This window comes from Waterburya agarophytonicola KI4, assembly GCF_020640915.1.
Taxonomy (GTDB): domain Bacteria; phylum Cyanobacteriota; class Cyanobacteriia; order Cyanobacteriales; family Xenococcaceae; genus Waterburya; species Waterburya agarophytonicola.
On sequence record NZ_JADWDC010000031.1, the window covers coordinates 1 to 52,043 of the forward strand.

At 38.9% G+C, this 52,043-nt stretch carries 43 protein-coding genes; 21 read left to right on the forward strand and 22 right to left on the reverse strand.

Going from position 1 to position 52,043, the window contains the following annotated elements:
- The first annotated feature begins 33 nt into the window (after positions 1–33).
- The 4 genes from I4641_RS13000 (at position 34) to larB (ending at position 3,147) form a co-directional block, all read left to right on the forward strand.
- A complete protein-coding gene (locus I4641_RS13000) occupies positions 34–651 on the forward strand; it encodes a hypothetical protein (RefSeq protein ID WP_229640962.1) in 618 nt (205 codons plus the stop codon).
- A 112-nt stretch (positions 652–763) separates the two neighbouring features.
- The gene (locus I4641_RS13005) at positions 764–1,327 is read left to right on the forward strand and encodes a hypothetical protein (protein ID WP_229640963.1); all 564 of its coding nucleotides are present in this window, start codon (positions 764–766) and stop codon (positions 1,325–1,327) included.
- 78 nt (positions 1,328–1,405) lie between these two features.
- Entirely contained in the window at positions 1,406–2,356 is a 951-nt protein-coding gene (gene ispE, locus I4641_RS13010) for a 4-(cytidine 5'-diphospho)-2-C-methyl-D-erythritol kinase (RefSeq protein WP_229640964.1), read from the forward strand.
- Positions 2,357–2,382: 26 nt separating this feature from the next.
- On the forward strand, positions 2,383–3,147 hold the full coding sequence (gene larB, locus I4641_RS13015; protein ID WP_229640965.1) for a nickel pincer cofactor biosynthesis protein LarB: 765 nt from the start codon (positions 2,383–2,385) through the stop codon (positions 3,145–3,147).
- A 64-nt stretch (positions 3,148–3,211) separates the two neighbouring features.
- Here the strand turns inward: larB and I4641_RS13020 are convergent, their stop codons facing one another.
- From I4641_RS13020 to I4641_RS13035, 4 genes are all read right to left on the reverse strand, one after another.
- Complete coding sequence (locus I4641_RS13020) at positions 3,212–4,486, reverse strand: glycosyltransferase family 4 protein (protein ID WP_229640966.1); 1,275 nt, start codon at positions 4,484–4,486, stop codon at positions 3,212–3,214.
- 325 nt (positions 4,487–4,811) lie between these two features.
- A complete protein-coding gene (gene dut, locus I4641_RS13025) occupies positions 4,812–5,246 on the reverse strand; it encodes a dUTP diphosphatase (RefSeq protein ID WP_229640967.1) in 435 nt (144 codons plus the stop codon).
- A gap of 43 nt (positions 5,247–5,289) precedes the next feature.
- Entirely contained in the window at positions 5,290–5,700 is a 411-nt protein-coding gene (locus tag I4641_RS13030) for a hypothetical protein (protein WP_229640968.1), read from the reverse strand.
- Between the two features lie 47 nt (positions 5,701–5,747).
- Positions 5,748–6,143, reverse strand: a complete 396-nt coding sequence (locus I4641_RS13035; RefSeq protein WP_229640969.1) for a hypothetical protein — start codon at positions 6,141–6,143, stop codon at positions 5,748–5,750.
- 156 nt (positions 6,144–6,299) lie between these two features.
- Between I4641_RS13035 and I4641_RS13040 the strand changes: the two genes are divergently transcribed.
- Positions 6,300–7,292: an aspartate carbamoyltransferase catalytic subunit gene (locus I4641_RS13040; protein ID WP_229640970.1), complete on the forward strand. Its 993-nt coding sequence runs from the start codon at positions 6,300–6,302 to the stop codon at positions 7,290–7,292.
- A gap of 154 nt (positions 7,293–7,446) precedes the next feature.
- On the opposite strand, the gene I4641_RS13045 is transcribed toward I4641_RS13040, so the two are convergent.
- Positions 7,447–10,032, reverse strand: a complete 2,586-nt coding sequence (locus I4641_RS13045; protein ID WP_229640971.1) for a DUF3536 domain-containing protein — start codon at positions 10,030–10,032, stop codon at positions 7,447–7,449.
- Positions 10,033–10,354: 322 nt separating this feature from the next.
- Here I4641_RS13045 and I4641_RS13050 point away from each other — a divergent pair, with 322 nt between their 5' ends.
- The 5 genes from I4641_RS13050 (at position 10,355) to I4641_RS13070 (ending at position 17,423) form a co-directional block, all read left to right on the forward strand.
- The gene (locus I4641_RS13050; RefSeq protein ID WP_229640972.1) at positions 10,355–11,854 is read left to right on the forward strand and encodes a hypothetical protein; all 1,500 of its coding nucleotides are present in this window, start codon (positions 10,355–10,357) and stop codon (positions 11,852–11,854) included.
- Between the two features lie 509 nt (positions 11,855–12,363).
- Positions 12,364–14,571, forward strand: a complete 2,208-nt coding sequence (locus tag I4641_RS13055) for a Tex family protein (protein ID WP_229640973.1) — start codon at positions 12,364–12,366, stop codon at positions 14,569–14,571.
- 308 nt (positions 14,572–14,879) lie between these two features.
- Positions 14,880–15,587, forward strand: a complete 708-nt coding sequence (locus I4641_RS13060) for a TVP38/TMEM64 family protein (protein WP_229640974.1) — start codon at positions 14,880–14,882, stop codon at positions 15,585–15,587.
- 160 nt (positions 15,588–15,747) lie between these two features.
- Positions 15,748–16,473 (forward strand): triose-phosphate isomerase, encoded by a 726-nt coding sequence (tpiA, locus tag I4641_RS13065; protein ID WP_229640975.1) that lies wholly within the window; start codon positions 15,748–15,750, stop codon positions 16,471–16,473.
- A 677-nt stretch (positions 16,474–17,150) separates the two neighbouring features.
- Positions 17,151–17,423 carry a helix-turn-helix transcriptional regulator gene (locus I4641_RS13070; protein ID WP_229640976.1) on the forward strand — a complete coding sequence of 91 codons (273 nt, stop codon included), beginning with the start codon at positions 17,151–17,153 and terminating at the stop codon, positions 17,421–17,423.
- A 20-nt stretch (positions 17,424–17,443) separates the two neighbouring features.
- Here the strand turns inward: I4641_RS13070 and trpA are convergent, their stop codons facing one another.
- From trpA to I4641_RS13095, 5 genes are all read right to left on the reverse strand, one after another.
- Positions 17,444–18,238, reverse strand: coding sequence for a tryptophan synthase subunit alpha (gene trpA / locus I4641_RS13075; RefSeq protein WP_229640977.1), 795 nt, complete (start codon positions 18,236–18,238; stop codon positions 17,444–17,446).
- A gap of 36 nt (positions 18,239–18,274) precedes the next feature.
- Positions 18,275–18,580 (reverse strand): DUF3007 family protein, encoded by a 306-nt coding sequence (locus tag I4641_RS13080; RefSeq protein WP_229640978.1) that lies wholly within the window; start codon positions 18,578–18,580, stop codon positions 18,275–18,277.
- 9 nt (positions 18,581–18,589) lie between these two features.
- Positions 18,590–18,820, reverse strand: coding sequence for an NAD(P)H-quinone oxidoreductase subunit L (gene ndhL, locus I4641_RS13085; RefSeq protein WP_229640979.1), 231 nt, complete (start codon positions 18,818–18,820; stop codon positions 18,590–18,592).
- 173 nt (positions 18,821–18,993) lie between these two features.
- Positions 18,994–21,465 (reverse strand): ATP-dependent Clp protease ATP-binding subunit, encoded by a 2,472-nt coding sequence (locus I4641_RS13090; protein WP_229640980.1) that lies wholly within the window; start codon positions 21,463–21,465, stop codon positions 18,994–18,996.
- A gap of 111 nt (positions 21,466–21,576) precedes the next feature.
- Positions 21,577–22,137: a GNAT family N-acetyltransferase gene (locus I4641_RS13095; RefSeq protein ID WP_229640981.1), complete on the reverse strand. Its 561-nt coding sequence runs from the start codon at positions 22,135–22,137 to the stop codon at positions 21,577–21,579.
- 153 nt (positions 22,138–22,290) lie between these two features.
- On the opposite strand from I4641_RS13095, the gene lysA reads away from it, so the two are divergent.
- From lysA to uppS, 3 genes are all read left to right on the forward strand, one after another.
- Positions 22,291–23,700, forward strand: coding sequence for a diaminopimelate decarboxylase (lysA, locus tag I4641_RS13100; RefSeq protein WP_229640982.1), 1,410 nt, complete (start codon positions 22,291–22,293; stop codon positions 23,698–23,700).
- A gap of 116 nt (positions 23,701–23,816) precedes the next feature.
- The gene (gene cdaA / locus I4641_RS13105) at positions 23,817–24,737 is read left to right on the forward strand and encodes a diadenylate cyclase CdaA (protein WP_229640983.1); all 921 of its coding nucleotides are present in this window, start codon (positions 23,817–23,819) and stop codon (positions 24,735–24,737) included.
- Positions 24,738–24,783: 46 nt separating this feature from the next.
- Entirely contained in the window at positions 24,784–25,536 is a 753-nt protein-coding gene (gene uppS, locus I4641_RS13110; RefSeq protein WP_229640984.1) for a polyprenyl diphosphate synthase, read from the forward strand.
- Between the two features lie 49 nt (positions 25,537–25,585).
- Here the strand turns inward: uppS and recN are convergent, their stop codons facing one another.
- Entirely contained in the window at positions 25,586–27,340 is a 1,755-nt protein-coding gene (recN, locus tag I4641_RS13115) for a DNA repair protein RecN (RefSeq protein ID WP_229640985.1), read from the reverse strand.
- A gap of 147 nt (positions 27,341–27,487) precedes the next feature.
- Positions 27,488–28,825: a TMEM143 family protein gene (locus I4641_RS13120; protein WP_229640986.1), complete on the reverse strand. Its 1,338-nt coding sequence runs from the start codon at positions 28,823–28,825 to the stop codon at positions 27,488–27,490.
- 139 nt (positions 28,826–28,964) lie between these two features.
- On the opposite strand from I4641_RS13120, the gene ribD reads away from it, so the two are divergent.
- On the forward strand, positions 28,965–30,074 hold the full coding sequence (gene ribD, locus I4641_RS13125; protein ID WP_229640987.1) for a bifunctional diaminohydroxyphosphoribosylaminopyrimidine deaminase/5-amino-6-(5-phosphoribosylamino)uracil reductase RibD: 1,110 nt from the start codon (positions 28,965–28,967) through the stop codon (positions 30,072–30,074).
- Between the two features lie 337 nt (positions 30,075–30,411).
- Positions 30,412–31,911: a PilW family protein gene (locus I4641_RS13130; protein ID WP_229640988.1), complete on the forward strand. Its 1,500-nt coding sequence runs from the start codon at positions 30,412–30,414 to the stop codon at positions 31,909–31,911.
- Between the two features lies 1 nt (position 31,912).
- Here the strand turns inward: I4641_RS13130 and I4641_RS13135 are convergent, their stop codons facing one another.
- The 6 genes from I4641_RS13135 to I4641_RS13160 all read right to left on the reverse strand — a co-directional run bounded on the left by I4641_RS13135 (position 31,913) and on the right by I4641_RS13160 (position 37,124).
- Complete coding sequence (locus I4641_RS13135) at positions 31,913–32,425, reverse strand: pilus assembly FimT family protein (RefSeq protein WP_229640989.1); 513 nt, start codon at positions 32,423–32,425, stop codon at positions 31,913–31,915.
- Between the two features lie 52 nt (positions 32,426–32,477).
- Positions 32,478–32,948, reverse strand: a complete 471-nt coding sequence (locus I4641_RS13140; protein WP_229640990.1) for a pilus assembly FimT family protein — start codon at positions 32,946–32,948, stop codon at positions 32,478–32,480.
- On the reverse strand, positions 32,926–33,513 hold the full coding sequence (locus I4641_RS13145; protein ID WP_229640991.1) for a type IV pilus modification PilV family protein: 588 nt from the start codon (positions 33,511–33,513) through the stop codon (positions 32,926–32,928). Before I4641_RS13145 ends, I4641_RS13140 begins: the two co-directional genes overlap by 23 nt.
- A 6-nt stretch (positions 33,514–33,519) precedes the next feature.
- Entirely contained in the window at positions 33,520–34,941 is a 1,422-nt protein-coding gene (locus I4641_RS13150; RefSeq protein ID WP_229640992.1) for a DUF7305 domain-containing protein, read from the reverse strand.
- Positions 34,942–35,135: 194 nt separating this feature from the next.
- Positions 35,136–36,173 carry an expansin EXLX1 family cellulose-binding protein gene (locus tag I4641_RS13155; protein ID WP_229640993.1) on the reverse strand — a complete coding sequence of 346 codons (1,038 nt, stop codon included), beginning with the start codon at positions 36,171–36,173 and terminating at the stop codon, positions 35,136–35,138.
- A 261-nt stretch (positions 36,174–36,434) separates the two neighbouring features.
- Positions 36,435–37,124, reverse strand: coding sequence for a hypothetical protein (locus tag I4641_RS13160; protein ID WP_229640994.1), 690 nt, complete (start codon positions 37,122–37,124; stop codon positions 36,435–36,437).
- 332 nt (positions 37,125–37,456) lie between these two features.
- Here I4641_RS13160 and purL point away from each other — a divergent pair, with 332 nt between their 5' ends.
- From purL to I4641_RS13175, 3 genes are all read left to right on the forward strand, one after another.
- Positions 37,457–39,778, forward strand: coding sequence for a phosphoribosylformylglycinamidine synthase subunit PurL (gene purL, locus I4641_RS13165; protein WP_229640995.1), 2,322 nt, complete (start codon positions 37,457–37,459; stop codon positions 39,776–39,778).
- Positions 39,779–39,986: 208 nt separating this feature from the next.
- On the forward strand, positions 39,987–41,480 hold the full coding sequence (gene purF, locus I4641_RS13170) for an amidophosphoribosyltransferase (RefSeq protein WP_369426785.1): 1,494 nt from the start codon (positions 39,987–39,989) through the stop codon (positions 41,478–41,480).
- A 60-nt stretch (positions 41,481–41,540) separates the two neighbouring features.
- A complete protein-coding gene (locus I4641_RS13175) occupies positions 41,541–42,101 on the forward strand; it encodes an HD domain-containing protein (protein ID WP_229640997.1) in 561 nt (186 codons plus the stop codon).
- Positions 42,102–42,123: 22 nt separating this feature from the next.
- On the opposite strand, the gene I4641_RS13180 is transcribed toward I4641_RS13175, so the two are convergent.
- Complete coding sequence (locus I4641_RS13180; RefSeq protein ID WP_229640998.1) at positions 42,124–43,350, reverse strand: DUF790 family protein; 1,227 nt, start codon at positions 43,348–43,350, stop codon at positions 42,124–42,126.
- Positions 43,351–43,377: 27 nt separating this feature from the next.
- On the opposite strand from I4641_RS13180, the gene I4641_RS13185 reads away from it, so the two are divergent.
- Positions 43,378–44,229, forward strand: coding sequence for a tetratricopeptide repeat protein (locus tag I4641_RS13185; RefSeq protein WP_229640999.1), 852 nt, complete (start codon positions 43,378–43,380; stop codon positions 44,227–44,229).
- A gap of 10 nt (positions 44,230–44,239) precedes the next feature.
- Here the strand turns inward: I4641_RS13185 and I4641_RS13190 are convergent, their stop codons facing one another.
- Positions 44,240–46,783 carry an EAL domain-containing protein gene (locus I4641_RS13190; RefSeq protein WP_229641000.1) on the reverse strand — a complete coding sequence of 848 codons (2,544 nt, stop codon included), beginning with the start codon at positions 46,781–46,783 and terminating at the stop codon, positions 44,240–44,242.
- 375 nt (positions 46,784–47,158) lie between these two features.
- Between I4641_RS13190 and I4641_RS13195 the strand changes: the two genes are divergently transcribed.
- Positions 47,159–48,688, forward strand: a complete 1,530-nt coding sequence (locus tag I4641_RS13195) for a YifB family Mg chelatase-like AAA ATPase (RefSeq protein WP_229641001.1) — start codon at positions 47,159–47,161, stop codon at positions 48,686–48,688.
- A 16-nt stretch (positions 48,689–48,704) separates the two neighbouring features.
- On the opposite strand, the gene I4641_RS13200 is transcribed toward I4641_RS13195, so the two are convergent.
- Both I4641_RS13200 and I4641_RS13205 read right to left on the reverse strand, forming a co-directional pair.
- A complete protein-coding gene (locus tag I4641_RS13200) occupies positions 48,705–49,154 on the reverse strand; it encodes a hypothetical protein (protein WP_229641002.1) in 450 nt (149 codons plus the stop codon).
- 33 nt (positions 49,155–49,187) lie between these two features.
- Entirely contained in the window at positions 49,188–49,751 is a 564-nt protein-coding gene (locus I4641_RS13205; protein ID WP_229641003.1) for a thioredoxin family protein, read from the reverse strand.
- A gap of 135 nt (positions 49,752–49,886) precedes the next feature.
- Here I4641_RS13205 and I4641_RS13210 point away from each other — a divergent pair, with 135 nt between their 5' ends.
- A complete protein-coding gene (locus I4641_RS13210) occupies positions 49,887–51,905 on the forward strand; it encodes an NAD(P)H-quinone oxidoreductase subunit 5 (RefSeq protein ID WP_229641004.1) in 2,019 nt (672 codons plus the stop codon).
- The last annotated feature ends 138 nt before the right edge of the window (positions 51,906–52,043 follow it).

Below are 52,043 nucleotides of genomic sequence, written 5' to 3' on the forward strand. Positions count from 1 at the left end.
ATGACTGTTCTACAATCCTTTTGTCAATAGGGTTTGAGATGCTCTTACCCTGGTATAGACACCCCCAGAACTCGTGATGATATACGTTTACCCGATTATTTCAATCCGCCACCTGATACATCCATAAGACCGATTGATGAAGTGCGAGTAGAAGTAGAGCCAGTTTATCGTCTGTTAAATACCGATCTCAATCTTCAGTTTTATACCACTTCAGAATTGGAGAAAGACACAGTTCGAGATTTGCCTCAATACGAACTAGAAGGAGTCTCATTTATCGCTCCCGCCGAACCTCCAGATAATACTGTGGAAGACGAATTAACGGGCATCACCGCAGCTAGCAATATTGACCCAGTTTATCGTTTATACAACTCGAATACAGGAGTTCATCTTTACACAATTTCTGAAGTTGAAAAAGATTCGGTTGTGGAAAATTTGCCTAATTACACTCTTGAAGGTATCGAATACTATGGCTATACAACTCAAATAGAGGGAACAGTACCTTTATATCGTTTTTATAATCAAAGTCTTGACGCTCATTTTTATACTCCTTCGGTTGCGGAGAGAGATGAATATATCGATTCTCCTGATTTTAGATTAGAAGGAAATGATGGAGGCATTGCTTTTTATGTTCTACCCGCATCTGAAATTTAAAAAATGTCTTGGAGTAATTCGCCTTTCATGAGTATTGTTTTAGCAAATTTTTGCTAAAATTTGCTGCCAAGTTATGTTGAGATAGACAGTATGATAATTGCTACTCAATATAATGAATACTCCCGGTCATTACATTCTCAATCTAGCTCTATTAGGAAAGACGATCGCGCCAAAAAATAATATTGCGATCGCTTTGGGTGCGATTTTACCCGACATCCCTATATTTATTTTTTATTTTGTAGCCAAGTTTATTTATAAAATGCCCGAAGGTAAAATATGGTCGGAAGGTTATTACGAACCTTTTTGGCAAAATACGATCGCTTTATTTCACTCTATTCCCTTGGCGATAATTGGCGCAATAATTTTTTACTATCTAGATTGGAAACCCGCGATGTTTTTGTGTATCAGCATGGTGTGTCATTCTTTATTAGACTTACCCGTACATAATGATGACGCCCATCGCCACTTCTATCCCTTTAGCAACTATCGTTTTATTAGCCCTTTTTCCTATTGGGATACTAGGCACTATGGTAAATATGTCGCATTTGTTGAAATGGCTTTAGTATTAGGAGTCAACCCAATTGCGATTGGTTTGCTCAATTCACCTTGGACAAAAGGAATTGTCATCGCGATCGATTTATTTTATATTCTCGGTTACTCTCGTTTCTATCTCTAAAAAGAGGGGATAAATGTTAAATGTTTAATGTTCAATGAAGGGTATAGTAATTCAGGTGGCTAAATTCTCAAATGTAATATGCAGTCTTATTCCCTACTCGCACCAGCAAAAATAAATCTTCTCTTAGAAATAATTGGCGATCGCCCTGATGGATTTCATGAGCTAGTAATGGTTCTTCAAAGTGTGGAATTAGCGGATAGAATTGATATTCAAGCTAGCGATACTCAAGAGATTTATCTGAAGTGCGATCATCCTGAAGTACCAGAAGATGAAACTAATTTAGCCTATCGCGCTGCTAAATTAATGTTCGATACTTTTCCCGAAGTCCACGCCAATTATGGCGGGGTTACGATTAAAATTAAGAAAAATATTCCTGTAGCTGCAGGTTTGGCTGGGGGATCGGGCAATGCTGCTGCGGTATTAGTGGGAATCAATTTGATCTGGAAATTGGGTTTAACTCAACCAGAATTACAAGACTTGGCAGCAAAACTGGGTTCGGATATTCCTTTCTGTGTTTCTGGAGGAACGGCGATCGCGACAGGAAGGGGTGAAAAACTAGCCAGTCTGAAAAATTTAACTGATATGTGGGTGGTTTTGGCGAAATACGACAATATTAGCGTCTCTACTCCTTGGGCATATCAAACTTATCGCCAGGAATATAACGATTCTTATATTTCCGATGCGGAAGGAGTCAAATCTCGCACTGCTAAAGTACATTCTAGCCCTTTATTAAAAGCGATCGCCCATAAAGATAGTGCAGAAATTGGTAAACAAATCTATAACGATTTAGAAAAAGTCGTTTTACCTCAATATCCTCAGGTAGCAGCATTAAAAGCAGCTTTCGCAGCCCAAGACATATTAGGTACAATGATGTCAGGCTCGGGACCAACAGTATTTGCTCTGTGCGAATCAGAGTCAAAAGCGATCGCCTCAGAGCAACAAGTTAGAAGTCAGATTAGGGATCCTCACCTCAAGTTCTGGATAACCAAGTTAAGCAGCAAAGGCATTCAAGTATTATCTTCCAACTAATATTAATGACCAACGTTCCATAGCTCATGACAGATTCATTAAAAAAACTTCTCCAGGCGATCGCTGATGGCGAAATAAGCCCCGAAATAGCCTTAGACAAACTAAAAGATCTACCCTTTGAAACCCTGGAAGAATTCGCCAAAATAGACCGTCATCGGCAGTTGAGAACGGGCTTTCCCGAAGTGATTTGGGGTGCGGATAAAACCCCCGAACAAATTACTAAGATTATCAATCTGATGAGACAGGACGATGGAGTAGTCATGGCTACTCGTATTGAAGCTGAGGTATATCAGCAACTAAAGCAAACAATTCCCGATCTGATGTATTATCCTACTGCTCGTATCTGCGCCTTGTCTGCCCCCAAAACCCCTAGTCAAATAGGGAAAATTTCTATTCTGACTGCTGGCACTGCCGATATTCCCGTGGCAGAGGAAGCAGCTGTCACGGGGGAACTTTGTGGTTTTGCCGTAACTCGTCTCTGGGATGTGGGGGTAGCAGGAATTCATCGTCTATTGAGCAATCGCGATGTTGTTTACAATGCAGATGTCTTGATTGTTGTTGCAGGAATGGAAGGAGCATTACCCAGCGTCGTTGCAGGGATGGCAGACTGTCCCGTTATTGCTGTACCTACCAGTGTGGGATACGGTGCAAGCTTTAGCGGTGTCGCACCACTTTTGACTATGCTCAACTCCTGTGCTGCTGGTATTGGCGTAGTAAATATAGATAATGGCTTTGGTGCAGCTATCCTTGCAGGACAAATTTTACGTACTGCAAAAAAGATTTCCAGATAAAAATAGAGAGAGGACGTACATATAGATGTAGGTCCTCTCTCTGTTAGTCGTCCTAAAGTTGAAATTATACTGCGGGTACGAGTAATCCCAATTCTTGGTATAAATTGCTTAATTCAGACAGATATTCTCCATCTAATTGACTAGCAACACCATCCCAACTAAATTTATTTTCTACTCTTGTTCTGGCATTATCACCCAACTCTTCGCGCCATTGGGAATCAGATAAAATCGAATCAATTGCTAAAGCAAAATCTGTTTCTGATTGAGGAGCTACCAACAATCCAGTTTCTCCATCTGCTACAGAGAATTTTAACCCCCCTACTTTGGAGGCTACTACAGGAGTTCGAGAAGCCATAGCTTCAATAGCTACCAAACCGAAGGGTTCATAGTAACTGGGAACGACGCATACATCAGCAGCAGCGTAATAGTATGCCAAATCTTCATGACGAACTTTGCCCGCAAATACAGTAATATCTTCAATGCCTAATTCTTTGACAATACTAGTAATACGTTCTTTTTCTAGACCATCTTTCTCACCAGGGGTATAACCCCCGATAATCATCAACTTGAGCTTTTCGTGGCGTTTTACCTCTTTTTGAGCGACTGCTCTGACTAAAGTTTCGATTCCTTTACGTTTGTCAAAACGTCCTGCATACATCACCAGTTTCTCTTCTGGTTTGATGCCTATTTTGGCTCTACCTGCTATACGGTCAACACTACCGAAACAATCAATGTTTGTACCGCAAGGAATAACTATAATATTTCCTTTTTTTGATACCAGCGATCGCATATGCTCTTTTTCTTGAGGAGATGTAGCAATAATAGTATCTGCCGTTTCTAAACATTGTCGTTCGATCCGCAAACGAGTCCTCGCAATTAAAGGAATTGCGTCTATGGAACTATATTTGACTGCCCCTAAGGAGTGATATGTATGCAAATGTCTGATAGCTTGACGTTTTTTCAATTCCATGCCCACCCAGGCTGAAAGCCAGTAATTTGTATGGATTAGGGGGTAAATGGTTTTTTGCTCGTGCTGAAAATCTAAAAATGCTTGAAGGAATTCTGGTAAGTAATGAAATATTTTCTGTCTGGGAACAAATTTTTGAGGACCGGCTGTCAAACGAATTGTTCTACAGTTTTGACCGTGCTGAACGATTTCCGCTTGCTCACCACTGCTGCGACGAGTAAACATATCTACCTGCCAACCTTGGCGAGCTAAGGCTTCTCCTACCTCTTTAACGTAGACATTCTGACCGCCCGCTTCTTCTTGTCCAATGTCTATCGCAGGATCTCCATGAACGGAGATGAGAGCTACTTTTCCTCTACTTTTGAATAACATGACTGGTGCAGTAATTCTTATTAATTAATCTATATGGTTTACCGAGATAAAGCCATTATATAAACGCACCTTTTAAAGTGCATCTTACCTCCGTTATAAGTCTAAGGTCAGAGTTTATTTGAGTAACTTAAGATTTGCTTAATGTTTATGAAATAATTATAAATATAATGCAGTTCCTATTTTTTGGTTTTCAATAAATATTTTATAACTATTGATTCAATAGTAAAAAAAATTGTCATCAATTCTTTTTTAGTGCATAAGAGACTATTTTCAGTCGTATATAAATATAAAAAATATTTTTTTGTATGCTATATTGTCGTAATTACTATTGTGTTTTTCCTGTAGATCCGAAGCCATTAGAGCCTCTGGAAGTATCATTTAATTGCTCTACTACTGTTATATTGGCTTTAAAAATTGGAGCGACAACCATTTGAGCAACTTTCATTCCTGAAAACACTTTGAAAGCTTTTTTTCCATGATTGATCAAAAGAACCCCAAGTTCTCCTCGGTATCCAGCGTCAATTGTTCCAGGAGAATTTAATACCGTAATTGAATGTTTTAATGCCAAACCACTACGAGGGCGTATTTGTGCTTCTGTATGGGGAGGTAGAGCGATCGCAATTCCTGTTTTAATCAATTTTGTTTCTCCTGGGAGAATTTCTGTTTCGTCAATAGAAAAAAGATCTAGCCCCGCATCTCCTGGATGAGCATAGTAGGGAACAATTGCAGCTTGGTTGAGTTTGATAATTTCAATATTCATAGTAATAAATGGGATGGGATCGATAAAATATTGGGAATAGCGATTAATTTCGCGAGTCCAAATTATCAAAAGGCTTGGGATATAATTCCGCTTCAGAAATCACCCCAGACTCAGAATATATAGTCAAAGTAGTGGGGGTTTCAGGGTAAGTGCGGGGGTTGGTAATGGGAGAAGACAAAACGTAGGAATAATCTTTATTTTGCCAAACAGTCTGACAAACTCCGTTGCGACAGGTAATTTTTCCTCCAGTGAGATAGATGCACTGGCACTGTCGATCGCATCCATAATAACTCAGGTTGCCCGTACCATTTCTACCAGTCCAAGATTGTTGATTACCTACGGACACAGTCAAGTCTTTGTTACTCAAAACTCCTGCATTGACGGGAGATATCCCCCATAGACAGAAAAATGCCAGACAAAGGCAGTATATCCAGTTTTTTTTAATTAGGTTCATCTAAAAATTTTGCTCTAAATTTCTACTATTGCGCGATCGATAATTTGTTATTCTGGCAAATTGCTAAAAGCTTTTCTCACAAACTGCTGGGCTTTTGATTCCAGTAGTTGCCAATCTATTTCGCCGAAATCGTCTATCAACCGAGTATCTATCTCCACGGGATATGCCGTCTCGTCTTCGTAGCTAAAGATATGTTGAATTGGCTCGTATTGTTGGAAACAAACTTTATAACACAATTCCCAAATATCAATTTCCACCTGGTAATTGGGACGACTCAAACAAAGATGATAGCCAGGAATGGGTGTAGTAACTTCCTTGTATGTTCCTTTCCAATTCGATGATTCTAATTCTTTGCGAATATTATCTACTACTCGTAGTAATGCGGGCTGCATTAATGCTTGGGCTTGTTCCCAAGCTAAAGGAGTTTTAAAAGTTGGTTTCATGATAATCCTCTACGCTAGATTTTATCAAAATACCACTCCCTGGCTCGATCGCTGGAACAACCAAGGATCTATCTTGTTCCTTTTGACTTTAACTGGTACTCTGATGAGTGCTTTCGCAATTTAATTACTGCTGTTAACTAATTAATGTTAACTAATATGTCAACGAATACCTGGACGAGACGACACATTCTGTCGCTGATGGACTTTTCAGCGACAGAATATAATACGGTTTTGCAGACTGCTGCGGGATTTCAAAAAGTACTTTCAGGAAGAACTAAGAAAGTCCCTGCACTCCAGGGGAGGGTTGTGGCAAATATGTTTTTTGAACCTTCTACACGGACTCGTAGTAGCTTTGAACTAGCAGCAAAACGACTTTCCGCAGATATTTTGAATTTTTCTCCTGGGAATTCATCCTTAACCAAAGGAGAAACTATTTTAGATACGGCAAAGACTTATTTGGCAATGGGTGCAGACATTATGGTGATTCGCCATAAGGAAGCAGGAGTCCCCCAGGCGATCGCAAATGAAATGGATCGTTTGAACTCTGGAGTCAGAATTCTCAATGCAGGAGACGGTTTGCACCAACATCCCTCCCAAGCTTTATTGGATTTATTTACTCTGACTTCTTTACTAGATCGAGATAATCCTCGAATGGAATTACTCCAGGGAAAGAAAATCGCGATCGTGGGGGATATTCTTCATTCTAGGGTAGCTCGTTCTAATATCTATAGTTTAACTACCGCAGGGGCAGAAGTTCATTTAGCAGCACCACCAACTTTGCTACCTAAAGAATTTTTAAAACTGATAGATAAAGAAAATCAAGATAAATTGTTTGTTCATTGGGAATTAGATCCTGCTTTAGAAGGTGCAGATTTTGTGATGGCGTTGCGTTTGCAAAAAGAACGCATGACGGCTAATTTTATTCCTAGTTTGCGGGAATATCATAACCTATTTGGCATTACTCGCGATCGCCTTAAAATTTGTCAATCTGATGTCAAGATAATGCACCCAGGACCTACAAATAGAGGGGTAGAGATTACTTCTGATTTAATGGACGATCCAGATTTAAGTTTAATTTCTCAGCAGGTTACTAGCGGAGTCTCAACCCGCATGGCTTTGTTGTATTTAATTGGAATTAGCGATAGTTAATTGTTGATTGCCCAAATTAAACCTTCGGTATTACCAAGATGATATTTAGGCTACATGATTTTTAATAAATAGTTATTATAATCGCTAAAAAAGCGATCGCCTTTTCAATTATCTTCAATCAAAAAAGCGATCGCACTTTACTAAGATTTAGTTATTAATCCAACCAACTACTAACGTCGATCGCTAGAGTTTGACCTAGTTTTAGTAAGGGTTTAATTTGTCTAATATTCCAAGGACAACTATTACGTTCTGAACTGTTATGGGAAATAATACAGTCGGGTACAATACGCTGATGGAGACAGTTGAAATATATTTCCTGGGGGCGATCTAAAGCCAAACCAAGATTTAGTTTTTCTCCCAAAGCGATCGCGGTTTCTAAAGTCGCCACATCTTCTTCTAAGGTACTGGGATCGCCATCATAAAGCAGTTGCCATAACAAACGGACAATTGTCTGTTCTAAAATTGCTTTTGCTTCGGGTATATTTAACCGAGAGTGGAGGTGTTGCGCTTCGGTGGCTACTGCGTTTAATTCTGCCAAACAACTATCTATTTCCAGAGGTTCTTCGATCGCCTTGGCTAAATTTTTGACCGTATCCGAACAACGATAAGACAGGGCTATTTCCGCAGCTACTTTTAATTCTTGAGGGACTGGTAATTCTTCTCGTTGAAAAGCTGCTAACATACTATAGTTTTCGCGGTATACCTGAGTATAAAGCTGGTCGAGATGTTTTTTGGTTTTAGCAGCGAGCAATCGAATAATACGGTGTCTTTCTTCGGCAAACAGATCTTGTAGATTAAAAGATTGACTGCCTACCATTCGACTGTTCATCGTTAAAATTACCCCAGCAATACTAGCCTGTTTGATATTGCCAAATAACTGCTGTTTTAATTCAGCATAAGCCAAACGACCAGAAAAATTATCGATACAGCAGTGGAAATCCCAACCGCCTAAATGCAATACAGCAAAGACAATATGCTGACTTTCCCAGGTAATCTCAGAGGTTAATTTTATCTGTCCCACAGCCAGAGTCAGCGTACCCATCTGCTGTTTTTGATAATCTAACTGTTCGACTTGATAACAATAGACTTGCTCTTCGGGGAGATAGTTGGTGAATAAAGAACTTATGGCATAATGAGCCGCTACTTGCTGAAAACCGATTTGAGAAGGGGCGACTAACTGCTGATATACTTCCTTACCATCCCCAAAAACTGCCACATTACTGGGAGCTTGGGCTAAACGGTCGATAAATTCTTGTTTGAGATGGATTCCTGCTATTTCTCCCGCCAATTCTAAGGCACGGGTAGCATAGCGCAAAATTTGCACCCCTTCAGGACGGGATATTTCTTCAAAAAACCAGCCACAACTGGTATACATCAACAAAGTGTGACGCTGCATTTCCAACAGACGCAGGGCATCAATTTTTTCTTCTGAGGATAGCTCTTGCAGTTGATGGCGTTGTAGAAATTTCGTTATATTTTTAGTAGAGCGATCGCGCAATACTTGAATGTATTCGTTTCTTGCCAACCAGGGATCGCGGAAAAACTTGCTTCCTGTCTCTTGATAGACATCGATTAATTTATCTCGCAGCCAGTCTAAAGAATCTCGCAAAGGTCTGCGCCATTTCTGGTGCCAACCGCCACCACTGGCGCAACCACAATCATCCTGCCAGCGATCGACGCCGTGGGCGCAACTCCATGCGGTTACGGGCTTTAGCACAACTTCCCAAGTAGGAGGACAGATACTCAAGTAGTGAGCGTAGTTGGTAACTGTCCAGCCATTATCGGCAAATTGCTGGCTCAAAGCATAGGCAATACATTTTTCTGTCCCACCTTTATGATGTCCGAAAGTTTCGCCATCGGTAGCCACGTGGATTAACTGAGATTGGCGATTGTCCCCTCTAACGGCTTGTCCCAATCTAGCAGAGAAATTGTCCACTGATTCTAAGACATCATTAAATCCTAGATCCCGAGAAATGGGACCATCATAAAAGAAGATATCGATATAGCGATCTTCCTCTATAAAACAGCGATAGGGACGGGTGGGATCGATCTGCGATCCGCCTACTCGATCCCATTTTCCTGCTTCTTTTTCTGCCGTAGCCATCTGACGACATTTTTCTGCTTGGGAAGGGGCGAGAATGATAAATTTAATTTCTTCATCGATCAAGGCTTCTAGGGTAGAATAGTCAACTGCGGTTTCTGCCAACCACATCCCTTCGGGATCTCGTCCAAAACGGTTGCGAAAATCTGCTTTTCCCCAACGGATTTGGGTGATTTTATCCCGTTGATTGGCTAGGGGCAGAATAATATGATTGTATACTTGGGCGATCGCATTGCCGTGTCCGTTTAATCTCGCGCTACTTTTGCGATCGGCTTCTAAGATACGCTGATACACTTCGGGATCGTGCTTTTCCAGCCATGACATTAAAGTCGCACCGATATTAAAACTTAAATATTCAAAGTTATTAACGATCCCGATTAATTCTTGGTTGTGATTGAGAATCCGAGCAAAGGCATTGGGACGATAACATTCATAATGAATGCGTTCATTCCAATCATGATATGGTTGCGCGCTGGGTTGCCTTTCAATCGTGTCTAAGTAGGGATTTTCTCTAGGGGGTTGATAAAAATGACCGTGGACTGTAATGTAAACTCCTTGGGCAGTTTTGAGGGGATCGCTGTGGGTTTGCGTCGTACTTTGGACTGCTTGATTAGCAACTTGCGGTGCAGTAGATACCATAGAAGAATATGCTTTAAAGATTTAGTTTGGTTTAATAATTGAAAATCAAATAAATATAGGTGAGATTCCTGAAAAGTAAAAAGGAAAGCCAGGATATTACTTGAGTGCGGTTCAACTCGATCTGCGGAGTAGTTTGTGTCTTTTATTTAAACTTAGTTTGTTTCAAAATTGTTGCTTTGTAAGATAAGTCAACAAACTTTTAGAAAAATTAAATATTAGCTATTTACGATCTTTGGGCGATCGCAGGGTAATAATTAGTATTTAGTACTGGTATTTTTTTGATAGCTAAAAATTAACTAATAAATTGTAATCTTTAGCCATTATGGAAACTACCGATAAAAAAAATATTCAGCTTAAAAAAACTAGATGGGGATTGGAATCTATCCTCAAAGCGATCGCTTTTTTGGTTACTCTGGGGATCTTGCTCAAAGGTTGGATCGATGTTGATGAGACTTATGATACTTGGGGCTATCACCTGCCCTTTGCAGCCAGAATTTGGGGGATTGTGCCAGGAGAGCAATTTATCCATATGGAGGAAAGATTTGACGGTTTTCCTCTCTTGGGCGAGTTTTTTCAGGGTTTTCTTTGGTTGATTACTCAAAGAGTCCAGAGTGCTAATCTGGTTGGATTTTTTAGCCTAGTATTGTATGGCTATTTTCTCAAAGCTTATTTTAAAGTACCTTATTATCTTACGGCGATCGCGCTGCTAGGCGTCCCTTTAATTCAAGCCCACGCGGTTAACTGTTATGTGGACTTGTTGGGTAATATTTTTCTTGCCATGTCAATTATGATGGCTTACGTTCTATTTAAAGAGCAAAAGTTACCAACGACAACAGATTTATTAGTAATATTCTTTTCTAGTTTTGGTGCATCTAATAGCAAGCCCCAATTAGAGCCTTTAGTATTTTTGGTATTGGGTTTTATTGTCTTGAGAATTGTTTGGTTGCACTGGCATTTTAAACAATCAAAAATATCTACCTGGTTATTAAAAGCTATACCGATTGGGATGCTTGCTTCTCTATTAATCTTTGCTACGCCAATTAAAAATATTGTTACTCACGGCAATCCTTTTTATCCTGTCAGAATCGAAATTGCAGGAAAAGTTCTCAACCACGCCTTGCCTCTGTACAGCGAAGCCCCTGGTTATTTAGCTAATGCACCGAAAGCTCAAAGGTGGCTTTATTCTATACTTGATGTTAATTCCGCCTATTGGAATCATGACTTATATAGTGCTGATATTGATCGCAACCGTATGGGGGGCTTTTTTGGTGCTTATGTAATATTTCAGGTTGTCTTATTAATTTATGCTATCGTTACTAACTCTAACCGCGATACCTATCGGGCAGGAATATTAGTTTTAATTATGTCCTTGTTTGCAGCCAACTTTCCCCAGTCTCATGAATTGCGCTATTTTATGTACTGGATGATTGTTTTAATTTCTCTGAATTTATATCTGGTCGCAAATTATCAAAGCAGATTAATAAATCCCCGTTACTTAGGATTAATATCTTTAATTGCCCTAATTATTGTTGGGATCAAAACTGATTATATTTATCTTCAGCCCAGCTTTAACACTCTAGATAAATTTAAAGACAAAAAAATAGATCGCCTTGCCATGGCACAAATAAAACCATTAGAAAATATCTGTTTGCCCAATCGATATCCTTATACTTTTGGTTACACCGCATGGTTTCATCCAGAGCAAGACTATACTTATCGCATTCGTTCGGCTTTTCGAGGAGTTTGTGCTAAGTCTGACAAAGTAATCGGTATCGTACCCTATGTGGAAAAAGAAGATAATCGATCGTCCAATAACAAGTAATTGCTCCAGGTTGAAGCAATTAAACCCTCTTGTAAATAGATCGAATTTATCTATACTACATTACCTATATTGCATTACTAGCGATCGCCATCAAAACGATTACACTAATACTAGTAAGAGCGAGAAGTATAGCTAATGGAATTGATTGTCCTAAATTAGAAGAAACTTTCATGACTTTTCATTTCCTAAATTAATTGATAACTTACAGTTAAAACCAAAAAATTTACTAGCTAATTTATAAGAAGTAATTGGGGATCGATTAATTAGATACCAAAAACAGCTTCCAATTGGTTTTGCCCTGTACAACAATACTATCTAAATAGTTGAAAAATAATTAAAAAAAGAAACTTTAGTTTACATAGCTTTATGTGACTTAATATATCTTTGGTGTATTCTACTGGTTTTAATCAGTAAAAATTAAGAGCGAACGATGTTTTATCTTAAAGTTATTTCGAGATAATGAAAATATATAATTGAAATTGTTTCTTTTGGCTCAATCCTGATTTTCTATGACTGACATTCCTAAGCTTATAGCTCAAGAATTCTCTTTGTCCCTGCATAATGTAAGTAATGCCTTGGATCTTTGGTTAGAGGGGGCGACAGTACCTTTTCTGGCTCGATATAGAAAAGAGCAAACAGGCTCTCTAGATGAAGTGCAGTTACGGGATATATTTGAACGATATACCTATCTAGATGAACTAGGAAAGCGTAAGGAGAAGATATTAAGTGAAATTGAGGCACAGGGTAAGTTAACTGACGAACTAAAGCAGAAGATAGTCAATTGTTTTAATAAAACAGAATTAGAAGACTTATATCTACCCTATAAACCCAAACGACGCACGAGAGCAATGATTGCCAAGGAAAAGGGATTAGAGTCTTTAGCTGTCTGGATCGAGGTTCATAATAAACCCCAGGTAGGAAATGTTGATTTGATTGCAGAAGCAAAGCGATATATTGATGGAGAAAAAGGAGCAGAGACAGCAGAACAGGCTTTAGCAGGAGCAGCAGACATTCTAGCAGAGCAGATAGCCGATGATGCTGAAATTAGAGCTTATTTACGGAAATATCTCTTCAAAAAAGGTTTCTTCGTCTCTAAAGTTAAGCAAGAGCATCCAGAAGGGAGTACCAAGTATGAAATGTATCGCGATTATAGTTATGGGGTGAGTAAAATTCCTCCTCATAATGTATTGGCTTTGTATCGGGGGGAAAGCGAAGGTATTTTAACTGTCGATATTGCTTTTGAAGAGTCGGAAGTGATGACTTACCTGGAGCAAAAGGTTATTAATACCAAAGCGAGGGAATTAAAAGAATTTTATCAGGGAATGCTCAAAGATGCTTTCAATCGTTTGCTCAAGCCTTCTCTAATCAGGGATATTAGAAGCGATCGCAAAGACTATGCCGATCTTGAATCTATTCAAACCTTTGAAGCCAATTTACGCAACCTTTTATTAGCTTCTCCTGCGGGAATGAAACCCACTCTGGCGATCGATCCTGGCTTTCGTACTGGGTGCAAAGTAGCAGTACTATCGGATACGGGAAAATATCTCAAATATCAGGCGATCTTTCCTCATACGGGGGAAAGTAAAAGAAAGCAAGCAGAACAAATAGTCAAAGATTTTATTAGTCAATATAATATCCAATTAATTGCGATCGGTAACGGTACTGCTTCTAGGGAAACAGATCTATTTATCGGAGAAGTTTTAAAACAAATTGAGCCCACCCTCGACAGTCGCTACAACGGAGGGAACCTCCGCAACGCGCTGTCTCCCAAACCAATTAAGGTAATTGTCAATGAATCTGGCGCATCTATTTATTCTGCAAGTAATGTTGCTCGTGAAGAATTTCCCGATCTCGACATTACACTGCGGGGAGCAATTAGTATTGGCAGAAGATTACAAGATCCTTTGGCTGAGTTAGTCAAAATAGATCCCAAATCTATTGGTGTAGGACAATATCAACACGACGTTAATCAAAAATTACTCAAACAAAAGCTAGAAGAAAGTGTCGAAAGTTGCGTCAATTATGTAGGTGTCGATCTTAATATGGCTTCCAAAGAATTGTTGACTTTTGTGTCGGGAATATCTGCAACAATTGCTAATAATATCGTGGCTTATCGCAACGAACAAGGAGCATTTAAAAATAGAAAAGAATTACTTAAGGTAGCAAAATTAGGTAAAAAAACTTACGAACAAGCAGCAGGATTTTTGCGGATTCGTAACGGTGAAAATCCTCTGGATAATACCGCAGTACATCCCGAAAGCTATCCAGTAATCAAACAAATAGCGAAAAGCCTTCAAGTATCCTTAGATAAAATTACCACTGTAGGAAACGAACTGAAAAACCTAGATTTAAAACAATTTGTGACGGAGGATATAGGTTTACCTACCTTACAGGATGCGATCGCAGAATTAGAAAAACCAGGAAGAGATCCAAGAGAACAATTTCAATATGCCACCTTCAAAGAGGGTGTTGCTGAAATCAGCGATTTAACCGAGGGAATGATTTTAGAGGGAGTCGTAACTAATGTAGTTAACTTTGGTGCTTTTGTCGATGTCGGAGTACATCAAGATGGTTTGGTTCATATATCTCAATTATGCGATCGCTTTGTATCCGATCCCAATAAAGTCGTCAAGGTGGGAGAAGTCGTCAAAGTTAGAGTTTTAGAAGTCAATCAGAAACTCAAACGCATCGGTTTGTCTATTAAACAAGCAGGTTAATTGTTGTAGAATATCGATCTGCTGACATTAGACGTCTGACTTAGATCTTGCGCCTAGTCTGTAATTGATATCAATTTAGCTGATATCAAATTCTGGCGGTTAGAGCTGTTATTCAAGTAAAACCATTACTCTATCAGGATTTTGCCTCATTATTTTTACTTTTTTCCTAAAGTTCAGAGATCTGATCATAAAAAACTTTTGCAAAAGTTCTAATATGCAATCGAACCGCATAAGACACTCAAAGCAGATGCTTTGGGGTGTTTTGTCCCATTATATAATTGTTTACTATCAATACATCCAGTAACTAGGTGTCTTTACCAAAAAAATTTAAGAATAGTTTTCTGCTTCTAACAATTATCTGCATTCTGGCTACAATTGGAGGTACTGTATTTGTTGTTGGTATCGATCGCCAGTATCTACAAAGCTGCCTGGAACCAATGGGTCTACTTGCCCCAATCATATATATTGCTCTTTATACTGTTTGCACTCTACTTATATTGCCTTCTACCCCACTAAATTTAACTGGAGGGGCGATATTCGGCGTTTGGAGGGGAACATTATGGACTACTATAGCAGCATTAACTGCGGCGATCGCTGCTTTTGGTTTTACTCGCACTATTGGTCGAGAATTTATTACTCGAAAGCTCACAGGACAATGGGAAAACGTGGATGCAGAAATACGTCAGGGTGGCGTATTCTATGTGTTTGCTATTCGTTTACTGCCCATTATTCCCTATGGTTTGGTTAATTTCACTGCTGGTTTGACTGCTATTAGATTTCAAGACTATTTTCTCGGCACTTTGTTGGGTACTTTACCAGGAGTATTACCCTTTGTGATGATGGGTGCTGGCATCAGTCAACTTTCTCAAGGTAATATTGTTCCGTTAATGTGCGCTTTTGCCCTCACGGGAATGGTTGTAGGTGGTGCAACTTGGTATCGCCAAAGAAAAGCGAAAGGTAGTCATCGTCGAAACTCTCAACGGATCGTAAAACGCAAAAGCGATCGCTCCAAATAAAGCGATCGCTTTTATTTATTTTTAAAGTTTTTAGTTGTTAGTAACTTTCTCTGCTTCTGTAGAAATGAAACCATTGTGAATCATTTTTCATAATCTAGCCTTAATCCCCCACAAAGCCTTAAACTGAGGTTTGCAGATAATTTAAGATGTTGTTTAGATTGTGCGAAAAATAGTTATTGCTGGAAACTGGAAAATGCACAAAAACCAGGCTGAGTCCTTGGCTTTTGTGGAACAATTCAAATCAAAAATCGAAAATACCACCGAAGGTAGAGAAATTGTGTTGTGCGCGCCTTTTACTTCTTTAACCGTCATGTCGAAGAATCTACATGGGGGGAGAATAATGTTGGGAGCGCAAAATATTCATTGGGAGATAGAAGGAGCTTATACTGGCGAAATTTCTGGGGATATGCTCCAAGAAATTGGAGTGACTTACATAATTGTAGGTCACAGCGAACGTAGACAATACTTTGGAGAAACAAACGAAACAGTAAACTTGCGATTAAAAGCCGCCCAAAAATGTGGCTTCAAACCTATTCTTTGTGTTGGTGAAACCAAGCAACAAAGAGACGCAGGTGAGACAGAAAATATTATTATTGACCAATTAAAACAAGGTTTAATTGGGGTCGATCAAAATAATTTGATCGTTGCCTACGAGCCTATTTGGGCAATTGGTACGGGAGATACTTGCCAATCAACCGAAGCTAATCGAGTTATTGGTGTTATCCGACAACAATTAGATAATAAAAATGTCTCAATTCAATATGGTGGCTCTGTTAAGCCTAGTAATGTTGATGAGATTATGAGTCAACCAGAAATTGATGGGGCTTTAGTTGGTGGAGCAAGTCTAGAGGCGACAAGCTTCGCACGAATTGTTAATTATCAATAATTAATGACTTTGAGGCAATTAAGTAGTTCCACGCTCTTTTGCAATAAATTAAAATTAGAGTAATAAATATTAGAAAACTCTTTTGTTTCGAGTGGAGCTATTTATATTAACTGCCTCAGACTATTAATTATCAATTTTTTGAGTGATAAATAACTTATTTAGTATCAAGTATATTTTGGTTTCGCTTCAGAATAAATACTTATTTATTAACTTGATATTTTATTGCTAACTATTTAATTAAATAGTTATTACTTAAGTAGTAAATCTCTTGATATTACTTAGAGATAGGATTTTTTACTATTATTAAATTTCGGTATTTTTGCTAATAGTGTTATTTATTTTTTTTGTTAGTATAGGACAAAATTGAGCGTATAAATCGAGCGCACAAATGTCTCTAGAGACTTTCTTTTACTTTTTCAAGTACTGCTATCTCTTTCAAGAAGTCTTTTGAATGCTATGTTTTTAAGCTCAATTACCTACTTATATTTTATTCAAATAGCAATGCAGGATTAGATAAATTGTCAATAGCTTTCTATTTGATGGGAGTCAGAAAAATATGACCTGACAATCAGAAAAAGTTTATTACTTATATTGATTGAATTTCAGTATATGTGATTTTTATTGACAAAAATCAAGATCGATCTCGCTTTATTCTAATTAACCAATTTCGTATTACTATGACCAGACCTAAAAAAGCTGAACATCAAAAAACCAATTCTCCTTTTAAAAGGTTGAGATTGAACGTTAAACTATCTCAAGAACAATTAGCTAGAGAAATTGGAGTAGCAGTATCCACCATTCGTAGATGGGAAAAAGGACAAGCAGAACCCACCATGACGGTAGCGCAAATGAAAGAATTTTGCCGAGCAGTTAAGAAAAATTTTGAAGAGTTACCAAACTCTCTGCTACCACCTAATGGTTCTAACAGCGTTAGCAACGGTACATCATAGTTATAGTTATATGTAGTCAATTATGATATTGCTTGTTTGAGAGAGGAACAAAATTCAGCGATCGCTTTCAATCCAGATTCGGTCGTTCCATTTGCCAATCTTTCGACGATCGCACTACCGACGATCGCAGCATCAGCTCCCCAATCTTTCACTTGTTTTGCTTGTTCGGGACTAGAAATACCAAAACCCACTCCAATGGGTTTATCGGTTGTGTTATGTAGATCTGCTAGCAGATCTTTTACATTTGCTGCCATCTGAGAGCGAACTCCCGTTACGCCAGTTACAGAAACCAAATAAATAAAGCCTTGAGATTGAGTTGCGATCGCCTTTATTCTCTCTGGAGAACTAGTGGGAGCAACTAGTAATGTTACCTCAATACCCATTTTTTGGGCGGGTTCTAGCAATATCTCAGCCTCTTCTAAAGGCAAATCTGGAACTACCAAACCACTTACTCCCGCATCTTTTACCTGTTGTAAAAAAGATTCGATTCCACGATAATAAATAGGATTGTAATAGGTAAATAATATAATCGGAACTTCTATTTTAGGAGCTACTTGCTTAACCACTGCCAACACATCATCTAACTGAACGTTCTTAGCTAAAGCTCTAGTAGCTGCTGCTTGTATAGTTGGGCCATCAGCTAGAGGATCTGAATAAGGGACGCCTAGCTCGATCATATCCGCACCGTTTTGAGCCAAAACTTCCAAAGCTTTGGCGGTAGTCTCCAAATCTGGGTCGCCAGCAGTGATAAAAGGAATTAAAGCACATTGAGAATTTTCTTTTAATTGTTGAAAACGACGAGCAACAGATTTCATGAGGCGGAATTAACTTAAATGTTATGGTCTTAATTTCTACGATTCTTTTTCTTGCTCAATTTCTTGTTGTAATTGAGCTAACTCTTCAGGAGACATTTCTTCCAGACGTTTTTGCATGACAGCCTCTTCATAGTCTTTGAGTTGCTGATTATAGGTCATGTTTTTAGTACCTACTCGAAATAGATAAGTTAAAGACCAACCCACTAAACCAACAACTAAAAGAGCCTGAGTCCAAATTCCTGCTTTGATACCATCTAGTCCAAAAATCTGTAGTCCTAGATAAACTAATCCTGCTGCGATAAACACCCCAAGACCAATACCAAGTGCATCAATTCTGCGCATATTGTTATTTCAAGCTTGTAAGTCACGACGTTTGGGACGGAAATTTAGGAAAGGACTAAGCAAAAGCATTCCAGGGAAGCTTAAGAAAACAAATAAATACATAATCAACCGTTCGATTGAACTTGCAGAATACCAACGGTTTTTAAGATACAAATAGACTAAGGCTGGTAGCACCAAAAGATACGTGCCACTCAAAACCAGATATAACAAAGCAACTAAATTAGTTTCTGTAAGTAGCATAATTGTTTTTAGCTGTAAAAACATTTCCGATATAGATATTTTAGCAGGGCAACTGTCAATACTTTCTCGTTTGGCATTTTAGTTTGAGTTCTTACCTAATTCAAAAAAAAGGATAGAGATTGTTGAGTCTCTATCCAATATTTCATTTGAGTCATTCAATTGTTCCTCGTCAATTAAGAAGAAGGCAGAAGTTCTACCTTATCTTTTTGAGGAATAATCTTGACTTTTTTATCTTCGTCAATATCCACTGTGGCAGTATCTCCTTCCTGCAAACGCCCAGAAAGGATTTCTTCAGCTAGAACATCTTCCAAAAGACGCATAATGGCTCGACGTAGAGGACGCGCACCGTATGCGGGATTGAATCCTTCGTCTACCAATCGCTCTTTGAACTTTTCTGTTACTTCTAAAGTAATTTCTTTCTCAGTTAAGCGTTGGAATACTTCCTTGAGTAATAGTTCGCTGATTTCTTTCACTTCGTCTTTGTTTAGCTGACGGAAGACGATAATTTCATCGAGACGGTTGAGAAACTCTGGACGGAAGTAGCTTTTTAGTTCTTCGTTGACCAAAGAACGAATACGATTGTATTTAGCTTCTGCCTGATCGTCGGCAAACTCAAAACCAAGTCCACCACCACCTTTTTCGATTACTTTTGAACCAATGTTAGAAGTCAAAATCAATAGGGTATTTTTAAAATCTACTGTTCTGCCTTTAGCATCGGTTAAGCGACCATCTTCAAGAATTTGCAATAGCATATTGAAGATATCGGGGTGTGCCTTTTCAATCTCATCAAATAAGACGACTGTATAAGGACGACGGCGTACGGCTTCGGTTAGTTGACCGCCTTCGTTATAGCCAACATAGCCTGGAGGAGAACCAATCAGTTTAGAAACTGTATGGCGTTCCATATATTCAGACATATCGAGGCGAATCATCGCGTCTTCAGAACCAAAGAAGTAGGTTGCCAGAGCTTTAGTTAACTCAGTTTTACCCACACCTGTAGGACCAGAGAAAATAAAACTTGCTATCGGACGGTTCGGATTTTTCAAGCCGACTCTAGCCCGTCTAATGGCACGAGATGTAGCTTTAACCGCATCTTCTTGCCCAATAATGCGTTGATGAAGGGTATCCTCCATGTGCATTAATTTCTCAGATTCAGATTCGGTAATTTTGTTAACTGGTACTCCAGTCCAAGATGCCACGATGTGAGCGATTTCTTCGGCATCAACAAAGGGAGACTCTTCGCCACCATCATCTTCATTCTTCTTGGTGGAAGCAATGTTGCGAATTTCTTCTTTGATTTCCATTTCACGATCGCGCAGTTCTCCTGCTTTGTCAAAGTCTTGCGACCTAACCGCATCGTCTTTTTGTTTCAATATTTCTCTTAACTCCTTATCCAACTCTTTAGCTGCTGGAGGAAGTTGAGAATTGATCAAACGAACGCGAGAACCAGCCTCATCGATAAGATCGATCGCCTTATCTGGTAAAAAGCGATCGCTAATATAGCGATCTGACAGCTTGGCTGCTGCTTCTAATGCTTCGTCTAATATTTTTAATTTATGGTGCTGTTCGTAACGTTCGCGCAAACCAAAGAGAATCTCAATAGTCTCATCTACAGATGGTTCGCCAACCTGTACGGGTTGGAAGCGACGTTCTAGGGCTGCATCTCGCTCGATATGTTTGCGATATTCATCCAGGGTAGTTGCACCAATACACTGCAATTCTCCCCTCGCCAAAGCTGGCTTAAGAATATTGGCTGCATCAATTGCTCCTTCTGCTGCACCCGCACCGATTAGAGTATGTACTTCGTCAATTACTAGAATTACATTTCCAGCCTGACGAATTTCGTCCATAATCTTTTTGAGACGTTCTTCAAATTCCCCTCGATACTTAGTACCAGCTACTAATAAACCGATATCAAGAGTAACAACTCTTTTTTCTTCGAGAATGTCGGGAATATCCTTGTTTGCAATGCGTTGGGCCAAGCCTTCGGCGATCGCAGTTTTACCAACCCCAGGTTCGCCGATCAAGACGGGATTATTTTTAGTACGTCTACCAAGAATCTGAATTACACGCTCAATTTCTTTTTGTCTGCCTACAACAGGATCTAGTTTTCCTTCCCCTGCCATTTGAGTTAAATTTGAGCCAAATTCATCTAAAGTGGGAGTTTTGTTTCTACCCTGAGTGCCACTAGAACCAGCAGCAACTTCGGCAGTTTCTCCTAACATTCTAATTACTTGAGTGCGGACTTTGGACAGGTCTACGCCCAGGTTTTCGAGGACTCTAGCAGCAACTCCTTCTCCTTCTCTAATTAGCCCTAGAAGTAAGTGTTCTGTGCCAATATAGTTGTGACCTAACTGGCGTGCTTCTTCTAAAGATAATTCCAAAACCCTTTTGGCTCTTGGTGTAAAGGGAATTTCCACTGCCACAAAACCAGAACCGCGCCCGATGATTTTCTCAACTTCAATGCGAGCATCTTTAAGATTGACTCCCATCGATTTAAGAACTTTGGCTGCGACTCCAGTCCCCTCTCCGATTAGACCTAAGAGGATTTGTTCAGTTCCTACGAAGTTATGACCCAGGCGGCGTGCTTCCTCCTGGGCTAACATAATTACTTTTATTGCCTTCTCTGTGAAGCGTTCAAACATGTCTTATACCATCCACCTGCTGCTTGCCCGTGTATGGTGATTCTAGCACAGCCTATTGCTTTACTGACTCTGCTTATAGGGAGGGAAAATACGGTATTAAAATTAACAGTTTTAACTTTTGTGCCAATAGTAGTTATTTTCACTTAAATCAGTCGCTAAACTTTGCTGCCATTGGATCAAAGCAGTCTTAAAATCAGGCTGTTGTAGTTTTTTCAGCCAAAGGATCGAGGCATCATCCCCCGTCGATGAATAATATTTTCTTCTTTTTCCTACTACTTCAAAACCGAATTTTTTATATAGATTAATTGCTGAAAAATTATTGACATTGACTTCCAGAGTAGCCCATTCAAGTTTACGAGCGATCGCATTATTTAATAGAGATAGTAACAGGAGAGTGCCAAATCCTTGTTGGCGGTAATCGGGATGAATTGCCAGTAAAGTAATGTGAGCTTCTTCCACGATCGACCACAAGCAAGCCATTCCCACCATAATGCTATTAGATTTGGTTGAATTGCGATCGCTAAGATTTAAAACCAACAGGCTACTATTAGGGCTATCAATTTCTCTTAAATATCCTTCTGCCGTCCATAAGCCCCCGAGGCAAATGCGATCTAAAGCTACTATTTGGCTTACTTGAGACGGTCTTAAAAGTTGAGTTTCTAAAATCTTCACGAAAACTAAAATCTACTTTTTTTGAGAGAATTACGAGTTAAAATTTTCACCCAATCTCATTGCTTTTACCTGTTTTTTGACATCTGCTAACTGTAGACTAGAGAATAGATAATTGCCAAACTTTACTCTGTTCGTTAAAAAAAGACAAAAATTATGCTTTCGACTGATCGCAGTTTACCAAATACTGGACATCGTTATGTTCCACAAGTCACAGATCTGAACCTTCCTCCTTCTCCCAATCAAGAGTTAATGCCTTTAACAGCTAAGGTCAACGAGAAAGATAGTCTAGAAATTGGTGGCTGCGATCTACAAGAATTGGTAGAAAAATATGGTTCGCCTTTATATATATTGGATGAATTTACTTTAAGAACCTCTTGTCAGCAATATCGCGATAGTTTTGCCGCTTATTATGGCGGAGAATCTCAGGTAATATACGCTTCCAAAGCCTGGAGTTGTATGGCTGTCTGTCGCATCATCGATAGCGAAGATATTGGTTTTGATGTAGTTTCTGGCGGAGAGTTACACACCACTCTAGAAGCAGGAGTAAGCCAAGACAAAATCTACTTTCACGGCAATAACAAATCTGCTGCCGAACTAGAATTTGCTGTCGAAACTGGCTGCACCATCATGGTAGACAACTGGCTAGAACTAAAAACCTTGTCGCAAATCGCCTCAGACAAGAGCAAGCAGCCAGTTCCGATTATGATTCGCCTTACTCCTGGAATTGAATGTCATACCCATGAATATATTCGCACGGGGCATTTAGATAGTAAATTTGGTTTCGACCCCAATCAACTATCAGAAGTATTTACCTATTTATCCCAGCAAGCAAACATTAGCTGTATTGGTTTGCACGCTCACATCGGTTCGCAAATCTTTGAACGCCAACCCCACAAAGATTTAGCAGGTGTATTAGTTGATTGGATGCGAAAAGCTCAAGGTTATGGTTTGCCCGTAACAACTCTTAATGTTGGTGGTGGATTGGGCATTAAATACGTTGAATCTGACGATCCTCCAAGTATTTCTGAATGGGTAAAGGCTGTTAGCACTTCTATCGAACAAGCCTGTAACGATGCTGGTTTACCCTTACCCAGATTAATTGCCGAACCTGGAAGATCTTTGATTGGTTCGGCTTGTGTCACGGCTTATATCGTAGGTAGCCGTAAGGAAATTCCCGACTTTAATACTTATATTGCAGTAGATGGGGGAATGTCTGACAATCCTCGTCCCATTACCTATCAATCAGTTTACCGTGCGGTGATTGCTAATCGAATGTCTAGCCCTCTCGAAGAAAAAGTCACGGTAGCAGGAAAACACTGCGAATCAGGGGATGTCGTAATCAAGAATGCTGAGTTACCCAAAACCGAACCAGGAGATATTTTGGTAGTTTTGGATACGGGAGCATACAACTATAGTATGGCATCCAATTACAATCGCATTGGCAGACCTGCTGCGGTGGTAGTTTATCAAGGAGAAGCTAATTTAATCATCGAACGAGAAACCTATCACAATCTAATTGAGCGGGATCGTCTCCCTGAAAGACTGGTAAAACAAGAAAAGTAGATTTAGTATAGAAGCCAGCATACTGTAAACAGTATGCTGGTGTAAGTGTTGAAATATCTGTTAAAACCTTGAATTCGAGGTTGTCCCTAACCATTCCTAGCCGAGTAATTAAAATAATGTCATTGTCGGGTGTTGTTCCTGACTTAGATCGGGTTCTTTCCTGGTTGCCAGATTTAGTCAATATAATCGATTTGGGCTTAGTACTAGCCCTCAGTTATGCCCTGCTGTTAATTATTGGCGAAGGGGAAAGGCGTAGCTTGTGGATGGTAAGAGGTTTTATTGTCCTGATGTTGGCAACAGTCGTTAGCGGGCAATTGGAACTAAAGCTGCTCAAATTTTTATTGGAAAAACTAGTTTTAGGTTCTGCTGTAGCAATGGCAGTAATCTTTCAATCTCAATTTCGTCGTTTTCTAGAACAGATTGGGCGAGGAGAAATACTGCCATTATTTCAGAGTTCGGGTAGACCTAGAACTCAACCAGACAGCGTTATAGATCGCATTGTAGAGGCAGTCAAAGAACTTTCTCAGAACCGTACGGGAGCTTTGGTACTAATGGAAACTACAGGATCTTTGGAAGAAGAAGATTTTGTTTCTCCAGGAGTAAGTCTCAACGCCGAGGTTTCTAAAGAACTTTTACAAACTATTTTCCAAACCAGCACTTTGTTACACGATGGTGCGGTTTTGATTGGTGGTTCGAGAATATTAGCAGCAGCGGTTATTCTTCCCCTTTCCGAACGTACTGCATCTCGTCAGTTAGGTACTCGTCACCGAGCTGCGATGGGAATTACTGAACGAATCGAAAAATGTTTGTGTATTGTTGTTTCTGAAGAAACTGGTTCGATTTCTTTAGCGGAAAAAGGAACGTTAAATAGACCCCTAACGAGTAGTAAACTGAAAGAGCTATTGCAAGATAGATTTACTCCGATAGTAGAGCGAGATGCAGCAGTGCGTCTGAGTCGTAAGATTGGTTTTCAAGGTAAAATTTTGCTAGAACGCCTGCTCAGTCTGCGACCATCAGATTTTCGTAAGAAAAATTAAACTTAATTGTTTGACGATCGATTGTTCAATGTTAAATATTTAGAAAATGAGCCTAGAGCCAGTTACTTTGTCACAACTTCCTGCGAATTTGAGCAGAAACCTTCTACCGCACCATGTAGCGGTGATTATGGATGGTAATGGTCGTTGGGCTAAAAATCAGGGAAAACCCCGTATCATCGGACATCAAAAGGGGGTAGATGCTCTAAAAGATTTGCTACGTTGTTGCAAAGATTGGGGGATTTCTGCCCTGACTGCTTATGCTTTTTCTACGGAAAATTGGGGCAGACCCCATACTGAAGTGCAGTTTTTGATGACTCTGTTTGAAAGAGTACTCAGACGAGAATTGCAAGAAATGAAACAGGAAAATGTAAAAATTCGCTTTGTAGGTAACTTACGAGATTTACCAGACTCTTTGCGCCAAGAAATCGATCGCTCGATGGAAGATACGAAAGATAATCAGGGTATTCAATTTACCGTTGCTACTAACTATGGTGGTAGACAAGAGATTATTCAAGCCTGTCAAGCGATCGCAACTAAAATAGAACAAGGATACTTAAGTTCATCGCAAATTAACGAAGAGTTATTCGAACAGCACTTATATACCCAAGGTATTCCCCATCCCGATCTTTTGATTCGTACTAGCGGAGAGATGCGAATTAGTAATTTTTTGCTCTGGCAAATGGCTTACGCTGAAATTTACGTTACTTCTACATTGTGGCCAGATTTTGATCGCCTCGAATTTCATAAGGCTTTACAAGCTTATCAGCAACGCGATCGCCGTTTTGGTAAGGTTAAGTAATCTATTACTTTTCTTTTTCGACGATCGACTTGCTTGGGAAAAAGAGATCTTAAGAAGATGCACGATATTTTGCTGCTTTAGCGAGTAAAGATTCGGCAAAGGCGATCGCATCATCAGCAGAATGTCCCCCCGTAATTTGGGCTAATTCTTCTACTCTAATTGTGTGTTCCCCAAGGGATTTTATTCTGACTACAGTACGAATATCAGGAATAGTCGAACTACCGTTTTGCTTTTTATCTGGAGATTTTTCTTCGATAATTGTTTTCTCTACTTTAAAATGTCCGTTAGCCATGGCAGCAATTAAGGGTTGGTGGGTAACGCACAATACTTGATGTTGTTTTCCGAGTTGATGGAGTTTTTCGGCGATCGCTTGAGCTACTTTCCCTGATACCCCCGCGTCTATTTCATCAAATATAAGAGTACTTGAGCTTTCTTCTGCACCCGTAAAACAGGATTTCAGTGCCAGTAGAAAACGGCTCATTTCACCCCCAGACGCAATTAAAGATAAAGGTTGAGCAGTTTCTCCTGCATTGGGACTAAAGTAAAATACTACTTTATCTGCACCTTTTGCTGTCGGTTTAGATGATTCGAGGCGACATTCAAAAATCACTTTCTCCATCGCCAGAGGTTTTAATTCTTTAACTAATTGTTTTTCTAGTTTGGTTGCAGCTTTTTGTCTTAGCTGAGTCAGCTTTTGGCATTCTTGAATTAATTGTTTTTCTGCCAATTCATGTTCTTGTTGCAGTGCTGCGATCGATTGTTCGCCGTCAGTAATTTGCTTTAATTCTTGCTGTAACTGTTGGGAAAGGGCGATCGCATCGCTCAAATCTGGACCATATTTGCGACAAATTTCTTTTAATTGTTTAATTCTTGATTCAATTTCGCTCAAACGCTCTGGATCTGTTTCTAAACCATCGCTGTAGCTACTTATCTGTTGCCCCGCTTCTACTATTTGGGCTAATCCCGACTGTACCATTTCTAAAATGGGACTTAGTTCGGTATCGTACTCTGCCATTTCCATTAAGCAAGACTCTGCTTTACCCAAAAGATCTGCTGCTGCGGGTTCATCTCGATCGCCTTCATAAAGCATTTGATAGGCTTGATGACCCAATTGTTGCAGTTCGACTACGTGAGAAAGGCGATCGCGCTCTTGTTCTAATTCATCTAGTTCGTCGGGATCGTTTAATTCTGCTTCGTTTAAGTCTTTCAGTCTAAATTCCAGCCAATCTTGACGCTGTAGTAGATCTTGCTCTGATTGAATTATTTGTTCTAATTCTTTCTTTGCCTGGTTGGCAATTTCATAAACTTCTGTTACTTTCTTTGTCTGGTTGTTAATCAATTTTCCGCCGTAAGCATCTAATAAATCTCGTTGCTTTTCAGAAATCAACAAGTTTACTGTTTGTCCTTGGGCGGTAATTTCCACCAATCGCGATCGCAAATCGTTCATTAATTGACGATTGACTACTACGCCATTTACCCGACTGCGAGAGCGAAGACTAGTTTTGCCAATTACTATTTCTCGGCTACAAATTAAAGTATCCTCCTCAAAAGGATCGATTTCTTGGGAGCATAACCAATTACTCAAACCTGGGCTGACATTAAACGTAGCTTCAATAATAGTGCGATCGCTACCGCTACGAATCATGCGAACATTAGGCTTACCCCCTAGAACTATATCAATCGCATCGAGAATAATTGATTTCCCCGCCCCAGTTTCTCCAGTTAAAACGCTCAATCCATTTTCTAGATTAAGTTCCAAGGAGTCAACTAGGGCAAAATTATTAATTTTTAGATTAACAAGCATCTATAAAAATAAGTTAGCTTCAATCAAGAATAATAAATAAATAATCACTACCAGCAGTTTAGCTGAAGCGACATAAGATTATTAGTATTTTTTTATTAAGATCTTGCGATCGCCTTGAGTATTAAATATGAATTGCTAACTTCAATTTCAATATTGAAAAAGATTATCCCAAACATAGTCGATCGCCTGTTTTGCTTCGGTTAGGGGTAATACTTGACAGCGAAAATTTTTACAATCTCGTTGTAGAAGAGATACTTGCTTCGTGGTGTAGGTACTGTCTTCAATATGTTTTATTTCAGCTTTAATTTCTTCTAGATTTCCCAGTGGTTTCTCAATATCAAAGTCTATTTTAATATCGAAATTATCTTCCATCCAGGCTTCAATGCGATCGTCTAGTTGAGATGGAGTCAAAGGTTTTTTACTAGTTAATAAATGATAATAAGCTAAAATTATTTCTTTACATTCTTCTTCTTCTGCTGCATCAATAATATATTTAAAAACACCAGTATTATTGGCAATATTGCGATAGAAAAGAGTTTCGGTTACGCTTTTTTGAAATTTTATTTGTTTGTTTTTATAGTTAGTATATTGTTTAAAGGCAAAGCCCCCCATAGTAATAATCAAAGACATAATCGCAATAATTAAAGGAGCAATATTTCTCACATCTTCTTCCTTTACTTCTAACTCGGCAATAGGTTGATGTCCTAGAGTTAAATAGATAAATACACCCAGAACCAAAATCAATTGAGGAATAACTTTGAGAGTTAAAGGAATAGCTGCGCCCACCGCAGGAACTCCAAAAAGTATTCTATCTTTCCAATTCATACTCATTTTTACGTTGGGAAAAATAAATTCTAGATCTAATTTTGATAAATTCTTATATAGATAAACATAAGTTTTACCTGGCTTAAAATTCAAAGATTCATTAGCTACTGGTTTATCTTTAAAATGTTTTTCTTCTTTAAATTTGATCAGCAATACCACACGACGATAAATATCTACTTTACGTTCTTCTGTCTTGAAATTCCATTTCTTAAAAGAAACAACATCCGATGAATCACCACGGCAGTAGCAAATCATTCTATCAAAGTCATCAAAATCCACTTCTGTCTTAAGATCGAATACAGAACCTTCAAGCAAAGCTTTATTCAAAGTAATTTGAGATATAGGATAATAATTTGCTCGTTCCAAAATTGACGTAAAAGTATCGATCAAATCATTTTCTTGTTGCTTCATAGTTAGATCGAAATCTAAATTATTTATACCTAAACTGCGATCTATATCAGGATTAAATGGCACAAAATTTGCTTTTAACACTTCTAAAGAATGATGAAGCTTAAAATGATAGTAAGCTGCTAAAATATTGCAAAAATCCCTAAAATTTTGTCGCTCGCTGACTGCAATTTTGCCATCTGCAATACATAATTCAATAATTTCTTGGCGACTGTAAGGGATAAATGCCTCTCGGTTTTGATACACTGCCATTAGATCGTTGCTAACTTTGGTTAATGAACTGATATTACTTTTACTCGTAGCTATCAGCTATTAGCTATTAGCTATCAGCTATTAGCCATTTATTAATGAGCGTCAAAAGAATAATATCAAGTATTGATGTTGATTAGCTATGAAAGACGAACAGACAAAATCAGATTTTGATATTGAAATGATGCAGAGGTGTTTGGAGTTAGCCCAACGCGCAGCAGGGAAAACAACTTCCAACCCATTAGTAGGATCTGTAGTAGTCAAAAACGGCAAAATTATCGGAGAAGGTTTTCATCCAGAAGCGGGACAACCCCACGCGGAGGTATTTGCCCTACGAGATGCAGGAGAAAACGCCCAAGGCGCAACAGTGTATGTCAATCTCGAACCCTGCAATCATTATGGCAGAACACCACCCTGTTCGGAAGCTTTAATTAAAGCCAAGGTAGCCAAAGTTGTTACGGGAATGGTAGATCCCGATCCTCGGGTTGCGGGAGGCGGAATTGAGAAGTTAAAAAAAGCAGGAATAGAAGTATTAGTGGGGGTAGAAGAACAAGCTTGTCGTCGAGTAAACGAAGCCTTTATTCATCGCATTACCAAAAAACAGCCTTTTGGTATTTTAAAATATGCTATGACATTGGATGGCAAAATTGCTGCTACGGGTGGACATAGTGCTTGGGTAACGGGGAAATCTTCGCGCAATTTAGTACACCAGTTAAGAAGTACTTGCGATGCGGTAATAATCGGCGGAAATACAGTACGCAAAGATAATCCTAACTTAACCACTCATAATGTGACAGAACACAACCCCCTTAGGGTAGTTATGAGTCGCGGTTTAGATCTACCCAGAGAATGTAATCTATGGCATACAGATATTGCACCAACTCTAATATTTACTGAAAATAATAGTAATGCTTTCCTTCAACAAGAACTGATCGACAAAGGAGTAGAAATTATTACCGTTGCTGCACTGACTCCCAAAATAGTCATGGAATATTTATATCAAAAAGAACTATCAAAAGTATTGTGGGAATGTGGCGGTACATTAGCAGCTAAAGCGATCGCCGATGGTACAATTCAAAAAGTAATGGCATTTATCGCCCCAAAAATCATCGGTGGAACATCCGCAGCATCCCCCGTGGGTAATTTGAATTTAACCAAGATGACAGATGCCCTGCAATTAAAAGAAATTGAAGTAAAAGCGATCGCTTCTGATATTTTGATTGAAGGATATTTATCAATAGATAATCGGTAATTGATAATAAACAATTAATTACAATCAAAACTTTCAACTTGTGATAAGTTCCTCAATATTGGGAAACTTTTTATTTTATTTGCTCTCTCAAAATTCGAGTTAATAGTTAATAACTTAAAAATCAAAGTAATTTGCCCGATCTTTATTTCAGCTTCATTCAAAGATCGGTGTCTTCACTAATTTACACTCCTCAATTTTTCCAACTATATTGGGACAGTAATAGTATAAATGGCGACAATTATAAGCAATTTCAAACTCTTTTTATTTGGCTTATCTGAATAACTCCCATAAATACTAAAAATATTTTTAGTTTTATATACAAAAAACTTTGCTCAATATGAAAAATAAAGAGTTTCACAAACTTTTAAAAAAAAATAAATCTAATTCCAATTCTAATTCTGGTTTTACTTTAACCGAGCTACTTGTTGGCTTGTTTATGAGTATTTTTGTAGTTGGTGCATTAGGTTTTGGTCTAATGCAGCTATTAAGAACTACTAGAGTAGAAACTTCTAAAGTAGAAGTGAGGGGTGAAACTTCTCGTGCTTTAGATTTTATCTCCGATGAAGTTAGACGAGCAAGAACAATTGAGACAGATGATACCAATGCAGGTACGGGTTTTGATAGTATTACTGGTGAGACTGTCGTTCTAGCATTAGATATTCCCGAAATAAGTGATGCTGCAAGTGCTGGTGTAACAGGAAGAGTTGTTTATTACCTTAAATCAACTAATTTAGGCAACTGGCAAGGGCCTCAAGTACTATACAGATGGGGGCCTCCTCTTGACGCAAATGGAGATTATAATATTGCTGGTGCATGGCAAGAAGAAGCTTTAATCGATGGTATTGATGATACAAATATTGCAGCAGATCCTTGTGTTGGCGATACTCTAGTTCCAGCATTAGGAACAGCAAGTGGTTTTTATGCTTGTATTAATGGTGCCAATAATACAGCGCAACTGTATTTAACTGGAGAAACCAAAACGGCTGGTGGAACTGATACCTACACAGCAAACACTAAAGTAGTTGCAAGGGCAAGAACAGCTCCTGCGGGTACTACTAGCAGTTTCACTTCTTATACAATGAGCTATAAATCATTAGGTGCTGTATATAATTGCAATCCTGCTAATAATACACTCTGGAGCATGAGAAGTGTTTTTGAGGTTGGTGGCGATGAAAAATCGTGGATTCACCAAGATGGCAGACAACCTCAACCGATTCAAATTGATACATCCACTAGTAATTCTTTAAAGGTTACTACGATTCCCGTTAAACCAGTCGATTCAACAGGAAATCCTTTGACAGGAACACCTGGAGTTGATTATGACTGTATGAGTAGAGGAAGTGAAGCAGCAGATGGAACTGAGCCTTTGGCTGACTATGCTGATGCTACGCAATTTCCTAATTTCCATAGCGTCCCCTTTACTATAAGTTTTACGGGGCCTAATTATTGGAGATCTTTTAATGGCAACGAGCCTGGAGATAACGATCCTAGTGACGATCCAATTTGGGTGACTGATGATAATGGCAATCAAACAATTTTAATGCTTAAAGAAGGTTCGATAATTCCTGCCAGTTTGACTGGATATGATTTTAACAATGACACCATAGAGGATCAAGATTCTTTAGGTAAATTCTTGGCTACAGCACCAAATAACTACGCAGTACCAGTAAACCCTTCCGATCTTTCTCAGGGCTATAGAGTCACTGGGCTTGAGCCAGACGAGCGCATCATGGCTGTTGAGGTTGGTCATAATGCTAGTGGTGTCCCAGGATTTGATGTTCAAGATAGCGTGGTTATTCTCGCCAGCGATCTATTTGCTCAAGATCATTCAAATTAAATCAATCAATTCTTTGACAATAGGTAGCAGATACAGAACCAGTATTGCTACCTGTATATGTTCCTATTCTAGTAATACCTGTACCAAGAGCTATTACAAAACATTTTTGCAGATCTGTATTTTCGCTCGATAATACGATAGTTCCCATTTTAGTAGTATTTCCTTTGTGGGAAAAAGAAATATTAGGTGTAGCACCAGGAATATTGGTTCTAATTTGTATTTCGTCTCTAATTTGGCGATTTTGTAATAAACAATTGTTAGGATTTCCTGTCAAAGTATTGGTATTAACGCCAATATTAATTCGACAAGATATTCCTCTAAACATCGCTTGTCTTTGTGTTTCTTTGATACCACCCACAAGAGTTGATAAAGATTGATTAACTCGGTAACGATTTAATAATCCCAAAACATTAGGGGTCGCTAAAGCAGCGATAATACCAATAATAACTGAAACGATCGCGAGTTCTACCAGAGTAAAACCGCGATCGCTTTTTTTTTGAGAGTTAGTAAACATTGATAAATTTTAAGCTATGGGACAAAAAAGCTAGTTTTTAAGGGAGTTGGAGTTAATTTCTAGTTACACAGTTTCCGCCGTTCATGTCGCCAGTCCTCATGATTCCCAAACCAGTAGCCACTGTCAAACATCTATCTACGTTAGCATTATTATCTAAAGAAACTCTAACGGTAATACCATTACTGGTATTGCCTTTTCCAGAAAAAATAATAGTTTGATCTCCATTAGGAAGACTAACAGGAGCTTGAAAAACTCGATTTCTGATCAAACAAGTTCCTGAGACAGTTCTGGTAGCTGCAATGATATTTAAGGTACAACTTTGTCCATTTCTGATCGCTAGTTTTTGCGCTTCTTTAATTGCGCCTTCTATTTCGCCCAAGGCAGAATTAGCTTGATTGCGATTGAGCATACCCAAAACATTAGGAACAGCAAGGGCAGCAACTATACTTAAAATAGCTGTCACAGCAATCATTTCTATGAGGGTAAAGCCTCGATCTAGTTTACGGACATTGAAGGGCAGCATCGGGTATTATCTCCACATAAGTTTCTGCAATAGGTTCGTCGGTAGCAGTCAGTGCTGCACCAACGCGATTTACATAAGCACCATTCCAATCCCAAACTTGATATCCAACCTTTAGGGTTCTATGGGGTGCAGCACTGTTATTTGCCGTGCCACTGATATGAAAACGTTGCAAAGCTAGCTGTTTGCCATTTGTATCAAATGAGCCATCATCTTGGTCTATATTTTCCAACACATTCTTAGTTTGCACGCCTGCGGGAAGAGCAGCCCACAATGCTTGAGCAAAGCTATTGGCATATACTGTGGCATCGCAGGTTGGTGCTGCACCTGCTGCTCCTTCAACTAATGTACTGCCCAATTCATTAAGACGTTCGATGTCTTCTTGGATCAGCTGATTCGCTCTTTGCTTTTCTTGCGCCTGAACTTTGATTGCCATAGCACCTACCAAAAATTGTAGGGACAAAATGACAAATCCAGTCGCTGTCAATAAAGCGACTAGTACCTCTAGAGTCACAAACCCTTGTTCTGGTTTATTTGCGCTCGATTTTAGTTTAAATAATTTTTTCATAGCAGTTTAGTTGAACTCTTCTGTTCTCCAATTAGATGGTCTTTCTGTGATAGGCTTAGGAGTTCTATTAGTGGTTGTGGTGTAGAACTTGTAAGCTCTATCTGAAGCTGAAGAACTTATACTGCTGAGGTCTGGAGTGATATTGACAGTAGCACTATTATTAATAAAATCATTTACCCATACAGAGCCATTGATTGTTACAGTACCCGATCCGTTAATAGTTAGAGTGCTTTCGGGTGCATGAATAAAGGCATCAATAGTAACATCATTACCTCCCGTATTTATCGTAATGGCTTGACCATTATCAACATAAATTTCAAAATAATTAGAAGCGGCATTACTACCAATATTTATACCTCCCGCAGGAGCATTGATATTGAGAGTTCCGTCGATATACATTGTTACCCTGGCAATACCATCCGCCTTAACATCATTGTTAAATGTTTGACCGCCAAGATTGTAATAGTAGCGACAGTCTCGAATATCTGCACAGTCTACGCTTTGATTGAAATTAGCTCCTGCCCACGTTTCAGTATAAGGTAGCTCACTAGTCGAACCTACTATTTCACTTGCAGTATTGACTGTAGTGTTGACTTGACCTCCTGCACTAGTGATCGTGTCAATTATAGGTTGAATAGAAGGAATACCACGAGCATCACTGATAATAGGCAACCCCGTTGCGGTAGCTAAAGTTGCAAAATCTCCACATCCATCAGCTTCACTTCCAGATGTAGTGACGGCAGTATCTTGAATCACAATATTGCCATTGTTTACAGTTAAAGTACCCAAATCTGCGCTGGTTACTGTGTCGTCTCCAACCCACAAAGCAGGGGCAAGATTATCCATATCGCTAGTATTGATACGAATTGGTATATCCACAACTATCTGGGCATTTCCCTGCCCATCTGGAGTTGTTCCTCTAACTGTTAAAATACCAGTCGCAGGATTACCACTAACTGGATCGTTATTAGCAGCATCACTGGTTACATCAAAATTGGCAGCACCAACATAATCATAAGAAACTAACTGATAAGACCCTGGAATAAAAGTATCAGTTGTATCTCCATCATTATTTAGTTCTAAACCGTCTTCTGCTAGAGTAATATCATTAGATTGACCTTCAAAAAAGTTCGCAATATTACCTTCGCAAAGCTCACCTATCCCCGTCCATGCGGTTGAATCGTTTATTGCTAAAATTCTATTTTTATCCAGTAATTCTCTATATCGAGTAACACCTATTTCGGCGATCGCCAGCGCATCAGAACGAGAATTCTGAGTCAAAGCATTTAATTTTTCTTCATTGGCACTTGTCAGATTTATCGTACCTAACAAAGTCATGACCAAACCCAAGCCAATTACTAATGGCAGGGTAAAACCTTCATCTCTAGCACGACGCTGCAATAGAACTCTATACAATAACAGTTTCATATAAAACTAAAACTTAGAAAAATATATTAACCAGGTAAAAAATACCTCGCCATAAGTATTACTTAGAGTACCCAAAACAACTGCGATCGCGATCGTTGACAGTCAAAAAAAAAGACGAGATTATTATTAATAAAAAAGCGATCGCTTTGTAAGGCGATCGCCAATATTGTCCAACTATAAATCTTTTCTTGGGATTAAATTAGAGAAAATTGTTGCCCCGTAACAATATCAGCACTGCTACCGTTAGCAATATCAATATCGTATAGAGTAACTTGTTGACCAAAGATATCCGTCACTAACAAATCTTGCGCTCCGTATATAGCACCATTTTCAATCGTAAAACGATTATCACTACCCCGTTTTAGAGGTACTGTACCCCCACCTTCGGTAAGTAAATCGATACTTTCAATAGGATAGCGATGATTGTTGAGTCTAACCGCCCCATACCAAGGATTTGATTCAGGAATTCCTTCTGCTACAATTCCTTGACCGATAGTATAGCCGTAAGGGGTTTGAAAATCATCCCCAGGACCAATCAACTCATAATCAATATTGACTACACCATCCACAGGATCGGCCACTCTAGCAAAAGCTTCCGCACTAAGATCTAAACCGTCTGCACGTTCGTATAACAAGTCTGATACCTGAACTACGATGGGTGCAGCACCTTCTCTTTGTCTTGGACCAGAGACTAATAGAAATGCACCGCTAGCTGACGAACCATTCCACTGGATGTTGTTAATCGCGGTAATTCCAGCCAAATTTCCATAAGGAATATCATAGCCAGAATTACCTCTACCACCAGTGGGATTAGCTGCATCATAAAAAGTGGCTCGTCCTTGATAGCTTTGACCCAACGATAAATCAGAACCTATATTGGGATTAGAGAAACTATAAATGCTGTCATAGCTACTAGGACTGTCAAATGTAGATCCATCTATCTCAAAGTTCTGTGGAGTATTATTACTGCCATTACTAACAAAGTTAATTGTAATGGTCTCTCCTGATTTGATTTCACGATTCCAAGATTCGTGTTTAATGGTATAGCTTCCATTATCATTGCCGATAATTTGAGCGTCCCAGATACCAGTAATTTCATTAGCTAGATCGAATTCTAGATCCCAACTATCTAAGTTGCGATCGCCATTATTGGTAATATATATTTCTCCCTCAAAACCATTTCCCCAGTCTTTGACCGAGGAATAGTTTACGTTGATAGATTCATTCGGCATTATTGATTAAAACTCCCAGAGAGAATTAGCCGATATACCTCTAAAAACTTAAGTAACGGCCAAGTAACTTCAAGTCTTTAGTAGCGGATCGAGTATTTCTTCGTATTTGTTTAACTTTTGACGAAATTGATTTTATCAGAGATATGTAATTTTACGTAAACTTTCTCTTTAAAAAAATAGTTAAATCAAATGTAATAATAGGGAATTACTGAGATATTTGCCAGAATAAAATTATTTTGCTGATTATGACTTGAGAATCTTTTAATCGTTGATGGCATCTAATATTTCATCAGAAGTCGGATGATAGTTCGGCTCGGATAGTTGGATATTTTCTTTCCAAATATAATAAACTTGCTCCAATGTCCCATCGTGATGACTCCAAGAACCTGTATAGTCTTGGAAGTTTAGCTTTACTAACAACCATTCTTGTTGAAGAGAGTTTAATGGTTTGGTAGTAAAAATAAATCCTGCTTCATTTTCTTGATATTCATATAATTCCAAAGAATACAAAGAACCTTGCCAGCCATATTCTCCCGAAATAGTAGCTTCTATAGCAGCTTTTTCGGTATCGTTTTTAGGACTAAAAATAAAAGTTTCTTCAGGCTTAGTGCTATAAATCATGGGACACCAACTAAACTTGTTGAGCATGAAGTCTGACAATTTTTTTAAAGCTTGTTTATCAGTAGTCATCAGCCATACTCGCTCTTCTAATTCATTACTAATTGTCCATTTAATTTGATTTTTAAATTTATATGCTACAGCAGCGAAAGCATTATCTTTAGCTAGTTGTCGGTCGACACCTACATAACCTTCATTTAATAGTTCATCGATAGTTTTTTTGGAAGGACAGGGATTTTTATAAGAAAAATCATAATGCTTTGGTCTGGCATGCAGATAAGATTTAGTAACCATTTTGGTATGCTGTAGGTTAACTGACTGGTTATTGTGCATAAGTAATACCATCCTCCAAAGAATATATATTTATTGTTCCCAAAAAAATATTAAATGTACAACTATGAGTTGTAGGAGCTTAAAATACTTGTAAAGCCTGAATATTATCTTATTTATTGTTGAATATAAGATTAATATCAGGAGTCGATCTTAAAAAGTGATGATAGATAACTTTATTCAAATGAAAAATAATTTATTTGATTTATTTGATTTATTTGATTTATTTTTTTAATTATTAAAGATTAATAATTCACTTAACCTTTAAAAAAACATCTCTTAGCGCACCCAGATATAGATACAATTAACCCTGTGTTATTAGTTTCTAGTTACTTATGTCTGAAATTGGGTCTACTCCTTTTAGTGCAGAAGAAATCGCAGCAGAAGGTATCAAACCAGAGGAATACCAGGAAATTGTCAATCGACTAGGTCGCCATCCCAATAAAGCAGAGTTGGGAATGTTTGGGGTGATGTGGTCAGAACATTGTTGTTATAAAAATTCTCGTCCCCTGTTAAGTCAGTTTCCCACAACAGGCGATCGCGTCTTAGTCGGTCCAGGAGAAAATGCGGGGGTAGTAGATTTAGGCAATGGTCTACGACTTGCGTTTAAAATTGAATCTCACAACCATCCTTCAGCAGTCGAGCCTTTTCAGGGTGCAGCCACAGGAGTAGGAGGTATTTTAAGAGATATCTTCACTATGGGAGCTCGTCCTATTGCTATTCTTAATTCTCTACGTTTTGGTAACTTGGAGGATGCTCGTACAAGACGCATCTTTCAAGGAGTGGTTGAGGGCATCAGTCATTATGGCAACTGTATCGGCGTACCGACAGTAGGGGGAGAAATATATTTTGATCGCGCATATACGGGTAATCCTTTAGTCAATGCCATGGCATTAGGATTGATGGAGACAGACGAAATCGTTAAGTCTGGTGCATCGGGAATTGGTAATCCTGTATTGTATGTTGGTTCTACTACTGGTAGAGACGGTATGGGTGGGGCTAGCTTTGCTAGTTCGGAATTAACCGATAATTCGATGGACGATCGCCCTGCGGTACAGGTGGGAGATCCTTTCTTGGAAAAGTCTTTAGTTGAGGCTTGCTTAGAAGCTTTTAAAACAGGAGCGGTAATAGCAGCGCAGGATATGGGCGCAGCAGGATTGACTTGTTCTACCTCTGAGATGGCAGATAAAGGTGGCGTGGGTATTGAATTGGATTTGGATAAAATACCTGCCAGAGAAGCTGGGATGACTCCCTATGAGTATTTACTTTCAGAATCTCAAGAGAGAATGCTGTTTGTGGCAGATAAGGGTAGAGAACAAGAATTAATTGATATTTTTCATCGCTGGGGACTTCATGCGGTAGTTGCAGGTTCGGTAATAGAAGAGCCCGTAGTCAGAATTTTATTTGAAGGAAATATTGCAGCAGAAGTCACTGCAACAGCTTTGGCAGATGACACTCCTATTTATAAGAGAGAGTTATTAAAAGAACCCCCCGCCTATGCCAAAGAAGCAGCTAAATGGACTCCCGATAGTTTACCTGGATGCGATTATCAGGGCATAGATGTCAAGGGAACATATAAAACCTGGAAGGAAATCTTGTTGCAACTTCTGGATACTCCTACCATCGCTTCTAAAAAATGGGTATACAGCCAATACGACCATCAAGTGCAAAACAATACTATCTTGTTACCTGGTGGGGCTGATGCAGCGGTAATTAGGGTACGCCCGATCGATGCTAAACCAGAAGACTGTAACACTGGCGTTGCAGCCACTACCGATTGCAATCCCCGCTATGTATATTTAGATCCCTATGAAGGGGCAAAAGCAGCAGTAGCTGAAGCAGCGCGCAACCTAAGCTGCGTAGGGGCAGAACCGATCGCCGTAACAGACAATTTGAATTTTGGTAGCCCAGAAAAACCTGTAGGCTATTGGCAGCTAGCCAACGCCTGTTTGGGAGTGGCTGATGGTTGTCGCGAAATGTCTACTCCCGTCACTGGAGGAAATGTTTCTTTGTATAACGAAACTGTGGATTCTCAAGGAAACCCCCAACCTATTTATCCGACTCCCGTCATTGGTATGGTGGGTTTAGTCCCTGATATTAGTAAAATCTGCGGACAGTCTTGGACGAAGGAAGGAGATGTTATTTATTTATTGGGTAATGCGATCGCAACTCTAGGTGCATCGGAATATTTAGCAGCAATTCACGACACAGTTGCAGGAAAACCCCCACAAGTTGATTTTGAATTAGAAAAAAGCGTCCAGGCAGTATGTCGTCACGGCATAAGAGAAGGATGGATTAAGTCAGCACACGATCTAGCAGAAGGAGGATTATCCGTAGCCTTGGCCGAATCTTGTATCGGCAATAATTTGGGTGCTACAGTTAATATCCCCGTGGCGGATTCTCAACGTTTGGATGAGTTACTCTTTGGGGAGGTTGCGGGGCAAATTGTTGTCTCAGTCTCCACTGAAATGGTTGATACTTGGGAAGCTTACCTTGAAAGTAATCTCAACAACTCCTGGCTGAAAATAGGCACGGTAGATAAATCTCAATCAGAACTCAATATTTTAACTAATGATAATCTTTCATTAATTAATGTTAAGATTGAGGAATTAGTAACTACCTGGAGTCAGGCAATAGAGACAAGATTAATACTTTAGTTTTGTTAAATAAATCTAGTTAAATGCGATTGCTCTCAAAGCGATCGCCCCATTAATCGCTTCGCGATCAATAAGCGAAGTGAATTAAAGTTTTTAGTTAAGCATTTGACAGCAAATATCTAGCGCAAAAGTTTAGCCTAAAGGATGTTAAAGGTACTAACATCAATTTCCAATATTTATTACCCCAAGGTAGGAGCAAGCCAGTAGTATGATGCCACAACAGCACCTCAATGATACCGAGGATTTTCTTATGAATAATCAACGTAGTGATAAACCAGAAGAAGCCTGTGGTGTTTTTGGGGTATATGCTCCAGAAAGGACATTAGAGGTCGCTAAACTAACCTATTTTGGTCTTTATGCTCTCCAACATCGCGGGCAAGAATCGGCGGGGATTGCGACTTTAAAACAAGGTCGAGTCTACTGTCACAAAGATATGGGTTTGGTATCTCAGGTCTTTAATGAAGATATCTTGGAACAACTACCAGGAGAGATTGCGGTAGGTCATACTCGCTACTCTACCACAGGCTCTAGTTTAAAAGAAAACGCCCAACCATTTATTACAGAGACAAGATTGGGTAAATTGGCGTTAGCCCATAATGGAAATTTGGTAAATGCAGTAGAGTTGAGAAAGCATTTAACTAGCAAAGAAACAGATTTTGTTACTACTACTGATTCGGAAATGATCGCTTTGACCATAGCCGATGAAGTCAATAGCGGTAAGGACTGGATTGAAGGGGCGATAAGTGCGTTTAAATTATGCACGGGTGCTTATAGTTTGACTATTGCTACACCCGATGGATTGATGGGAGTCCGCGATCGCAATGGTATTCGTCCTTTAGTAATTGGAGTGCTGCGAGGAGAGTCAGCAGATGGGGAAAGATATGTCTTATCTTCGGAAACCTGCGGTTTGGATATTATTGGGGCGGAATATGTCAGAGATGTTAATCCTGGGGAATTGGTTTGGATTACTGATTCGGGATTGATTTCGGTTGATTGGGCAGAAAAAGGGGAGAAAAAACTTTGTGTCTTTGAAATGATCTATTTTGCTCGTCCCGATAGCGTAATGCACGACGAAACTTTATATAGCTATCGCATACGTTTGGGCAGACAGTTGGCTAGAGAATCTTTTGTGGATGCAGATTTGGTGATCGGCGTTCCTGATTCTGGTATTCCTGCTGCGATCGGATTTTCTCGCGAATCTGGTCTTGCTTATGGAGAAGGATTGATTAAAAATCGTTATGTCGGTCGCACTTTTATCCAACCTACCCAGAGTATGCGAGAGGCTGGTATCCGCATGAAGTTAAATACTCTTAAAGATGCTTTGCAGGGTAAGAGAATCATTATTGTGGATGATTCGATCGTACGGGGAACAACTAGTAAGAAAATTGTGAAAACCCTCAGAGATGCTGGTGCAACTGAAGTGCATATGCGGATTTCTTCTCCTCCCGTAACCCATCCTTGTTTTTATGGCATCGATACAGACAATCAAGATCAGTTAATTGCTGCGACTAAATCTGTTAAGGAAATTGGAGAGAGAATTGGGGTAGATACCCTAGCTTATTTGACTTGGGAAGGTATGTTAGAAGCTACCCAAGAAGATACTAATCATTTTTGTTCGGCTTGCTTTACTGGTGACTATCCTGTTTCTATTCCTGAAGATGTGAAGCGATCTAAGTTGATTTTAGAAGAAACAAAGGTTTGAAAATTAAAATTTGAGTGGAATAGTTTATTAGCTGAACTACAAGTTAACGATCGCTTAGGATTGGCAGTTTTCGACGATTTAGTTAATGCTTATTGCAATCCTGCCAGACACTATCATAATCTCGATCATATCGCTCAAATTTTAGAATTATTAGAGCAAATCAAAGATATTGCTGATCGCTTTGTTGTGTTGCAATTTTCTGCTTGGTTTCATGATTATATTTATAATCCTCAAGGGAAAGACAATGAAGTCGCCAGTGCTATTTATGCAGAGCGAATTTTGCAGGAATTAAATCTCGATCTAGAAATTATTCAACCAGTCAAACAAATTATTATTAGTACTAAAAAACACGAACCATTATTGGATAGTGTTGATAATTTATTTTTTTTAGATGCTGACTTGTCTATTTTAGGAACATCCCCAGATAAATATTGGGCATATGCTCGTGCCATTAGACAAGAATATCAATATCTAAGCGATCGCGATTATTCTTTAGGTAGAAAAAAAGTGCTTAATAGTTTTCTAAAAAGAGCCAGAATTTATTACAGCGATCGCTTTTATCAACAGTTTGAACAACAGGCGAGAAAGAATTTAATAGCCGAAATTAAAGCAATAAATTAAAACAATAACAAGATAAATATCATCAATCCGATAAAGCTAAAACTTCCAATATGGCTTTAGGATTGAGCTTGTTTTTAAACCAAATCAAATGATTGGGTAAGTCGGTAAACTTAACTCCTGCTTTATCCAAATTTAGCCTTTCCGAGACAGCCAAAATAAGATTACCAGTATCGCCGTGACGCACTTGATAAAACTTTTTCTGCAAATATTGTGGTCGCCAATAACCGACAATTTCTAATAAAAATTCTCTGCCATCGGGATGTACTAAACGGAAATCGGGAATCATCACACTGCCAGGAAGGGGAATTAAATCTACTTCTCTTTCTAGTCGCCATTCGGTTTTAACTTTTGCCCAACTTTTAGCAAAAGAAGCTTCTAGCATACTGTCGTAAGGTTTACCTGGGGGATAATGAGAAACCAAGTCACAGCGATCGCTGGTTAAACTAAACTTACCTGTTTTGATGTTGCCCGAATATGGATCGCGATTTTGTAGTTTTGCTTGCAAACTCCATTTGGTTACATGCAGCAAAGCAGGAAGCATTTTCGCCAGGGCTAAACCATAGCGAGTACTAGCTTTGAATAGACTTGCAGGACCATCCATAGTTAAAGTGAAACCCGTATCCGCATCTCCTTCTATGTATGCCATTAATTGAAATAATTTGATATAGCGAAAGAGTAATTTATATTCCCCAGGATCGTTGCGATGGGCATTGATTACTACGTTGCTGGCACGATAAAAAATCCCTTGAACTTGAGATAAGTTATATCGATGCAGCAAAGATTCAGGGACGGGTGCTTCAAACTGAGTTAGGATACGATTTTCTTGCAAGTCTGCATATAATCCCGCTTCAATTTCTGCCCGAGACACGGGACGTTTTAATTCACCTTTGAGAGTATGGGTGATCGCTTCAATGGTTTGACTGCGCTGACTGGGTAAAGTAATTGTTTTAGCAGCTTCGGCAAACACTCTCTGTCTGAGGGTAGGAGGCTCAAGAGGGCTGATAATTTCAAAAGTAGAGAAACTATTGCGTAATATATGGGAAAGACCCCGTTTGACCCGATAATCGGGGCTATCTCCTTCCAAATCGAGGAGTTGCCGATCCAATTCCCCTTGAGTTTTGCCCAAGCAATCTTGAAAACAATCAATGATCTCGGTAGCGATCGCCAGATTGCGGTTATCGATTCCTAACTTTTTCGGTACAATTGTCTCGCCATTGCGCTTATATATAAGTAGATCGCTTTTTAACATTACTAGTTTTATTTCTAACGCAGAAAAATGTATCAGCCCTTAGAATGCCGTCCCGATAGCTATCAAGAATGGTACAACCAAGGTAATAAATTGCGGGCAGAAGGCTACTATCAAGAAGCTTTAATCAGCTACGAACGTGCCATAGATTATAAACCCCGCGACTATTGGTCATGGTATCGCAAAGGGGTAGTATTAGAGGCACTAGGAGAATACACAGAAGCGATCGATAGTTATACTCAAGCCAACAAGATTGAGCCCAATAACTATTGGTCTTGGTACGAACAGGGTTGTATTTACTTTACTGAATTAGCTCAATACGATCAGGCAATTGCTTGTTTTGTCCAAGCTCTAATTGCTCATCCTCAAGACTATTGGGCAATATATCGCACCGCAGAAGCTTGGCGTAGATTAGGTGGATACCAGGAGGCAATATCTCATTATAATCGCGCTCTGGAATTACGCCCCCAAGATTTTTGGTCTTTTTATCGTCGCGGAGAAGCCCAACAACAGTGGGGGAACTCTTCCTTAGCTTTACAAAGCTATAATTGCGCTTTAAATATTGAACCCAACGATTATTGGAGTTGGTATCAAAAGGGAACAGTTTTACAAGAATTAGGACAATTCGATCGCGCCATTGTTAGTTACGACTTTGCTTTAAATGAAAATTCAAGCTTCGATCTAGCTTGGTATCAAAAAGGTTGTTGCTATGCTGAATTGCATAATACTAATTGGGCAGTTATGAGTTTAGAGAAAGCGATCGATCTCGATCCTCAAAAATATTTAGAATTAGCAGCTAATGCACTTGTCTGGCAAGCATTTCGAGGGAAAACGGGTTTTCAATTATTATTAACTAATAAAAGTCGCAAGTATCTTAATTAGCGATCGCCAACTACTCATTATCTATATCTTCATCTGAGTTAGAAGATTCTTTGGCTAAGGCTTCTGCCATTTGTTCTATAGTTTCTGTATTGGAATTATTAAGTGGTAATAATTTGCTAGCTTCTGACGCTTCTAAAGGACGACCAAACCAAAAGCCTTGCATTTGTTTACAGCCGAGATTGCTTAATAAATCTACTTGCTTTTGAGTTTCTACGCCTTCGGCTACTATTCTGAGATCGAAACCTTTTCCTAATTCGATTAAAGCAGTTGCGATCGCCAAATCTTCGGGACTATTAGTTAATTGTCCTACTACAGATCGGTCTATTTTCAGGGTGTTTAAAGGAAAATGCTTGAGATATTCCAACACAGAAAATCCCGCAGTAAAATCATCAATAGCAATGTAAACTCCCAGTTCTTTTAATTGCTGGAGCAAAGTTTTGCTAAGTTCTATATTTTCTAGCAAGCTAACAGCACTAATTTCTAGTTCTAGAAATTGAGGCTCTAAAGCTGTTTCTGCCAATATTTCGGCAATTTTTGCTACCAAATTAGTTTGTTTAAATTGGACTAAAGATAAGCTTACTGTAATTCTTGATGGAGGTAATCCTTCTTTTTGCCAAGCTTTATTCTGGCTACAAGCTTGACGAATAGCCCATTCTCCAATGGGTATAATTAGCTTAGTTGTTTCGGCTGATTTGATAAAATTATTGGGAGGAACTAAACCAAATTCTGGATGCTGCCAGCGCAGCAGGGCTTCAATTGCTTCTGTTTTTCCAGTATCGAGGTTTATTTGTGGCTGATAATATAACTTGAATTCTTCTCTTTCTAAAGCTTGTTGTAACAACGCTTCTAATTCTAATGCGACTGAAGCTTGAGAATTCATAGATTCATTATAAAACTGATAACTCTTTTTGCTATTATACGCCCGTTCTAAAGCAGTATTAGCATTGGCTAATAATATATCTATGTTAGTACCATCTTGAGGATAAATGGCGATGCCAATACTACCATTGAGAGTTACATTCGTTGCTCCCAGTTTAAAAGATTGTTCTACAGATTGCTTGATTCGACTGTTAATTTTAGCTACTTCTTCAATACCATTTATTTGAGGCATCAATAAAACATATCGATCATCTTTCCAGTGAACGACTGTATCTCCAGCACGTATACAAGAAGTTAATCTTTTACCTAAAGTTGACAATAGTTCTTGACTTTTTTGTGTTCCTAAATTGGCTCTAATATCGGGCAAAAAGTAAAGTTTACAGAACATTACTGCTAAAAGATTTTCGCTTCTTGTAGCATTGGATATTGCCGTAACCATTTGTTGCTTAAATATATTTTTTTCTGATGCAGTAGCGACTAATTCTTTCTGTTCGCCTTGAGTTGATTGCCTTTCTTCAATTGAGTTACTTATCAACAAGCAAATTGTTTCTTTTGCTTCAGAACTAACTAAATCAATTTTAATTTTAGTTTTGACTATTTCACCACTTTGATGGCGCAACAAACATTCTCCCCAAAAGCTGTTTTTTGCTGCAATTATTCCCTGTAATATAGCTGAAAACTGTTCCGAGGCAGAACATAACTCGTAAATATTCATCTGCAACATTTGCTCCCTAGAATATCCGAGTAATTCGCTACAGGCAGCATTGACTTCAATTATTTGCTTGGTAGCCGATTCAACAATAATAATTGCTTCGGCGACATGCTGGCTTATTTTATTATAGAGATTCGTTTGATAGTGTAATTCTACTTCTAAAGCTTTTTGTTGACTAATATCAACTATATAATTTCTGATTACTTTATTGTCAGGTAAGTAATGAGCCGTTTGCCAAAAAGTTTTATCACCAATTATAACTTCTCGATTAATAATATTATTTTGCCCTTGATGATATATAGAAATTAAATTTTCTAATAAAGGGTGACTTAGTTTTCGGTGATGTATGTCTTTAAAATGAATTATACCAGCGGAATTTATATAAGTAATATTGCCATATAAGTCAATTTCAATAATTGGTTGGGGACTTAGCTCGGTTAAGGAAATTTGTCGAGAAGAATCTACTAATAAAGGTTTATTAGTGTTAATGCTACTATTCGTATTGCCATTAACGGAACTTACAGGAGGATTAACAACTGTATCTTTATTAACTAAAGCACTATTTGCTAAAGAAGTCTGGTAGTTATTACTATTATCAGCAGGTAAATCAACAGGTAGGTCTGACGTGATTTTATAAGTTGCTCGGGCATCTCCACTAAACTGAATAACATCTCCATCTTTCAATTCATGAACTAAAGTCTTCTTAGTATTAATATAAATTCCATTACGACTTCTGTTACCTTGTAAATCTCCATCTAAAACCCAATAAGAAAACTTATTAGTTTTGACATCTGTTCTTCTAAGAAGAGTAGCGTGATTTCGAGAAGTTTTTTGACAAGAAAGAACAATATCATTGCTAGAATGACGACCAATGGAATAAGTAGCAGCATCAAGATTAATTTCTCTATGGAAAGAAGGATCTTCAATGACTAATACGTGATGTATTCTATCTAGGCTATCCATTGTATTATTTTGAATATATTTTATGTTCATATTGTTCTGAGCATCAGTTGAAACTGCTTTTAAAGCAAAAATGTAACTAAAAATATCACATAAAATCAGCTATTATTATAGATTTAATTATGCCTTTGAATGCTGTGATCAACTGATATGTCAGATACTAAAAGTAAAAGAGTACCATTACAAAATGGTCAACAAAGTCAACATAATAGTTAAGCATATTGTTCCCGAAAGAGGGAATAAAATATCAACCAGAATTAAATTATTGGTTCTTTATTATCAGCCAATAATCAGCTAGGAGCAAATATTAGTAAATTTGCGGTTAGATAATCAGGCGATCGGGGAATAGGCTAGGATTGACGAATGGTAAATTAATCAATGTTGGCAAGGGTGTGGAGCGCAGCGATCGCGGGTATTGATGCCATCAAGGTAGGAGTAGAAGTAGATGTATCGGGGGGTCTACCAAAAATTATTGTTGTTGGATTACCCGATGTGGCAGTCCAAGAATCGCGAGAAAGAGTCAAAGCAGCCCTGAAAAATGCTGATTTTGCTTTTCCCGTCCGCAAAATTGTGATTAATCTCACTCCCGCAGATCTACGTAAGGAAGGACCTTGTTTCGATCTACCTATTAGCGTCGGTATTTTAGCAGCTTCAGAGCAAGTAAATCCCCAATTATTGGGAGATTATTTATTTTATGGTGAGGTTTCTTTAGATGGGACATTAAGACCTGTATCGGGAGTTTTACCTATTGCTGCTGCTGCCCATAAAATGGGTATTGCAGGGTTGATTGTACCTCTAGGTAATGGTCAAGAAGCAGCCGTTGTCAAAGACATCTCCGTATATGCCTTTGAAAATTTGGGACAAGTAGCAGATTTCCTCAACCAGCCCCATAAATATCAGCCTGTAACTGTTGAAGAACAATTGATAGCAGAAGAATCTTTAGCACAATTTGCCAACTTAAAAGATGTAAAAGGACAAGTCCATGGCCGTAGAGCTTTGGAAATTGCAGCAGCAGGAGGGCATAATCTGATTTTTGTAGGACCCCCAGGTAGCGGTAAGACAATGTTGGCACAACGTCTTCCTGGTATCTTACCCCATCTTTCCTTTGAAGAAGCTTTAGAAGTTTCTCAAATTCATTCTGTAGCTGGTTTACTCAAAGATCGAGGTCGCCTAATTAAACAAAGACCTTTTCGCAGTCCCCACCATTCTGCTTCTGGTCCATCATTAGTTGGGGGAGGTAGTTATCCTCGTCCTGGGGAAATATCTCTGGCTCATCAAGGTATTTTGTTTCTCGATGAATTGACGGAATTCAAACGCAATGTACTGGAATACTTGCGCCAACCGTTAGAAGACGGTCGAGTAACAATTTCTCGTACCCGCCAATCAGTAGTTTTTCCTGCTCAGTTTACCTTAGTTGCCAGCACTAATCCTTGCCCTTGTGGTTATTTTGGCGACCCTATTCAAAATTGTACTTGTTCTCCTCGACAACGGGAAAATTACTGGGCTAAGTTATCGGGTCCTTTGATGGATAGAATAGATTTACAGGTGGCGGTTAATCGTCTCAAACCAGAGGAAATGACTGGGCAATCTACGGGAGAAGATTCAGAAAAAGTCAGGGATAGAGTATTTGCTGCTCGTCAAATTGCCAAAAACCGATTTATTAAAGATTCTGAAGTTAGCTGTAATGCTCAAATGCGATCGCAACACTTACGAGAGTTTGGTATTTTGGACGATACCAGTCGCAATTTATTAGAAGCTGCAATACGGAAATTAGGTTTGTCTGCTAGGGCTATGGATCGGGTTTTGAAAGTATCTCGTACCATTGCCGATCTCGCTGGCGATCGCGATTTACAAAGTCATCATTTAGCAGAAGCTATTCAATATCGCACGATTGATCGCATGCAGTAGTTAATAATTATTACTTTCAGATCCACTCTTCATCTTCTTCATCGAAATCGCTTTCATCCGACTCACTTTGGCTATAAGCAGAAGATTCTGGTTTGGGGGTTATGATAACTCTCTCCCTATCTGATTCTTCTTCTTCAAACTCTTCTTCTTCAAACTCTTCATCATCCAAATCCCTTGCTTGCTGTCGATGGAAATCATTTGATGTTGATTTGTATTCAGGTTTGGGTAAAATATCTGCTGGCTTTTCCCCATCTATTTCTATCACAATCAAATCGTCAATATAAGCTAAGAAAAGATTTCCTTCCACATCACAAACTGTAGCCGAACAAGATACCTCAGACTTTTGTTGATTTGAATTAAATAGTTCATTAATAAAACGAGAAGGATTAGTTTTATTTTCCTCTCCGTTTATACTTAATAAAATATATTGATTACCTGTTTTTCTATGTCTAACAATAGTGGTCATACTATTAAAACTTACTTATTACTTATTACTTAATTATCCTCCATGATTCCGAGGATCGGTATTAGTATCTTTTGTAACGGTTACTTGAGGTTCAAACTGAGATACTTGACCTGTTTTGTTAGCGTAAGGAATAGGATTTTTGGCAATTAAAGCGTCAAGATCCATTTCCAAAATACCTTTGGGTTGTTCGCCAATAGATTCGGCGATCGCATTTCCTTTACTGTCCATAAAGACAAAGTGAGGAATACCATCCACACGGTAGCGCAACATTTCAGGCAACCATTTAGTATTATCAACGTTGAGCATGACAAAATTAACGCGATCGCCGTATGCTTGTTTGATCTCCCCCAGATCTCCTGCCATTGCCTGACAACTAGTACACCAGTCTGCATAAAACTCTGTGAGAGTTGGTTTTTCGTTAGCAAAAGCTACATCCAAAGAAGTCGATTGCTTAAACTGAGATTCTAGAGACAGAGGATTATTTTCAGTTTTTAATCCCAAAAATAAAGCAATACTTAAGATAACTGCGGCGATCGCAACTACAATATTTCTAACAGAATTATTACTATTTGCTTCCAATTGTTTTTCAGTGTCCATTGACTTTTCAGGTACTTTTTAATTAACTTACCAAAAAATTCATCTCTAAACAGATCCTTAAGGAATTGCATATGTCACAATGATTAGCGTTAATCATGACTTGTAGTTAAGCAATTTATACTTAAGATATACAAAATGGAACCGCTTTATCAGTATGCTTGGCTAATTCCCGTACTGCCTCTTCTGGGGGCAATGTTGGTAGGAATTGGTTTAATTTCCGTAAACAAGGCAACTAACAATCTACGTCAGATAGTTGCTGTATTTATTGTCTCCATCATTGGCGCAACAATGGTGATGTCTTATGCAATTTTGTGGAGTCAAATTCACGGACATGAAGTCGTCACTCGAACTATTGAGTGGGCTTCGGCAGGAGATTTTCATCTTTCGATGGGTTACACTATCGATCATCTCAGTGCCTTGATGTTGGTTATTGTGACTACCGTAGCTTTCTTAGTGATGATTTACACCGATGGCTACATGGCACACGATCCTGGCTATGTCCGCTTTTATGCCTACTTGAGTATCTTTAGTTCTTCTATGTTGGGATTGGTAATTAGTCCTAACTTGGTGCAGATCTATATCTTTTGGGAATTGGTGGGGATGTGTTCCTATCTCCTAATTGGTTTTTGGTTTGATCGCCAACCCGCAGCAGATGCTTGTCAAAAAGCTTTTGTTACCAACCGAGTTGGTGACTTCGGCTTGTTATTAGGAATGCTTGGTCTTTATTGGGCAACTGGTAGCTTTGAGTTTGGCATTATGGGCGATCGCCTTGGAGAACTGGTTTCTACTGGTTCTATAAGTGCGTTTTTAGCCACCTTATTCGCCATTTTAGTATTTCTAGGACCAGCAGCTAAATCAGCTCAATTTCCCCTTCACGTATGGCTACCAGACGCGATGGAAGGGCCTACTCCCATCTCGGCATTAATTCACGCTGCAACTATGGTGGCTGCGGGGGTATTTTTGATTGCGCGGATGTATCCCGTATTCGAAAATGTACCTGTAGCAATGAATCTAATTGCTTGGACTGGGGCATTTACGGCTTTTCTCGGTGCGAGTATTGCCCTGACCCAAAATGACATTAAAAAGGGTTTGGCATATTCTACCGTTTCCCAACTGGGCTATATGGTTATGGCAATGGGTATTGGTTCTTATAGTGCGGGTTTATTTCACTTGATGACTCATGCTTTTTTCAAAGCCATGCTGTTCCTTTGTTCTGGTTCGGTAATTCACGGCATGGAAGAGGTTGTGGGACACAATCCGATAATTGCTCAAGATATGCGGTTGATGGGTGGTTTGAGAAAGTATATGCCTATCACCGCAGGTGCTTTCTTTGTTGGTAATTTAGCGATTTGTGGGATTCCTCCTTTTGCAGGTTTTTGGTCGAAAGACGAAATCTTGGGACAAGCTATGACAGCCAATCCTGCCCTCTGGTTTATTGGTTGGGCTACGGCTGGTTTGACCGCATTTTATATGTTCCGTATGTACTTTATGACCTTTGAAGGGGAGTTTCGCGGAAATGATGCGGGGATCAAACAACAGCTAATGACTGAAGCTGGACTGGCTTTTGGCCCTGGTGCAATGGATGCTAAAGAGGGCGATAGTCACGGTCATAGTGAATATCCTCACGAATCTCCTTTAACTATGGCATTACCTCTGGTTATTTTGGCGATACCTTCAATTGGAATTGGTTTACTCGGTCGTCCTTGGGAAAACTATTTTGAAGAGTTTATTCACGCCCCAGGAGAAATTATTGCCGAACACGCTTTTGATTGGAATGAATTTCTAATTATGGCAGGATTGTCAGTTGCGATCGCCGTAACGGGAATTATCGTAGCACTGTTGATGTATCGTACCAAAACTATCGATCCCAGCAGTATTGCCAAAAAAGTTCCTACTCTCTATCGTTTCTCCCTTAATAAATGGTATCTCGACGATCTTTATAACAAAGTATTTGTTATCGGAATGCGTCGTATTGCGAGACAGATTATGGAAGTTGACTATCGCGTTGTAGATGGTGCGGTTAACTTAACTGGTTTGGCAGCAGTACTTAGTGGTGAAGGGCTGAAATATCTAGAAAATGGTCGCGCGCAATTTTACGCTTTGATTGTTTTTGGTGCAGTCTTGGGATTTGTATTGTTGTTTAGTTTGGGCTAAACATTAGTTAGTTATAGTTTTTGAAGCGATCGCTTGTTCTTGAAGGTCAGGCGATCGCTTTTTGCTTTTTAAAGTCATTATTCCCAGCAATTCTCATTTTGAAAAAAAGAGGCGGAATTTTTGCGCCAGAAAAGAAAA

What these genes read in the sequence shown, in the direction of transcription:
- I4641_RS13185 (WP_229640999.1), top strand. Translation starts at nt 43,378, where the DNA reads ATGTATCAGCCCTTAGAATGCCGTCCCGATAGCTATCAAGAATGGTAC.
- ndhL (WP_229640979.1), bottom strand. Translation starts at nt 18,820, where the DNA reads ATGCTACTTACAGAAACTAATTTAGTTGCTTTGTTATATCTGGTTTTG.
- recN (WP_229640985.1), bottom strand. Translation starts at nt 27,340, where the DNA reads ATGCTTGTTAATCTAAAAATTAATAATTTTGCCCTAGTTGACTCCTTG.
- I4641_RS13045 (WP_229640971.1), bottom strand. Translation starts at nt 10,032, where the DNA reads ATGGTATCTACTGCACCGCAAGTTGCTAATCAAGCAGTCCAAAGTACG.
- I4641_RS13195 (WP_229641001.1), top strand. Translation starts at nt 47,159, where the DNA reads ATGTTGGCAAGGGTGTGGAGCGCAGCGATCGCGGGTATTGATGCCATC.
- I4641_RS13205 (WP_229641003.1), bottom strand. Translation starts at nt 49,751, where the DNA reads ATGGACACTGAAAAACAATTGGAAGCAAATAGTAATAATTCTGTTAGA.
- I4641_RS13145 (WP_229640991.1), bottom strand. Translation starts at nt 33,513, where the DNA reads ATGAAAAAATTATTTAAACTAAAATCGAGCGCAAATAAACCAGAACAA.
- trpA (WP_229640977.1), bottom strand. Translation starts at nt 18,238, where the DNA reads ATGAAATCTGTTGCTCGTCGTTTTCAACAATTAAAAGAAAATTCTCAA.
- I4641_RS13005 (WP_229640963.1), top strand. Translation starts at nt 764, where the DNA reads ATGAATACTCCCGGTCATTACATTCTCAATCTAGCTCTATTAGGAAAG.
- I4641_RS13055 (WP_229640973.1), top strand. Translation starts at nt 12,364, where the DNA reads ATGACTGACATTCCTAAGCTTATAGCTCAAGAATTCTCTTTGTCCCTG.
- I4641_RS13190 (WP_229641000.1), bottom strand. Translation starts at nt 46,783, where the DNA reads ATGGATAGCCTAGATAGAATACATCACGTATTAGTCATTGAAGATCCT.
- I4641_RS13030 (WP_229640968.1), bottom strand. Translation starts at nt 5,700, where the DNA reads ATGAACCTAATTAAAAAAAACTGGATATACTGCCTTTGTCTGGCATTT.
- I4641_RS13150 (WP_229640992.1), bottom strand. Translation starts at nt 34,941, where the DNA reads ATGAAACTGTTATTGTATAGAGTTCTATTGCAGCGTCGTGCTAGAGAT.
- purL (WP_229640995.1), top strand. Translation starts at nt 37,457, where the DNA reads ATGTCTGAAATTGGGTCTACTCCTTTTAGTGCAGAAGAAATCGCAGCA.
- larB (WP_229640965.1), top strand. Translation starts at nt 2,383, where the DNA reads ATGACAGATTCATTAAAAAAACTTCTCCAGGCGATCGCTGATGGCGAA.
- I4641_RS13135 (WP_229640989.1), bottom strand. Translation starts at nt 32,425, where the DNA reads ATGTTTACTAACTCTCAAAAAAAAAGCGATCGCGGTTTTACTCTGGTA.
- cdaA (WP_229640983.1), top strand. Translation starts at nt 23,817, where the DNA reads ATGTCATTGTCGGGTGTTGTTCCTGACTTAGATCGGGTTCTTTCCTGG.
- I4641_RS13120 (WP_229640986.1), bottom strand. Translation starts at nt 28,825, where the DNA reads ATGGCAGTGTATCAAAACCGAGAGGCATTTATCCCTTACAGTCGCCAA.
- I4641_RS13080 (WP_229640978.1), bottom strand. Translation starts at nt 18,580, where the DNA reads ATGCGCAGAATTGATGCACTTGGTATTGGTCTTGGGGTGTTTATCGCA.
- I4641_RS13050 (WP_229640972.1), top strand. Translation starts at nt 10,355, where the DNA reads ATGGAAACTACCGATAAAAAAAATATTCAGCTTAAAAAAACTAGATGG.
- I4641_RS13035 (WP_229640969.1), bottom strand. Translation starts at nt 6,143, where the DNA reads ATGAAACCAACTTTTAAAACTCCTTTAGCTTGGGAACAAGCCCAAGCA.
- I4641_RS13210 (WP_229641004.1), top strand. Translation starts at nt 49,887, where the DNA reads ATGGAACCGCTTTATCAGTATGCTTGGCTAATTCCCGTACTGCCTCTT.
- ribD (WP_229640987.1), top strand. Translation starts at nt 28,965, where the DNA reads ATGAAAGACGAACAGACAAAATCAGATTTTGATATTGAAATGATGCAG.
- I4641_RS13180 (WP_229640998.1), bottom strand. Translation starts at nt 43,350, where the DNA reads ATGTTAAAAAGCGATCTACTTATATATAAGCGCAATGGCGAGACAATT.
- uppS (WP_229640984.1), top strand. Translation starts at nt 24,784, where the DNA reads ATGAGCCTAGAGCCAGTTACTTTGTCACAACTTCCTGCGAATTTGAGC.
- I4641_RS13020 (WP_229640966.1), bottom strand. Translation starts at nt 4,486, where the DNA reads ATGTTATTCAAAAGTAGAGGAAAAGTAGCTCTCATCTCCGTTCATGGA.
- I4641_RS13090 (WP_229640980.1), bottom strand. Translation starts at nt 21,465, where the DNA reads ATGTTTGAACGCTTCACAGAGAAGGCAATAAAAGTAATTATGTTAGCC.
- I4641_RS13130 (WP_229640988.1), top strand. Translation starts at nt 30,412, where the DNA reads ATGAAAAATAAAGAGTTTCACAAACTTTTAAAAAAAAATAAATCTAAT.
- dut (WP_229640967.1), bottom strand. Translation starts at nt 5,246, where the DNA reads ATGAATATTGAAATTATCAAACTCAACCAAGCTGCAATTGTTCCCTAC.
- I4641_RS13155 (WP_229640993.1), bottom strand. Translation starts at nt 36,173, where the DNA reads ATGCCGAATGAATCTATCAACGTAAACTATTCCTCGGTCAAAGACTGG.
- purF (WP_369426785.1), top strand. Translation starts at nt 39,987, where the DNA reads ATGATGCCACAACAGCACCTCAATGATACCGAGGATTTTCTTATGAAT.
- I4641_RS13200 (WP_229641002.1), bottom strand. Translation starts at nt 49,154, where the DNA reads ATGACCACTATTGTTAGACATAGAAAAACAGGTAATCAATATATTTTA.
- I4641_RS13040 (WP_229640970.1), top strand. Translation starts at nt 6,300, where the DNA reads ATGTCAACGAATACCTGGACGAGACGACACATTCTGTCGCTGATGGAC.
- I4641_RS13160 (WP_229640994.1), bottom strand. Translation starts at nt 37,124, where the DNA reads ATGCACAATAACCAGTCAGTTAACCTACAGCATACCAAAATGGTTACT.
- ispE (WP_229640964.1), top strand. Translation starts at nt 1,406, where the DNA reads ATGCAGTCTTATTCCCTACTCGCACCAGCAAAAATAAATCTTCTCTTA.
- lysA (WP_229640982.1), top strand. Translation starts at nt 22,291, where the DNA reads ATGCTTTCGACTGATCGCAGTTTACCAAATACTGGACATCGTTATGTT.
- I4641_RS13140 (WP_229640990.1), bottom strand. Translation starts at nt 32,948, where the DNA reads ATGCTGCCCTTCAATGTCCGTAAACTAGATCGAGGCTTTACCCTCATA.
- I4641_RS13070 (WP_229640976.1), top strand. Translation starts at nt 17,151, where the DNA reads ATGACCAGACCTAAAAAAGCTGAACATCAAAAAACCAATTCTCCTTTT.